This is a genomic window from Coprococcus intestinalis, from assembly GCF_023656595.1.
Taxonomy (GTDB): Bacteria; Bacillota; Clostridia; order Lachnospirales; family Lachnospiraceae; genus Coprococcus_A; species Coprococcus_A intestinihominis.
This window is the reverse complement of record NZ_JAMOKJ010000003.1, coordinates 115,343-173,013: the sequence shown is the minus strand read 5'-3', so window position 1 is coordinate 173,013 and position 57,671 is coordinate 115,343. Positions and strand designations below refer to the sequence as shown.

Genomic DNA, 57,671 nt, shown 5'->3' with positions numbered 1-57,671 from the left:
GCCGGTGAATTTGTTCACTGTCAGACGGCAATGATTGGTGCATCCGCCGCAGCGAGTCATACTCGTTGTGTATTTCAGGTTGATGATGTCATCAAGAGAGAGCATTGTTGTTGCTTCGCCTGTATAACGGTCACGGGCAATCAGGGCAGCACCAAAAGCACCCATGATGCCGGCGATGTTCGGACGAACAGCCTTGCAGCCGGAAATCAGTTCAAAGCTTCTCAGTACGGCATCATTGTAGAAGGTACCGCCCTGTACAACGACTTTTTTACCCAGATCCTTCGGGTCTGTCAGTTTGATAACCTTCAGCAGCGCATTCTTGATAACGGAATAAGCCAGTCCGGCGGAGATATCGCCGACTTCGGCCCCTTCCTTCTGAGCCTGTTTGACATTGGAATTCATGAAAACAGTACATCTGGAACCAAGGTCAATCGGATGTTTGGCAAAAATGGCAATCTTTGCAAAGTCTTCCACAGAATAATTCAGAGAATGGGCGAATGTTTCGATGAAAGAGCCGCATCCTGAGGAACATGCTTCGTTCAGAAGCACATTATCAACGGTTTTATTGCGAATCTTGATACACTTCATATCCTGTCCGCCGATGTCGAGGATACAATCCACGTCCGGTTCAAAGAAAGCGGCAGCATAGTAATGAGCCACTGTCTCAACTTCGCCTTCATCCAGCATAAATGCAGACTTCATCAGTGCTTCGCCGTAACCTGTTGAGCATGAACGAACGATTTCGACATCTGCAGGGAGAATATTCTTAATCTCCTGGATGGAACGGATTGCTGTCTTTAATGGGCTGCCATTGTTGTTGCTGTAGAAGGAATAGAGCAGGGTGCCGTCTTCGCCGACAACAGCAACCTTTGTTGTTGTGGAACCGGCATCGATGCCAAGGAAACATTTGCCGTGGTAATCAGCAAGATTGCCTTCTGTTACAGTATGTACGGAATGCCATTTCTTAAAGGCATCGTATTCTTCCTGATTCTTAAAGAGCGGATCCATACGGGCGGTCTCTGCCTGAATCTTGATATCGGAAGAGAGCAGACGAATCAGCTCGTCAATGGAAGTGGTCACATCAGCCTTGTAGTTCATAGCGGCACCCATAGCTGCAAACAAATGGGAATTGGCTGGTGCAATGACTTCTTCGTCTGTCAGGTGAAGCGTGCGGATAAAAGCTGCCTTCAGCTCTGAAAGGAAGTGGAGCGGACCGCCAAGAAATGCCACATGACCGCGGATCGGTTTACCGCAGGCCAGACCGCTGATGGTCTGATTGACAACGGCCTGGAAAATGGAAGCAGATAAGTCTTCCTTGGAAGCACCGTCATTGATCAGAGGCTGGATATCTGTCTTGGCAAAAACGCCGCACCTGGCGGCAATCTGATAAATTGCTTTGTAATTCTTCGCATATTCATTTAATCCAGGGGCATCTGTCTCAAGAAGACTGGCCATCTGGTCGATAAAAGAACCTGTACCGCCGGCACAGATACCGTTCATACGCTGTTCCACATTGCCGTTTTCAAAATAAATGATCTTTGCATCTTCACCGCCAAGCTCAATGGCAACATCTGTCTTCGGCGCAAAATAGCCAAGGGCACTGGAAACGGAGATAACTTCCTGAACAAAAGGAACATGAATATATTTGGAGATGGACATACCGCCGGAACCGGTGATCATCGGATGAAGATCGCGGTCTCCAAGTTCCGCACGGGCTTTTGTCATCAGATCGAGCAGTGTCTCTCTGATATTGGCAAAATGTCTTTCGTAATCGGAAAAAAGGACGTTGTTGTCTGAATCCAAAATGGCTACCTTGACGGTAGTGGAGCCGACATCAATACCTAAAAATAAAGTTGCATCCATAAATAAAAGCTGATTCCGAAAGGGGAATCACTACCCTCCTTATGTAAATATATGAATAGACAAAATAGTCTATATAAAATAGGAAACTATGAATTGCGTGATAGCAAGTCCATCTTATTATACGACATGATGTTGTAAAAAACAACCGTCAACTTTTTTGAAAACCATTAAAAAAAGGTAAACATTTCTATAAAAAAGAAGAAAATTCTCTTTGCACATTTTAAAAATGAGCCGCATAGATTATAATAAAAAGGCAGGAATGAATGACCATGAATTATTATGTCAGCGGTGAGAATGTTAATGGACGCCCCTGCAGAGGCGTTGTTCATGTGGTTAAAAAGGGAGATACCCTATACAAAATAAGTCGTGTTTATGATGTGAAAGTTGCGGATCTGATCTGGATGAATCCGGGGGTGCGTATCTATAATCTTCAGGTGGGTGACAAAATCTGTGTCCCGGTGAGCAGTTGGGAGATGCCGGATGCAGATCATGACAATGCTGAGACATTGCCGTATATTGTCCGGGCAGGAGAGACACTGGATGCAATCCTTCAGACCTTCAGATTGACTTATGAAGAACTTCAGAAGCTCAATGAGGACATTTCTCCGGCCTATGCCGAAGGAACAGTATTGAATATTCCTTCGAATCGGATTCTTCGTCGGAGACAGGAAGCACAGTAGTAGTGGCAGCAGCGGATGCATATTGTCCATCCGCTGCTGTGCAGTTGTATATTTTACACCGTATTGATTGACAAAAATTCATGGAAAATCTATAATTACAGCATAGCTTATAAGAATAAACGTAAAGGAGAGAATCTATTGGAGAAATTTTTAAATAAAATGGAGAGAAAATTCGGCCGCTATGCGATTCCCGGTCTGATGAAATACATCTGCGTTTTATACATTATCGGTTTATTTATCAACATTGCATCACCACAGGTTTACTATTATTATCTGAGCTTGAATCCCTATCGGATCCTGCACGGTGAAGTATGGCGACTTGTGACATTTCTGATCCAGTCACCGAATTCGAATGTGATCTTTTTTATTTTTACTTTGTATCTTTATTATATGCTTGGACAGACACTGGAGCGCGTTTGGGGGGCGTTTAGATTTAACCTGTATTATTTTGCAGGTGTTTTATTTACCATTATCGGTTCTTTTGCCGCCTATTTCATAACTGGACAGGTTTATCTCATGGATACCTATTATATTAATATGTCTCTGTTCCTGGCCTTTGCGTTTGTTTTTCCAGATATGGAGATGCTTTTGATGTTTTTGATCCCGATCAAGATCAAGTGGTTGGCTTATCTGGACATTGCATTGTTTGTGTATGAGATGGTCGTCGGCAACATCGGGACGAAGATTTCTATTGCCATGGCACTTCTCAATTTTGTAATCTTTTTCTTTGGCTTCATGAGAAAGAGAGTTTCACCGGCCCAGATGCATAGACGGGCGGCTTACAAGAAGGCGGTGAAGAAGATGCCGAGCAGACATCGCTGCGCGGTATGCGGAAGAACGGAGGAGACGAATCCGGAGCTGGAATTCCGCTTCTGTTCCAAGTGCAACGGCAACTATGAATATTGTCAGGACCACCTTTTTACCCATACCCATGTTCAGTAGAGGGGGATGCCCTTCAGCTATAAAAGATAAGCGGTTGTGTTTAATTATGATAAAAGTGGAAAGACTATCAATGATTAGCAGGAGTTAATGATGCGCTGGTATAACAAAATGTATTTGGGAAAATCCATTCAGGGAAAGAAAATGTATTATCAGTATGCGATTCAGCATACAAAACGGCTGACAGGCACCTATTGTCTGATGCCGGCTGCCTGTAAGGATGATCTGATAGATATATGTGGCAGCGACCTGCTTCGTGTATCGAAGCAGTATCCGAAGGATCAGCTGGTTATCGGACTTGCCGGCAGTTACAGGGAGGCCTGTCTGCTGGCGGGAGAGATTGTGCTTGATGTTCTGAAGAAGACAGGAAGCACAGATATCAGGGCATATTTAAGAGATTCCGGAGAGAATATCTGATCGAGTTCGACTGGAAGAAACAACTGAAGCGGTCGGTTGGATAATAAAGTAAATAAAGAATCTCAGTATGAAAAAGGGGTGTAGAAGTGCTGTTATTACATATACTGCTTTTCCTTCTGAAACTGATCGGCATTGTACTGCTTGTCATTCTTGGTCTGATTGTGCTGATATTGGCCATCATCCTTTTGACACCGATTCGATATCGAATCGGTGCTTCGAAGTATCAGACAATACAGGCGGAAGGAAAGGTTACGTGGCTCTTTCGTCTGATTGAGATGGTCTTTAAGCTGGATACAGGTGCTGAAGAAGGAAAGCGTCTTCATCTGAGTTTCAGGATTGCGTGGCTGAAGCTGTATGACAATCAGAAACCAAAGGAAAAACGTATAAAACAGAAAAAAACAAGAAAAACTAAATCAAAGCCGGAATCTAAGCAGTCGGAAAAGGTAATTCAGGCAAAGCCTGAACAGCCGGAGGCAAAGGTACAGCCAATAAAAACTGAACAGGCGGCTGAAATGAAGAATGAAATGCCGAAAGCGGTGCATCCGGAGAGGATATCTTCGGAGAACCCGGGAAATGAATCAGCAGCGAAGCATGAAGAGAAGCTGATTGAAGGACCGAAGGAATCTGCGGTGGAGAAAATCCTTCGTCTGGCTAAGAACGCAGCCAATAAGATCCTGTCGTTGATCCGGGGCGTTTTCTCTCTGATCTGCAGCATTTTGGGCATTCCGTCAAAAATCATGGATGGACTTGAAAAGCTTGAGAATTTCTTTACAAAACTCCGTGAGAAGAAAGAAGCGTTTCTTGCATTTTATAATGAGACACATAACCATCAATGGTTTACTGCTTTCTGGCGTCGGCTGAAGAAACTACTACTTAGAATATTACCGAGGGCAGACAGATTGTATCTGCATTTTGGCTTTGAAGATCCGGCGACAACCGGTCAGGTTCTTGGCGGTTTAAGTATTCTTTATCCGATCTGCGGCGAGAAGATGGAGTTGTGCCCGGAGTTTAATGAAGAAATACTGGAAGGTGAAGTAAAATGTCATGGTCGGATCCGGCCGGTCAGTTTAGTTATATTTGCGGTTAAAAGCTTTTTAAACAAACAATTTTTTTCAATGGTGAAGCAATTTAAAGTCCTGTTAAAGGGCGAATAAGAGGATGGAGGAATTGGATATGTCAGATCACACATTTAATGAAACAGTTGAATCTCTCTTTAAAGGAATGGACAATTTTTTGACAACAAAAACTGTTGTTGGTGAGGCCATTCATGTCAACGATACATTGATTCTGCCTCTGGTGGATGTTTCATTTGGCGTCGGTGCAGGTGCATGGAGCCAGGAACATAAAAACAGTGCAGGCGGCGGTATGGGCGGCAAGATGACGCCAAGTGCGGTGCTTGTCATCAAAGACGGTTCTGTTCGCATGGTACCGGTCAACAACAATGATCCTGTCAGCAAGATTATTGATATGGCACCGGATGTGATTCATCGTTTTATGAACAAGTCAGAAGATGATGCAGCTGTGGAATCAGCGGTTGAACACATTTCAGAAGAAGAGTAACGAGTAAGGCCGACAGAGCGTGCTTTATCTTGTTTGACAGAAGAACAGAATCGGTTAAAAAGCATAGAATAAAACAGGAGTATTCTGTAATGGGGAGTGCCATGAAAAAGATGTGTGGTTTTGTCCTGTTCTGGATAGCTGCAGGCATGACCATTATGATGTTTGTCAATTCCTGTGTATTAGGCATCTGCCTGATTATATTTTGTCTTATTTTGGCTTATAATCTGTTCTGTTCAAAATAAAAACGGAAGGCGACAAGAAAAATGAGTCAGTTAATGCAATTACAGATTGAAAATGAAAGGACTTTTTTAACATATAAATATAAAAAAGTGCAGGATATTGATGATGTGATCCTGCAGCTGCTGAATGAGGCTGATATTGAGGGCTTTGCGGAAAGCCATATGAATAAAGCAAAATCTACCGTGAATTATGATGTGACCGGATACAGGAAATGGTCAGAATTCTCATCGGACGAATTGACGCCGGAGGTGATGGCCTCTGCAATGGAGAATCTTTATCATCTTCTTGCTTATCTGGAGGATTCGTTTATTGATATTGAATATGTACTGCTGGATAAGGAATACATTTATGTCAATCCGGGCAATGGCAAATTAGTGATTCTGGTTGTGCCGTGTCAGGCAGTTGTAGATGAAGAATATACATTGACGGATTGCGTCAGACAGATGTTTGAACAGTTTACATATGGTGAAGGAGCGTGTGCAAAGCAGCTGAAATCCTGTCTTCAGCAGGAAATACATGCATTGGAAACACTGAAAGAGCTGGCTGATCTTCTGCGTGCATATGATGCTGAACCGGAAGAACCTGGAGAAACTGTTTCTGATGAACCGGCAGTGCCGGAGGAGACTGTCATTCTGGAGACAATTGAGGAGGAAGCGGATCAGATTAAAACAGAAAGTGCCAATATTGCGGCAGATGCAGAGTACATGCGCAACCAGCTTCGGGAAGATATGCGCCGTGAACTGGAGAAAGAACTGCGGGAGCAGATCCGTGAAGAAACACGCAGGGAGTTGGAAACAGAATTAAGAGAAAGTATCCGGGCAGAACTTGAAGAAGAACAGGCACAGGCAGAAACATCGGATGAGAAGATGCCGTATCTGATTAGAAAGAAGACAGGCGAGATCATCAGTCTGAATAAACAGACATTTATTATCGGCAAGCTGGATACCTGCTGTGATTACGTGATCAGGGGCAATCGGGCCATCAGCCGTCTGCATGCAGTGATCAAGTACAAAGAGGATACAGATGTTTATTTTATCGTGGACTGCAATTCGACGAATCATATTTATCTGAATGGACGACAGATTGAGGCGGAGCAGCCGGAAACACTTGAAGATGGCATGCATATTCATCTGGCGCTGGAAGAGTTTGTTTTTCAACTGAAATAGTGAATCGGAGCTGCGAAACGTCATGTTTGCTGCAGAATCTAAAAATGACCATTTCAAACGGACGCGTGTTTGTATTGGTCATTTTTAGATTATCTGACTATAAAGATGAAAAAAAGCCCTGTTTCGTAAGAAACAGGGCTTTAAGTTTGCATATTAAGCTCTTTCAACTAATCCTGAACGTAAGCAGGAAGTACAAACGTACATCTTAGATGGTGTACCGTTCACGTTCACTTTCACTTTCTTAATGTTGGATTTCCACATTTTATTTGATCTTCTATGTGAATGAGACACCTGAATACCAAAGTGAGCTCCTTTTTCACAGATTGCACATTTTGCCATTGTAAAACACCTCCTCGTGCCAAATTAAACCTTAAATGAGACGCACAAAAACGCCTTACAGGCTTACAACAAATCAATAATAACAGATTCGACCGATAATTGCAAGTACAGATTTTATAAAATATAAAAAAATTATTTTCTTTTCGGGAAAAAGCGGTTATAATAGGTGAGTAGAACATAGAAATAATATTGGAGGTACCATATGAAGGGACGTATTATTACAGATATAGGTCAGGTTTCCGTTGATACAGATGTTATTGCAAAGTATGCAGGTATGGCAGCTGTTGAGTGCTTTGGTGTTGTCGGTATGGCAATGATCAGTGTGAAGGACGGACTGGTTAAGCTTCTCAAACGTGAGAGCATGACAAAGGGTGTCGGTGTTACGGTCAATGAAGATAATCAGATTACAATCGATTTCCATATTATTACAGTATACGGCATAAATATCGCAACGATTGCAGATAATTTAATGAATAATGTAAAATATAAAGTGGAAGCGTTTACAGGCATGAAGGTTGAGAAGATCAACATTTATGTTGAAGGCGTACGAGTGATTGACTAGTATAACAATTAAGGAGGACCCTGTTGTGGGAGTAAAGACGATTGACGCGAATATGTTGAAGAACATGTTCCTTGCAGGTGCGAAACGCATAGAATCAAAGAAAGAATGGATTAATGAACTGAATGTTTTCCCTGTTCCCGATGGAGATACAGGTACGAATATGACGATGACGATCATGTCAGCTGCCCGTGAAGTAAGTGCGCTGACAGATCCTGATATGGAGAGCCTGTCCAAGGCAATTTCCCAGGGAGCGTTAAGAGGCGCCAGAGGCAATTCCGGTGTTATTCTGTCCCAGTTATTCCGTGGTTTTACACGCCCGATCAAAGACGAGAAAGTTATCGATAGTGTGATCGCAGCAGAAGCATTTAAGAAGGCAAGCGAGACTGCTTATAAGGCTGTTATGAAGCCGAAGGAAGGTACAATTCTTACAGTTGCAAGAGGCATGGCAGAGAAAGCAGCGGATATTTTTTATGCAACAGATGATTTGGAAGAAGGTTTTCGTCAGATCATAGAGTATGGTGATTACATGCTGAGTCTGACACCGGAGATGCTGCCGGTATTGAAGCAGGCAGGTGTTGTGGATTCCGGTGGTCAGGGTCTGATGACTGTACTGAAGGGTGCATATGACTGCCTGACAGGTGCTGAGACAGCGGATGATTTTGCAGCAGAGGTAAAACCTTCTGCACCAGCAGGCAATGCGGGCAAGATGGGACTGGATGAGATTGAAACAGCCAATATCCGTTTTGGTTATTGCACGGAATTTATCGTGATGCTTGAGAAGCCTTTCGATGAGAAGGACGAAGACGAATTTAAGGCATTTTTGGCATCCATTGGTGACTCCATTGTATGTGTAGCGGACAGTGATATTGTGAAGGTACACGTACATACCAATGACCCGGGACTTGCCATTCAGAAGGGCTTAAGCTATGGTTCCCTGACAAGCATGAAGATTGATAACATGCGTGAAGAACATCATGAACGCCTGTTCAAGGATGCACAGAAGCTGGCATCTGCCCAAGCTCAGGCGGATATGCAGGTGAAGGCAGAGAAGAAGGAAGAACCGGCCAAGGAGGCGGGGTTTGTAGCCGTTTCCATGGGTGATGGTATGAAGAAAATTTTCCAGGAGCTTGGTGTGGATGAGATTATCGAAGGCGGACAGACCATGAATCCGAGTACAGCGGATATTCTGGATGCTGTTGAGCGTGTGAATGCGAAGACTGTTTTTGTGTTCCCTAATAATAAAAACATTATTCTTGCAGCACAGCAGGCAAAAGAGCTGGTTGAAGGCAAGACAGTCATTGTGATCCCTTCAAAAACAGTTCCTCAGGGTATTACAGCTGTGATTAATTACATCAACGGCAGTTCAGCAGAAGAAAATGAAGCAGCAATGAATGAAGAGATGCAGCGTGTCAAGAGTGGTCAGATTACTTATGCAGTCAGAGATACGGTTATTGATGACAAGACTATCAAAGAAGGCAACATTATGGGCCTTGGTGATGATGGCCTTCTGGCAGTAGGTGAAGATATTGCAGAGACAACGATGGCAACAATTGCAGCGCTGGTCGATGAAGACAGTGAGATTATCAGTATTTATTATGGTGAAGATGTGTCTGAGGAAGAGGCAGAAGAACTGACAGAGAAGCTTGAAGAGGCTTATCCGGATTGCGAAGTCGAACTGAATCAGGGTGGACAGCCAATTTATTATTACGTTGTTTCTGTTGAATAAAATCGATGTTTCATTTGAATAAAAGCGATGCTTCATTAGATTATAATTCACGATGAAACAGCCTGAGTGACTGCTGCAGCGAGAACTGCAGCAGTCATTTGTGCTATATGGATATGAAGGATTGCAAGAGTGCAAGGTATGTGGCAATCTGGTATCAAAGGGGTTAAAATACCTTTTGACGCCAACATCATATGAATGAGAACGGAGAGGATGAGAACAGATGAATCCCGGGGACAGAATTTCAACAATCAAAGGGATCGGTGCAAAAACAGAAAGTCATCTGGCGCGCATCGGCATTTATACAGTGGGGGATATGGCAGAGCATTACCCAAGAGAATATCATGCCTATGACACACCGGTTTCTATAGAGAATACAGAATATGACAATCGCAGACAGAGCGGGTACCGGGTGATTTTTTCTGAAACTCCGAAATTGCTGAAACGCGGCAGAACACCTATTGTATCGGTGATGCTGCATGCAGGCAATGCTTCTGTGCAGGTGGTCTGGTATCACAGCCCTTATGTACGGCAGCAGCTGAAACCGGGATGTACAGTTATTCTCTATGGAAAGATTACAAGTAAAGGAAGCCGCAGAATGCTGGATCATCCGGATATTTATACAGAAGATCAGTATGCGCTGCTGCAAAAAAGTCTTCAACCGGTGTATGGCCTGACGGAAGGACTGACCCAGAATTTCTTTATGAAGACAATGCATAGTATTCTGGACAGCGGTCTGCTGCTGCCGGATCCTCTGCCAGCGGATATTCGCAGACAATATCAGCTTTCAGAATACAATTATGCCTTGAGACAGATTCATTTTCCAGAAAATGAAGAGGCATGTCGGATGGCGAGAAAAAGACTGGTTTTTGATGAATTTCTTGTTTTTGCATTGTCGGTGAAGCAGTTGAAAAAAGAAAATCATCAGATAGAGAATCATTATCAGATTCAGGAATCGGCGGCAGTTTCTCAGCTGATCGCATCATTGCCGTATCATCTGACAAAGGCGCAGCTGAGGGTCTGGCATGAAATCGAAGAAGATATGAAGAGCCCGGTCGTTATGAACCGGCTTGTTCAGGGAGATGTGGGCTCAGGGAAGACGATGATCGCAGCATTGGCGATGTTTGCGGCAGCGAAGGCAGGATTTCAGAGCTGTATGATGGCACCCACGGAAGTGCTTGCCAGACAGCACTATGAGAACCTGCAGGCACTGTATGCACCATTTGGTATAGAAACGGTTCTGCTGACCGGATCTATGACGGCGGCTGCCAAAAGGAAGACGTACAGCCGGATTGAAAATCATGAAGCAGATGTCATCATCGGTACTCAGGCACTCTTTCAGGAAAAGGCTGTATATGATAAGCTGGCATTGATCGTGACAGATGAACAGCACCGCTTTGGTGTCAGACAGCGGGAACAGCTGGCGATGAAGAGCAATGGTGGGGAACCGCATGTGTTGGTTATGAGCGCAACGCCGATCCCGAGAACATTGGCGATCATTCTTTACAGCGATTTGGATATTTCAGTGGTGGATGAGAAGCCGGCGAACAGACTGCCAATCAAAAACTGTGTGGTAGGCACTTCCTACCGGCCGACAGCCTATCGATTTCTTGAGCAGCAGATCAGACAGGGACATCAGGTTTACGTGGTCTGTCCGATGGTTGAAGAGAGCGAGAATATTGAGGCGGAAAATGTCCAGGAATATACTGAAAAATTGAAAAAAGTTTTGCCGGCAGATATAAAAGTGGAATATCTTCACGGTCAGATGAAACCGGAGCAGAAGAATGGTATTATGGAACGTTTTTCCGAAGGTGAGATACAGGTTCTTGTATCCACAACGGTCATTGAAGTAGGGGTGGATGTGCCGAATGCCACGGTGATGATGATCGAGAATGCCGAGCGGTTTGGATTGGCGCAGCTGCATCAGCTGCGTGGGCGTGTCGGAAGAGGGGATGCACAGTCATACTGTATTTTTATTTATGGCCAGGAGAACAAAAAAGTCAAAGACCGGCTGAATATTATGCTTGGTACTAATGATGGTTTTAAGATCGCCTCAGAGGATCTGAAGCTGCGCGGACCCGGAGATATGTTCGGTATCCGGCAGAGCGGCAGTATGATTTTTAAGATCGGTGATGTATTTGCAGATTCAGCCTGCCTGGTGGAGGCTGGTAAAGCAGCGGATCACATCTTATCAGAAGATCCGGAATTGAAAAGCGAAAAGTATGCGTTTCTGGGAAACAGGATCACAGCAAAGTTATCAGAAAACAGAGAGCAGGTTATCTTATAAATAAAGAGTTGCAATGCTAAAAAAAACATGAAATATTTGATAACCGGTTGACAAATGAGTCAAAAAATATACAATATAACTAGCGCAATATTTTCATCAATAAGGGTGCTGGGCTTAATGGACAGCATTCAGGATGAAGGCGTAATGAAAGAACAGGATGTGATGACATGCGAGTGATTGCAGGTAAGGCAAGGCGTATACAATTGAAGAGTATGGAAGGAATGAATACTCGTCCGACAACCGACAGAATCAAAGAGACCTTGTTTAATATGCTGTCGCAGGATATTTACGGATGTCATTTCCTTGATCTGTTCAGCGGAAGCGGAGCCATCGGTATTGAAGCGTTGAGCCGGGGGGCGGCATCTGCGGTTTTTGTGGAACATAACCGGCAGGCTGTGGCATGTATTAAGGAGAATCTGACGAAGACGAAACTGATGTCTCAGGCGGAGATTATGCCTGTTGAATGTCAGACAGCTATTCGACAGCTGGATGATGGGAAGCGACATTTTGACATCGTTTTTATGGATCCGCCTTACAATAAACAGCTTGAGAAAGAGATGTTGATACAGATGCAGCATGCGTCTTTTATCAATGAAGAGACGATGATCATTATAGAAGCATCTCTTGAGACTGAATTTGATTGGCTGGAAACATATGGTTATATCGCTGCAAAAGTAAAAAAATATAAGACGAACCAGCATGTGTTCGTACAGAGGGTATTGGAGAAATAAAATGAGAACAGCAATTTATCCGGGCAGTTTTGATCCGGTCACATATGGACATATTGATATTATTAAGAGATCTGCAAAGATGGTCGATAAACTTATTATCGGCGTTTTAAGCAACAGCTCAAAAACACCGTTGTTTTCTGTTGAAGAACGTGTTAATATGTTAAAGGAAGTGACGAAAGATATACCGAATGTCGAAGTAACATCCTTTGCAGGGCTGCTGATCGATTTTGCGGATGCCTGTAATGCGAAGATTATTGTCAGAGGGCTGAGAGCAGTAACTGATTTTGAATATGAATTGCAGTGGGCACAGGCCAACAGAGCCGTTCGCCCACATCTGGATACTTTGTTTTTGGTAACTAATGTTGAATATTCCTATCTGAGCTCCAGCGCAGTGCGTGAACTGGCGAGATATCATGGTGATGTCAGCCTTTTTGTTCCGCCGTACGTTGAGCAGAAGTTAGATGAAAAGTTAGATTCGAAGGAGAATGAACATGAGCAGAATTGAGCAATTGATTGATGAAATAGAAGAATATGTAGAAGGATGTAAGCCGGCACCTTTTTCACAATCAAAGATTATTGTACAGAAAGAGCAGCTGTATGAATTACTCACAGAACTGCGCCTGAAGACACCGGATGAGATTAAACGTTATCAGAAGATTATTGCACAGAAGGATAAGATTATCAGCGATGCTCAGGCTCAGGCAGAACAGATGATTGAAGAGACAACCAATTATGCCAATGCACTTGTAGAAGAGCATGAGATTATGCTGAAGGCCTATGAGAAGGCTGAACAGACCATCAATGCGGCAAATGCACAGGCAGAAGAGATTGTTGCTGCTGCGAACCAGAATGCAGAAGAAATGCGTATGAGTGCGCTGTCTTATACACAGAGCCTGATCGTCAATATCCAGGATGTTGTACAGCGTTCACTGGATATTGCGAAGACGAATTCAGAGGGACTGATCAACGGACTTTCAGAGAACCTGAATATTCTTGTCAGCAATAATGAAGCGCTTGTTTCACAGCTGAACGATAAACAGCCTGCAGCTGCTGAAGAACTTCCTGCAATTGATGATGAGGAAGATACAGTCGCTGATATGACAGGTCATGATGAGGCTGCTGAGGAAGAGGATGACAAGACTGAGGACCAGAAACAGCCTGTGCCTGAAGAAACGAAGGAAGAAGTCATCGAAGAAGAGGATGAAGAAGAAATCGACGATGATGAATATGATGATGACGATTACGATGACATCGACTAATCCGTATCATCAGACAATCTGATACAGAATCCATACAAGCGCTGCGGTGATCATGCCGACAGCGCTTTTGTCTGCCAGATATTGAACGCAGGACAGCTTTTGTGTGCGAAGAAGTGCAAAAGACTGGAAAGCGATGCATAATCCGCCGAAGGCTGTGCCACCCATGATCAGGCTCGTTTTCAGGCAAAGCTGAAGCGGAAGAAGACGGACAGCGGCAGAACCACTGGTGATCTCAAGAAAAAGAGCGAGAACAGCGCTGAGGGATGCAGGAACAAAAGGAAGACTTCCGATGATTGCCTGCAAAATAGAGAATATCATCATGCAGACGCCGATTTTCAGCATCAGTTCAGAAGCATTCAAAAGAATGGTTCTGAAGGGCAAAGGCGCAGAAGGACGAGTGTTTTTTGCAACGGCCCGGTCCGGTACTGAGGCAGGAGGGTGATGCAGAAAAAAGCAGCGCAGCAGAAACCAGAGAAACGGGCTCGCATAAAAGATCAGGATCAGACAGGAATGCAGCGGATGATCCGTCAATATCTGATCAAGAATATAGCCGCCAAAAAACATGGGGCTGGCATGATTGCAGACCCCGGACAGCAGCTGCGCTTCCTTGCGGGAGATCAGCCCGTTTTCAAGTGCCTGGACAGATACGGCTGTTCCCATTGGAAAACCGCATAAAAATCCTGCAAGGAGGCAGAAACTGCATGCCGGTGATAAGTGCAGGCATTTTTGCATAATGGGCCCTGTCAGACAGCTGATGCCGGACAGTGCATTGACAGACATGATCAGCTGCAGAATCAGTGCAAAGGGAAAAAGAACGGGCAATACCTGATTAAACCACAGTACAAGACCTGCTGAGGCACCGCGGACAGCCTGCGGTGCGTATATGATCAGAACGGCAGGAAGAAGTAATAGCAGAATAGATGTCAGATGTTTTTTCATAGAATCCCCTCCTGGCTATATATATGCAGGAGGGAATAAGGTTATGGCAGGATGATGACAGGTTCTGAGGTGATATCAGGAAGAAATGACTGTGAGCGGCATTTCAGAATCTGGCGATAGAGTCGTGATGCGTGAAGGTCCGCGTTGTAGATGTCCAAACCGATCCCTGTCAGATGGTCATAGGCCTGGGATGTCTGAGTGATCAGCTGCGCTCTGACCGATGGCTGAAAGAATTTCCAGATCGCTCCGGACTGTTTTCTGAAGCCGAGAATACGCAGAAAACCGGCATATTGATGATTTCTCCATGTATCCAGATAATTGCGCCTGTGGTCCAGAATGATATGGAAGAGACACCGGGCAATCCGGGTAGAAGTCAGATTCCTGGCAGAAAGAAGTGTTATAAACTGTTCTGTTGATAAAAACTGATATCTGAAACTGTCAATCCGGTTGGCCAGATCACTGCTGATATCGACGTATTCTGTCAAGTCGGTATGGACGTCAAGGAGTTGTGCGGCCAGAACGTCCGAAAAGTCGTTTGAAGTCAGAATCGGTCGGTGGGTAAGGTAAGACTGCAATAATACTTTGGATGTATCCGGAATGTCCAGTCCGGCAATGCATTCGGATGGGTTCAAAGTGCCATCAGACAGCTGATGTCTGATGGCAGTGGCGGATTGAAAGCCGGCAGTTGTCTCCATACTGTGGTAACCGGCACCGGTGCGCCTGATTGCAATCGGCTTGATCGGGCTGCCCGTTTTGCACAGAGCCTTCATATATTCAATGGCAAGAATATTGTTGGGCAGATTTAGAATATGGCTGCAATGCGTATTCTTCAGCAGGCGTCCAAGGGCGTAACTTCTGGCTGCAGGAAAATTCATGCCAGTCTTCAGTGCGTCCTGCAAAAGTGTCCGGTATTCCGGTGGTTCATCGGACAGCACAGAAACAATGGCATGAAACAGATGAGGGTCAATCGTTTCGGCACCAAAGCAGAGAAAATCAATGCAGCCCAGCTGATTCAGCAGAGAAACAGCGGATTCGGCAAAGATTTCCGCACTGCCCAGGGCACCGTAAACCGGGAGTTCACAGACCATATCTGCACCGGCGGCCAGGGCCATACGGCATCGGGTGTATTTGTCTGTACAGGCCGGGGCACCACGCTGAACAAAGTCACCACTCATCATGACAAGAATCAGATCGGCGCCGGTTTGCCTGCGGATTTCTCTGAGCTGATAGGCGTGCCCGTTATGAAAAGGATTATATTCGGCAATAACTGCTGCAATAGTCATAAAAATCTCCAGTCTTTCTTTTTTATAAATGTAACTGTTCAGAGCTAACCTCCAAAATGCTACGCATTTCGTCGGTGTGGCGTATCCGCCAAATAAAATTTCAAAAACAGTCTTAAAAATGCAAGCATTTTATACCTGTTTTTTGAAATTTTGCTTGGCTCTGAACAGGTACATATAAATATTATAAGGGCTTTGGTGGAAAAAACAAGCCAAAAAAGTATTTATGGCCGGAGTTATCCAAGCTGTCAAGTAATAATACTTGACAGAAATTCAAATTTACTGTTGACAAATAATGCATTCATATGTATAATTACAAAGGTATGAAACTTAGGAGATATCTATGCAAATCAATATATCTGAAATAATATCAACTGATTATAAGGTACAAACGTTTAATCCTGAGATTGAAATGGAAGCATTTTGTCTGGATGGTGAGCGTTATAATTTTATCCGGAAGAGTCCGGTGGAGCTGAAGGCTCAGAATGAGGGCCACAGTGTTGTGAATTTTTCCGGCCATGTGGATGTTACAATCGATATACCGTGCAGCAGATGTCTGACATCTGTTCCGACAAGACTGGCATTTGATTTCAGTCAGAAGGTGGACTTTGAGAAGCTGAAAGCGGAGCAGTTGGACGACCTGGATGAAACCAGTTTTATGGAAGAAAGCTCTCTGGATGTAGACAGATTCGTTTACAACGAGATTTTAATGCGTTTTCCGATGAAGACACTTTGCAGAGAAGACTGTAAGGGCTTATGTCTGAAATGCGGGAAGAACTTAAATGAGGGTGAGTGCGGCTGTGACCGTGCATCATTAGACCCAAGAATGTCAGCTATCCGGGATATTTTTAATAATTTTAAGGAGGTGTAAACCATGTCTATTTGTCCAAAGAATAAATCATCAAAAGCTAGAAGAGACAGCCGTAGAGCTAACTGGAAGATGTCTGTTCCTTCATTATCCAAATGCAGCAAATGTGGTGCTTTAGTAATGCCTCACAGAGTCTGCAAGGCTTGCGGAGCTTACAATAAAAAAGAAGTTGTTAAGGTTCAGTAATAATAAACTGCAACCATCAGAAAAGAGACTCTTCGGAGTCTTTTTTTTGTACCATTTCATACGACGGAAAGGTTGTCTGATAAAAAAGGCTGTATTTTCTGAAAAATTATGGTACTATATTAAGGTGCATAATGGTAAGCGTGCAGTTAGAATGAGACATATGTATTGTGCGCATATGTGTATGATGAAGGAGGACAAAATCATGCGTAGATCAATCAGACGTTATTTGAGTATGCTGCTTGTCATGCTGATGACAGTATCAGCTGCAGCAGTCATTTGTACAAAGAATGCTTATGCCGGAAGTTTTTCCGGCGGTTATATATCGCTTGGTGCCGATCTGACAGAGGAAGAGAAGTCAAAGGTTCTGGAACTCTTTGGTGTGGATGAGAAGGATTTGGAGAATTATAAAGTCGTGTATGTGACTAATAAAGAAGAATATCAGTACCTGGACAGCTATATTTCAAGCGCACAGATCGGTGATCAGGCCTGGTCTTCGGTATTGATTACGGAAGGCAAAAAGGGCAGCGGCATCGATGTGACAACGAAGAATGTTATTTATTGTACAACCGGTATGTATGCCAATGCGCTGGCGACAGCCGGTGTGGAAGATGTGAATGTAGTTGTGGCCGGTCCGTTTAATGTATCCGGTACGGCAGCATTGGTGGGAGCACTGAAAGCTTATTCAGAGATGACAGGTGAGACTGTGGATGAAAAGGTTGTGGATGCGGCCGTGGATGAGATGGTGACCACAGGCAGTCTGGAAGATAATACCAATACTGACAACGAGAAGGTGGAAGGAATGGTAGCCTATCTGAAAGAACAGGTTGCAAGCGGCAACAGCAAGGATAAGGATCTGGATCAGATCATCAATGATGCGGCGGATAAGTTTGAGATCACATTGAATGAAGATCAGTTTAACCAGTTAAAAGCACTTCTTGAGAAGCTGGGCGGCCTGAATTTGGATCTGGGATCATTGAAGAGTCAGGCACAGGCGGCTTATGATACATTGAAGGATATGGGTTTTGATATCAGCAAGATTCATATCGATACAGAAGAAGCAAAAGGTATTTTCCAGCAGATCATTGATATGATCAAGGGTTGGTTTAATTAGGACAGGAAGGAAATAGACTATGAGTGAATTGGTAAGAGTGGCCGTGGATGCCATGGGCGGCGATCATGCGCCGGAAGCCGTTGTGCAGGGCGTTGTTGATGCATTAAATGCGAGCAAAGAAATCGAGGTATTACTGGTGGGTGATCAGACGGCTATTGAGAAGTGTCTCACCGGTGCGCAATATGATAAAACACGTCTTCAGGTGATCCATGCATCAGAAGTGATCACCAATAATGAGACGCCGACCATCGCCATCAAGAAGAAGAAGGATTCTTCCATTGTTGTTTCACAGAGACTGGTGCGTGAAGGCAAAGCGGATGCTTTTGTCTCAGCAGGCAGTACCGGAGCTGTTCTGGTGGGCAGCCAGGTGCTGATCGGACGTATCAGAGGTATTGAGCGTCCGGCGCTTGCACCGTTGATTCCGACAACCAAAGGCTTTTCACTTTTGATCGACTGCGGTGCCAATGTGGATGCCAAGCCTTCCAATCTTGTGCAGTTTGCAAGAATGGGTGCCATTTATATGGAACATATCTTGGGCCGCAAGAATCCCCGGGTAGCCATTGTGAATATTGGTATTGAGGAGGAAAAGGGCAATGCACTGGTGAAACAGACGTATCCTCTTCTGAAAGAATGCGGGGATATTAATTTTATCGGCAGTATTGAGGCCCGTGATATACCAAACGGTTATGCAGATGTTATTGTCTGTGAAGCTTTTGTAGGCAATGTGATTTTGAAGATGTATGAAGGCGTGGCCGGTGCACTGATGGGCATGGTCAAGGAGACCATGATGTCTTCACTGAAAACAAAGATCGGGGCGCTTCTTATTAAGAATGAACTGAAGCAGACATTGAAAGACTTTGATGCTTCTGATTACGGCGGTGCACCGATGCTGGGACTGAAGGGACTGGTTGTTAAGAGTCATGGCAGTTCCAATGCCAAAGAGTTCAAGCAATCTATTCTGCAGTGTATCGCATTCAAACAGCAGAATATTTCAGGCAGGATCGCAGCGTCTATTACAGCGGATAAGGGATTACTTTCAGCTTCAGAAAGCAAGACGGAAGAATGATACAATAGTTGATCTAACAGGAAGAGGGAGAAGAATGGCAAATCATACATTATTAAAAGAACTGCAGCAGAAAATTGATTATCAGTTTAAGGATGAGAATCTGTTGTTTACGGCACTGACACATAGTTCTTATGCCAATGAACACAAATTGCATAAGATTCATCATAATGAACGTCTGGAATTTCTTGGGGATGCGGTACTTGAAGTTGTATCCAGTGATTTCCTGTTTAAGAATTTTCCTGATATGGCAGAAGGTCAGATGAGCAAGAAGCGGGCAAGCCTTGTTTGTGAGCCTACATTGGCTTACTGTGCAAGACAGATCGGGCTTGGCAAATATCTGATGCTGGGAAAAGGTGAGGATATGGGCGGCGGCCGCAACAGAGATTCTATCCTGTCAGATGCATTGGAGGCTGTCATCGGTTCTATTTATCTGGACGGCGGTATTGAACAAGCCGGCAGCTTTATTATGACCCATGTTTTGAATGATATTGAACATAAAGCCATGTTCCAGGACAGCAAAACAATTTTGCAGGAACTCCTTCAGAAGGACCACAAAGATCCGATCACCTATGAAGTGGTGGATATGACAGGACCTGAGCATAACAGAATGTTTGTGATGCAGGTGAAGCTGGGAGATAGAGTGATTGGCAAAGGCAGCGGCAGAACGAAGCAGGCAGCCGGTCAGGAGGCTGCTTATCATGCAATCCTGGCATTAAAGAACAAGCAGGAACATTAGGGGACAGTGTATGTTTTTAAAAAGTATTGAGGTACAGGGCTTTAAATCCTTTGCCAACAAGATGGTTTTTGAATTTCATAAAGGCATTACGGGCATTGTAGGGCCTAACGGCAGCGGAAAGAGTAATGTAGCGGATGCAGTTCGCTGGGTACTGGGTGAGCAGAGTGCCAAACAGCTGAGAGGATCCAAGATGGAAGATGTTATTTTTTCCGGTACTGAGAGCAGGAAACCTCTGGGTTTTGCCTACGTGGCAATCACTCTGGATAATTCAGACCATCAGCTGGCAGTGGAATATGATACTGTGACGGTATCAAGGCGTGTGTACCGTTCAGGAGAAAGTGAATACAAGATCAATGGCCATAACTGCAGATTGAAGGATGTGCAGGAACTGTTCTTTGATACAGGTATCGGTAAGGAAGGCTATTCGATTATCGGGCAGGGTCAGATTGACAAGATCCTCAGCGGTAAACCGGAAGAACGAAGAGAATTATTTGATGAGGCGGCCGGGATTGTCAAGTACAAACGTCGAAAAGCCCTGACGGAGAAGAATCTGGCGGAAGAACAGCAGAATCTCAGCAGAGTGCGGGATATTTTGTACGAGCTTGAGAAACAGGTAGGACCGCTTGAGAAACAGAGCGAGACTGCAAGAATTTATCTGAAGCACAGAGATACACTGAAGCAATATGATGCCAATATGTATCTGTTGTCTTTTTACCAACTGAAAAAAGATAGTGCTGCCATCGATGAGAAAATGGATATTGTCAGTACACAGCTGAAGGATTCCCAGGAGAATTTTGAGAAGATCAAAAGTGCGTATGCCCAGATGGAAGCGCTGATGGAGCAGTACGATCAGAAGATTTCACAAGATCAGGAGGTCTGCAATCAGCAGGCTTTAGAGAAACAGCGTCTTGAAGGCGGCAAAAATGTACTGGTTTCTAAGACAGACGGCATCAGCAGCAAGGAAGAACAGTTTGATGCATTGATCCTTGAGACAGAGGCGAAAATCGAAGAGAAGAAGAAACTTTCCGAGGAAAGTGAGAAAGAACTGAAAGCCCTGGAAGAGGAACTGCAGGAACTGGAGCAGCATAAGAACAGCTCTGAAGAAGCATTGAACAGTATGTCCGGTACGATGACATCATTGCGAGATCAGATTGATTCACAGAACAGTGATATTATTGAATTTCTGAATGAGGCGGCGAATATTAAAGGACGTATGCAGCGTTATGAGACAATGCAGGAACAGACACAGATCAGACAGTCTGAATTGAATCAGAAACTGATCGCACTTCAAAGTGAAGAATCTTCAGAAGGTGAGCTGGTAGAGGCATTTAAGAAGGAAGCACAGGGCATTGAACTGGAGCTTGAGAGGCTGCAGGCAGAACAGTCCGCCTGCAAAAAGAGAGCTGCCAAAATTTCCGATGATCTGATGAAATGCAGAGAGGCTTTCAATGCGGCTGAGAAATCTTTCCATGAAGAGTCAGCACGTTATCAGACACTGAAGAATATCACGGAGCGCTATGACGGTTACGGTGTCAGCATTCGTAAGATCATGGAGCGTAAGAGTGACTATAAAGGTATCATTGGCGTTGTGGCGGATATTATCCATGTCAGCAAAGAATATGAAATTGCCATAGAGACAGCCCTTGGCGGCAGTATTTCCAATATTGTTACGGATAATGAACAGACGGCAAAGAGTATGATACAGTTTTTGAAGAAGAATCGTTTTGGCCGTGCAACCTTCCTGCCTTTGACGAGCATCAGGGGGCGCAGGGCAGAGAATGCGGACAGAATCTGTGGTGAGGAAGGCGTTATTGGTCTGGCCAGCGATCTGATCCGTGTGGACAGTCAGTTCGGACATCTGGCGGATTACCTCCTTGGCCGGGTGTTTATTGTGGATCATATTGATCATGCGTTGGCTTTGGCCAAGAAATATCGTTATTCTTTAAGAATTGTGACTTTGGAAGGCGAGTCCTTAAATCCGGGCGGTTCATTATCCGGTGGTGCCTATAAGAATACAGGCAACCTTCTTGGCAGGCATCGTGAAATGGAAGAATTGCAGAAACATGTGGAGACACTTCGCAAAGAGGGCGCCTCGCTGAAACAGCAGATCAATCAGCTGCAGTCAGACAAAGACAGTAATAAAGCAGCCATGGAGAAAAATACAGCTGAAGAATCCCGGCTTACACTCCATCAAAATACGGTGCGTCTGCGTCTGAAACAGGTTGATGAGAGCCGTGGAGAGCATGCAAAATCCATTCAGGATATTAATCGGGAGACGGCCCAGATCAAAACGCAGCAGGAACAGATCAGGCAGTTCAGGCAGCAGCTGACGGTTCAGATGGATGAACTGGAGGCAAAGAAGAAGAATGCTGAGGAACTGGTGACATCATTGACGGCCAAACTGGAAGAAATCTCCGAACAGGAGAAGAATTTCAACAGTCAGACAGCAGATATGCGGATTCATTATGCCAACCAGGTACAGAAGAAATCTTTCATTCGAAAGAGTATGGATCAAAACCGCAGCGAAATCCGTCATTTACAGGAAAAACTGGCAGATTACCGTGCCCAGAAGGCTGTTTTCGGAAGTGAGAAGGATGCAATACGAAGACAGATTGATGAAACAGAGGCCCAGATTGCTGCTTTGACAGAAGAAATGACAAAAAGCCAGGCAGTGCTTCGCCAGAAAACAGATGAACGCAGTAAATATGCAGCTGAGCATAAAACATTTTTTGCAAAACGTGAAGAATTGTCTGAGACGATCAGTCAGCTGGACAAAGAACAGTTCAGACTTGGCAGTCAGAAAGAAAAGCTGGAAGAGAGCCGCAGCCAACTCAGCAGTTATATGTGGGAAGAGTATGGCCTGACTTATCAGACAGCCAGGGAATTATCAGATGATGCGCTGCAGGCACTGCCGTTGGCGAAACTGAAAAAAATGACAGCAGATGTTAAAGGACAGATCAAAGCCCTGGGCAATGTCAATGTCAATGCCATTGAAGAATATAAGGCAGTGGCCGAGCGCTATGAGACGATGAAGACTCAGCATGATGATATGGTGGAAGCGGAAGAGAAGCTTGCCGGCATTATTGAAGATCTGAACAGTTCCATGCAGAAGCAATTCAAGGAGAAGTTCATGCAGATCCAGAAAGAATTTGACCGTATATTCAAACTTCTTTTCGGCGGCGGAAAAGGTACGCTGGAACTGGCGGATCCGGAAAATCTGCTGGAGACAGGTGTTATTATTACAGCGCAGCCGCCTGGTAAGAAACTGCAGAATATGATGCAGCTGTCCGGCGGTGAAAAAGCATTGACAGCGATCGCATTGCTTTTTGCTATTCAAAGTCTGAAACCTTCACCGTTCTGCCTTCTGGATGAGATCGAAGCGGCACTGGATGATGCCAATGTTAAGCGTTTTGCAGAATATCTGCATAATCTGACAAAGGATACGCAGTTCATTGTTATTACGCATAGACGAGGAACGATGAATACAGCGGATATTCTTTACGGTATCACCATGCAGGAGAAGGGGGTTTCAACACTTGTATCCGTGAATCTGATAGAAAATGAATTAGGAAAATAGGAGGTAATTTATGTCTGAAGAAAAGAAAGGCTTTTTTTCACGTCTTGTGGAGGGCCTGACAAAAACAAGAAATAATATCATGTCCGGCTTTGATGCGATCTTTTCCGGATTTTCCAATATTGATGAAGATTTTTATGAAGAATTGGAAGAAGTGCTTGTTATGGCAGATCTGGGTATTCATACAACGGAGAATATTATTGAGGAATTGAAGCGGAAGGTTAAGGAACAGCATATCAAGGAACCACAGGCATGCAAGCAGCTGCTGTCAGATACGATCAAAGAGCAGATGCGTGTCGATGAGGAAGCTTATCAGTTTGAGCATCAGACGTCCGTGGTACTGGTCATCGGTGTCAATGGCGTCGGCAAGACAACAACCATTGGCAAACTTGCGGGACAGTACAAAAAGGCAGGCAAGAAAGTTGTTCTTGCTGCAGCAGATACATTCAGAGCAGCGGCCATTGAACAGCTGACAGAATGGGCCCATAGAGCAGGTGTTGATATCATTGCCGGCCAGGAGGGTTCTGATCCTGCATCGGTTATTTATGATGCCATTGCGGCAGCAAAAGCCAGAAAAGCGGACATTCTTCTGTGCGATACAGCAGGCCGTCTTCATAATAAGAAGAATCTGATGGAAGAGCTGAAGAAAATCAACCGTATTATCGAACGGGAATATCCGGAAGCTTATCGTGAGAATCTGATCGTGCTGGATGGTACAACCGGTCAGAATGCCCTTGTTCAGGCAAAACAGTTTAAGGAAACAGCAGATATTACAGGTATTGTGCTGACAAAACTGGACGGTACTGCAAAGGGCGGCATTGCCATTGCTATTCAGGCAGAACTTGGTGTGCCGGTGAAATATATCGGAATCGGCGAAAAAATCGAAGATCTCCAGAAATTCGACACGGACGCCTTTGTTGACGCTCTCTTCACACCGGCAGAAGAAAATTAAGTTAAAGACCGGCGTGCAGTCTATAAGTTGTACACCTTTTTAGTTTCAGAAAAATGTCAGACTTTCATTAAGAAATCTTTAGGATTCATTAAGGCTGGCTGAAGTGTTATTATATAGGATATAAGGGTAGGAAAGGAGCTGATAGTTACAGCAATGAGCAGAATGCGAAATGTTTTAGAATATTTGGAGCAAAGTGCGGAACGCTTCCCGGAGAAATCGGCCGTAACGGATGGTATCTGTACTTATACATATAAAGAATTGTTAGCGTATTCCAGGAAGATCGGCAGTGGGATTGCGGCATACTGCAGATCGGAACAGCCAGTCGCTGTTCTTGCAGAAAAGGGGGCCGATACATTGGCTGCTTTTCTGGGGATTATTCAAGCCGGTTGCTTTTATGTGTTGATGAATCCGGAGCTGCCAATCGGCAGGTTAGAGCAGGTACAGCAAGTTCTTCAGGCTGCGTATATTGTCACGGACAGGGAACATCGGGAGATGGCTTTGCAGATTGTGCCTGAGCATCAAATCCTTTGGATGGAAGAACTGATGGAAACTGATGAGAATCAGACATTATTAAGTGAGCGCAGAAAGCGTGCCATAGACACAGCACCGCTGTATGCTAATTTTACTTCAGGCTCTACGGGGCAGCCTAAGGGTGTGGTTGTCAGTCATCGGAGTGTTCTGGATTTTATTGATGTTTTTACGGAATTATTTGGCATTACATCAGAAGATCGGATTGCTAATCAGGCACCTTTTGATTTTGATGTTTCTGTGAAAGATATTTATTCTTCACTGAAGACAGGTGCAACCCTTGTCATTGTGCCGAAGCAGCTGTTTTCACAACCGGCACCGCTGTTGGATTATCTCTGTGACCATGAAGTGACGGTGATGATCTGGGCAGTATCGGCGCTTTGTCTGATCAGTATTTTTCATGGATTGGATTATAAAGTGCCTGCAAAAGTTCGAAAAGTATTGTTCAGCGGTGAAGTGATGCCGCCGAAGCATCTGAAAGCCTGGATGGACCATCTGCCGGAAGCAGATTTTATTAATTTATATGGTCCGACGGAGATCACATGTAACTGTACATACCACAGAATTGACAGGAACCGTGATTATTCAGAGGGCGTCCCTGTCGGAAAGGCATTTCCGAATGAACATGTCTTTTTGCTGGATGAACAGGATCATGAGATAACAGAACCGGACAAGGCAGGTGAGATCTGTGTGCGCGGTACAGCGCTGGCCCTTGGCTATTATCGGATGCCGGAGCAGACAGCGGAGCATTTTGTACAGAATCCGCTGAATCATTGTTACCCGGAACTGATTTACAGAACCGGAGATCTGGGGCGGTATAATGAATATGGAGAAATCCTTTTTGGCGGCAGGAAGGATTATCAGATTAAGTATATGGGACACCGGATCGAACTTGAAGAGATTGAGCGCGCCATGGAGAACATTGAGGGCATCAGCAGAGCCTGCTGTATTTTTGATGAGAAGAAGTCGAAATTGTATGGCTTTTATGTGGGCGAAATCGAGAAAAAGGAACTGCATCACCGGATGAGCAGCAGTTTGCCGCCGTTCATGGTGCCGGGGGCTTTGAGAAAGGTGGAGCAGATGCCGCTTACCAAGAATGGCAAGACGGACAGAAAAGCATTGATGGAGAAACATGCAAAGGGGGCAAGAGCATGATGACAGACGAACAGATGATGGCATTGGCCCAGACCTATCAGACACCGATGCATATTTTTGATATGGCGATATTGAAGAAGCGGGTTGCTTTTCTGAAAAGTCATCTGCCTGAGCAGGTTTCATTGTGTTATGCAGTGAAAGCGAATACATTTATTATTAAGGAATTATGCGGACAGGTAGAACGCTTTGAAGTGTGTTCTCCAGGGGAATTGGCAATCTGCCGTCGTCTGCAGATCCCGATGCGCCAGGTGGTTTTATCCGGTGTATATAAGACACCGGCAGTTATGGAGGCTCTTTTCAGGGACGGTGTAGATATCGGTATTTTTACGGCGGAATCCATGGAACAGTATTTGTTGCTGGCCGGGCTTGCCGAGCGCTATACGATGAAGATCAGACTGCTGCTCAGATTGACAAGCGGCAATCAGTTCGGCATGGATGAGAACGTGTTGATTCAGACGATCCGCATGAGCCGTTCGAATGAATGGGTGGAAGTGGAAGGAATCCAGTTCTTTTCAGGGACTCAGAAGACTTCTGTCAAAAAGCTCAGACGGGAGCTGACATATGTGGATGCCTTTATTCAGAGACTGGAGACGGAGGAAGGTTTCCGGGTGAAAGAACTTGAATTCGGACCGGGACTTCCTGTATTCTATTTCCAGGGCGATGATTTTGATGAAGTTTCATTTTTGGCAGAGTTTTCGGAAATGCTGAGTGAGATGACCAGTCAGGTGAAACTGACCTTTGAACTTGGCAGAAGTATAGCTGCATCCTGCGGAACCTATATGACTTCTGTTGTGGATGCCAAGGTGAACAAGAAGCAGAATTATGCCATTGTGGATGGCGGTATTCATCAGCTGGTATATTATGGACAGTCTATGGCAATGAAACATCCGTATTGTCATGTGCTGCCTGAGAAACAGGAAGGTGAAACCATGGACTGGAATCTATTTGGTTCTCTGTGCACAGTGAATGATATACTGGTGAAGCAGATGCCGGTCAGAAATCTGACGGTGGGAGATGTCATTGTCTTTGAAAATACAGGGGCCTATTCAACAACAGAAGGCATTGCGTTGTTTCTGAGCAGAGATCTTCCGAAGATTCTTTTGAGAAAAGAGGATGGGGAGATCCATGTGCTGCGGGACAGCATTGACACCGACCCACTGAATACACCGAATTATCATGAATAGACAAGCAGATTGAAATTATGCAGCGTATGCTGCGTACATTATGGAAGGAGATTATGAATGATGAAAGAACAGATTATTGAGATTTTAGAGGATATCCAGCCGGAGGCAGATTATGAGACATGTCAGACATTGATTGATGACCATATTCTGACATCTTTGGATGTTTTATCATTGGTGGCTGAACTGGAAGATGAATTTGATGTAACAATTCCTACAGTTGAGATTATTCCATCCAATTTTAATTCAGTGGATGCAATTGCGGCAATGGTTGAAAGACTTCAGGAAGAGGGCTAGAAATGAAGTCCTACGTTGCACCGTTATATCTGTTGGTATTTCTTCCGGCAGTTGTATTTTTATATAATATTGTCCCTAAGAAACTGCGTCCGGTGGTATTGCTTCTGGCAAGTTACCTGTTCTTCTGGAGTATCAGCGGCAAATTGATTTTGTTTTTGCTTATTTCTACATTTTCAATCCATCATTTTGGGTTGTGGATGTCAAGCCTTCAGGAAGAACGTAATCGGATTCTTGCCGAAACAGAGCGCCCTAAAAGAAAGGCTGTGAAAGCTGAATATATACGTCGTCAGAGATGGGTTATTTTCCTGGCTGTCTGCATACATATAGGAACGCTGCTTGTGCTGAAGTACACGGCCTTTTTCGGTCAGAATTTGAATTCGTTGCTGGCATTGGCAGGGGTTGACTGGACATGGAAGATCCCTAAAATGGTGATGCCGATCGGTATTTCTTTTTACACCATGCAGGCGATGTCCTATATTCTGGATGTTTACAGGGAAACACTGAAGCCGGATAAGAATATCGGACGGCTGGCACTTTATATGGCTTTCTTTCCGTCCATGATGGAGGGACCAATCTGCAGATATAATGATGATGCGGTAAGCTTATGGGAAGGCAGAAGAAGCAGTGTTCAGAATCTTGTCTTTGGTGCTGAACGTATTTTGTATGGTGTCATGAAGAAAATGGTCATTGCAGACCGATTGAACATTATGATCAAGACACTGTATTCCGGTTATGCGGATTATGACGGCGGCATGATGGTTGTGGCTGCTATTGCTTATACCTGTCAGCTTTATATGGAATTTTCGGGAACCATGGATGTGGTTATCGGAAGTGCGGAACTCTTTGGTATCGTTCTTCCGGAGAATTTTAAACGTCCGTTTTTTTCAAAGAGTATTTCGGAATTCTGGACACGCTGGCACATTACATTGGGTACATGGTTCAGAGATTATATTTTCTACCCGATTTCTATGTCAAAGCCTATGAAACGTCTTACATCAAAGGCAAGGAAGAAAATCGGTAATCATTTCGGACCATTGATTGCCGGTTCTATTGCACTTTTTGTTGTTTGGCTGTTCAATGGATTATGGCATGGTGCTGGATGGCATTACATTTGTTTCGGCATGTATCACTTTGTACTGATCGCTTCTGCCAATGCGGTTGAACCTTATACCAAGAAGCTCCTTGAGAAGCTGCATATTCGCCGCGAAGAAGGTGGCTATAAGTGTTTCAGAATCGTAAGAACCGCATTGCTTGTATGTATTGGTGAGCTGATATTCAGAGCCGACAGTCTCAGGATTGCCATGCGCATGCTGAAAAAGATGTTCACAGATTTCAACTTCAAATCCTTTACAGATGGTACGCTGCTGAATCTTGGTATGGACAAGTATGATTTCCTGATTGTGGCGGTTTCGGTATTGATTGTGTTGGTGATCAGCATTGCCAACGAAAGAGGAATCTGCATTCGTCAGAAACTGGCAGAGAAAAAGGTTGTTGTTCGATGGGCTGTTGTCTACGGACTTATTTTATTCTGTATTATATTTGGTGCGTATGGTATGAATTATACACCGGTCGATCCGATTTATGCAGGATTTTAGGAGGGACAGCAGATGAAGAGATATTTAAAGACAGCTTTGCGTTTTATCCTGTTCTGTGTGATCTTTATGGTCATTCTGATGCTTTTGTCCAAGGTGTTTGTGCCGAAGGATAATCAGAAATCGGCAGGAATGGAAGCGGTACAGAGTAATGGTATTCTTGGGGAACCGGACAACACGATGGATTATCTGGTAGTGGGAGACAGCGAGACCTACAGTTCGATCACACCGATGGAGATCTGGCGTCAATACGGCTATGCAGGTTATGTCTGCGGAACCGGCGGCCAGCATCTTTATGATACAGAGCGTTTTCTGGCCCAGGCTCTGAAAAAGCAGTCCCCGAAGTATGTCATTCTTGAAACGAATGCCCTGTATCGGAAGATTGCCTATGAAAAGATTCTTAAGTCCCAGCTGGAAAAGTATTTTCAGATTTTCAGGTATCATGATCGCTGGAAGAGTCTGATGCTCAATGATTTTACTGGATCCGTCAACTATACATGGACCAATGACTACAAGGGTTACCGGTATGAGAACAAAGTGGCAACTGCGGCTTTGAAAGACTATATGAAGCAGACAGATCAGAAAGCAAAGATCTCGGCCATCAACCAATATTATGTTGAGCAGATGATCAAATTGTGCAGAAAAAATAATGTTGAGCTGATATTGGTCAGCACACCGAGCATTAAGAACTGGAATTATGCCAAACACAATGGCATACAGGCCCTGGCTGATCAGTATGGACTGGAATATTATGATCTGAATCTGATGCCGGATCAGGTGAAGATAGACTGGAAGAAGGATACCCGTGATAAAGGCGACCATTTGAATCATACAGGCGCCGTGCAGGTCAGTGACTGGCTGGGCGCTTTCTTCCACAGTAAAAATACACTGACGGACCACCGTCAGGAGACGGCATACAGTCGATGGAATGATGCATTGGGAAGATATGATCAGCAAATTGCTGATGGAACAGCATATGAGATATCTCATGGCAAGAAATAACAGAAGGGGCAGGCTGTTTGCCGGATAGGACGGTGAAAGGAACTACACATTATGGGGCATAATATATTACTTGTGACGGATGACAGAGAATCAAAGGAATTGCTTATGCTGCATTTGAACAGCAATGGGTTTACGGTTGATATTGCAGAAAATGAGGAGATGTTTAATGTCTGTTTCGGGCATCAGAAGGCGAATTTGATTCTGATTGATATGATGATGAAAAGTCTCAACATATATGAATTGATCAGAGTGATCCGCTTGAAGAGTAATCTGCCGATCATATTGATCGCAGATAAAGAGAATGATGCCAATCGTATTCTGGGATTGAATCTTGGGGCAGATGCCTGTGTGATAAAGCCGTACAATCCTCTGGAGGTTATAGCAGAGGTGCAGGCTATGTTAAGGCGCTACTATGAACTTGGATGCGGCGGCAGAATACCCGGAGAAACGATGGTATTGCGCGTGGGAGAACTGGTGTTGGATACGGAGGCTTTTGTATTGAGAAAAAACGGCAATGTGCTTTCTCTGACATCAGCGGAATTGAAAATCCTTGCGAAACTCATGCGTTCTCCGAAACGGGTTTTTACAAAAACACAGTTGTGTGAATGCATCAATGGCAGATATTATGAAAATGATGACCGGACAATGATGGTTCATATTTCCAATATCCGTGCTAAGATTGAGGATGACCCGGCCAACCCGAAGTATATCAAAACCGTCCGCGGATTGGGATACAAAATCGACAGTGATGATTAATCATAGAAGAATTGCATTAATTTTCAAAAAAACTGTTGACAAATAGAGGGTATCTGCGATACAATACCACCTGTAAAGTAAAAATACTTTACAGGTGGTGCTGTTTTATGGAGAAATTTATTGAAGAAGCGTTGCTTTATGATTTTTATGGAGAGCTGTTGACAGAGCATCAGAAGCTGATCTATGAGGATTTTGTTTTGAATGATCTGTCCCTGAGTGAAATTGCGGAAGACCGTGAGATCAGCAGGCAGGGTGTGTATGACATTGTCAGACGCTGCAGGAAACAGCTTCAGGGATATGAAGCGAAGCTTCATCTTGTTGCGAAATTTATTCATACGAAGGAACGCGTCGCAGAGATCAATCATTATGCGAACGAGATTCTTGAGCATCAGGAGGATCATCAGAGGATGATAGAATGTATTAACAGGATTGAGATGCTGTCCAATACAATCGTAGAAGAATTGTAGAACCGGAGGCGAAGCTATGGCATTTGAAAGTTTATCGGACAAATTGCAGAATGTATTTAAAAACTTAAGAAGCAAAGGCCGTTTAACAGAAGCAGATGTGAAAGCGTCACTGAAGGAAGTTAAAATGGCGCTTCTTGAAGCGGATGTTAACTTTAAGGTTGTTAAGCAATTTATTAACTCCGTGACAGAGCGGGCAGTTGGTCAGGATGTGATGAACAGTCTGACACCCGGGCAGATGGTCATTAAGATTGTCAATGAAGAGATGGTTGCTCTCATGGGCAGTGAGACTACAGAGATTAAGCTGAACAATAGCAACGAACTGACAGTCATTATGATGGCTGGTCTACAGGGTGCAGGTAAGACGACCACTTCTGCGAAGATTGCAGGCAAGCTGAAAGCAAAGGGACGCAAGCCTCTGCTGGTAGCCTGTGATGTATACAGACCGGCAGCCATCAAACAGCTGCAGGTGAATGGTGAGAAGCAGGGTGTGCCTGTTTTCTCCATGGGAGATCATCAGAATCCCGTTGATATTGCGAAGGCAGCCATTGAGCATGCGAAGAACAATGATCTGAATGTGGTGATTCTCGATACAGCTGGTCGACTTCATGTGGATGAGACCATGATGGAAGAGTTGGCGAATATTCAGAAGGCTATCAAGGTAGACCAGACAATATTTGTTGTGGATGCCATGACAGGTCAGGACGCAGTCAATGTTGCGAAGTCCTTTAATGAACAGATTGAGCTGGATGGTGTGATTCTGACGAAGATGGACGGCGATACCCGAGGCGGTGCGGCATTATCCATCCGAGCAGTGACAGGCAAGCCGATTCTGTATGTTGGTATGGGTGAGAAACTCTCTGATCTTGAGCAGTTCTATCCGGATCGTATGGCATCAAGAATCCTTGGTATGGGTGATATCCTGACATTGATCGACAAGGCTCAGAGCCAGATTGATGAGGATAAGGCCAGAGAGCTGAATCAGAAGATCAAGAAGGCGACATTTGGTTATGATGATCTGTTGGAATCACTGAATCAGGTGAAGAATATGGGCGGCATTACAGATATGCTTTCCATGCTTCCGGGTGTAGGCAGTCAGCTGAAGAATGTTGAGGTTGATGACAGTCAGTTCAGCCGGATTGAAGCAATTATTCTTTCCATGACGCCGCAGGAACGTGCGAATCCGGATTTGATCAATCCGAGCCGCAAGAAGCGGATTGCACAGGGTGCAGGCGTGGATCTCAGTGAAGTGAACAAGCTGGCCAAGATGCTTGAACAGATGAAGAAGATGATGAAGCAGTTTGGTGGAAGCTTACCTAAGGCAGGCAAAAGAGGAAAATTCAAATTTCCTTTTAGTATATAATTAATTTTTTCAGGAGGTGAAAGAACATGGCAGTTAAAATCAGATTAAGAAGAATGGGTCAGAAGAAGGCTCCTTTTTATAGAATCATCGTAGCAGATTCCAGATCCCCAAGAGATGGTAAATTCATCGAAGAGATCGGTTACTACAATCCAAACGTTGAACCAAGTGATGTAAAGGTTAACGAAGAGCTCGCTCAGAAATGGTTATCTACAGGCGCTCAGCCAACAGAAATCGTTAGCAGACTTTTCAAGAACGCTGGCATCATTAAATAATTGATTTACAGTGGGGGAATCTGTAATGAAAGAATTAGTAGAAGTTATTGCTACTTCACTCGTAGATCACCCGGAAGAAGTTGTCGTTACAGAAACTGTAACTGACAAGTCTATCGTCTTAGAGCTCAAAGTGGCTCCTGATGATATGGGAAAGGTTATTGGCAAGCAGGGACGTATCGCGAAAGCAATCCGTACCGTTGTCAAATCTGCAGCGTCTAAGGATGATAAGAAAGTCATTGTAGAAATATTGCAGTAGAAACTGGGAGCTGTCGCGGTTGTTCTGGAAAGGTTCTGGCCTTTCGGAATATGCGGCGGCTTTTTGTGTCATAGATGATTTAATTGAGATATCACATGGAATGATTTGTGGGAATTTCCCGGTTTTATATATAAAGGAAGGAAAACGATGGAAAAATATTTGCGCGTAGGTGTTATTTCGTCTTCTCACGGTGTGAGAGGAGAAGCCAAGGTATTTCCTACAACAGATGATGTACAGCGTTTTAAGAAGCTGAAGACCTGTATCCTCGATACAGGCAGAGAATATAAGGAGCTTCATATAGAAAGTGTCAAGTTCTTCAAACAGATGGTCATTTTAAAGTTCAAAGAGATAGCATCCATTGATGAAGTGATGCAGTATAAGGGCAAGGATCTTCTTGTTACCAGAGATCAGGCAGTAAAGTTGGAAGAGAATGAATATTTCATCTGTGATCTGATCGGACTGAAGGTTGTGACAGATGAAGGTGAAGATTTTGGCGTTCTGACAGATGTGATTCAGACAGGGGCCAATGATGTGTATGCGGTGAAATGCCCAAATGGCAAAGAAGTACTGCTTCCGGTCATTGATGAATGCATCCTGGATGTGGATCTTGAGAGGCAGCAGGTAACAGCTCATATCATGCCTGGACTTGTTGACTGATAGGAGAGAAGTATGGATTTTCATGTAATGACATTATTTCCGGATATGATTATGCAGGGACTTTCTGACAGTGTGATCGGCCGTGCCGTCAGAAAAGGAACCATCGGCCTGCATACAGTGAATATCCGTGATTATTCTCTGGATAAGCATAAACATGTGGATGATTATCCATATGGCGGAGGCGCAGGTATGGTGATGCAGCCGGAGCCGATTTATGCCTGCTATCAGGATATCGTCGGCAAGATGGATAAAAAGCCCCGTGTGATCTATATGACGCCTCAGGGCAGAGTTTTCAGCCAGGAAATTGCTGAAGAATTGTCAAAGGAAGAATCTCTGATTTTTCTTTGCGGTCATTATGAGGGCATTGATGAGCGTGTGCTGGATGAGATTGTCACAGACCATCTTTCTATTGGCGATTATGTTCTGACCGGTGGCGAACTGCCGGCCATGGTGATGATCGATACCATTGCCCGACTGGTACCGGGGGTACTCAACAACAGTGAATCTGCGGAGTATGACTCTTTTCAGGATGGTCTTCTGGAATATCCCCAGTATACAAGGCCGGAGATCTGGCATGACAAGCAGGTACCGGAAGTCCTTTTGTCCGGGCATCATGGTAATATTGAGAAGTGGCGCAGACAGCAGTCTTTGAAGCGGACCTTTGAGAGAAGGCCGGAACTGCTGGAACAGGAGGAAGTACAGGAGGCTTTGACGAAGAAGGACAGAGAATATCTGTCAGAGCTGGAAAATCCTGAGGATACATTGTGAAAATTTTGAAGGAATAAAAGAAAATCGTCAAAATGACTTGCATTTCAGTGAATCCTATGATAAAATGTAATGCGCTGGTGCGTAAGCGTATCACTGCAGTTGCTTTTTAGCTGATGTACGAGTGATATTTGGCACCGGCGGTAATTGTAAGAAATGGATGGTCCTCTGCTGCAGGAGAATGCATTAAGAACATCTGGATATTATAAGGAGGTTCATTATGAACGATATTATTAAAAGCATTGAAGAAGCTCAGTTAAAATCTGATATTACACCATTTTCTGTTGGCGATACAGTAAAAGTATATGCTAAAGTAAAAGAAGGCAACAGAGAAAGAACACAGGTTTTCGAAGGAACTGTTATTAAGAGACAGAACGGCAGCAACCGTGAGACATTTACAGTTAGAAAGAGCTCTAACGGTATCGGCGTTGAGAAGACATGGCCGCTTCATTCCCCAATCGTTGAGAAGATTGAAGTTACAAGACGTGGTAAAGTAAGACGTGCGAAACTGTTCTACTTAAGAGACAGAGTTGGTAAGAAAGCTAAAGTTAAAGAATTGGTTAAATAATCAGTAAACACAGAAGTAAGATAATTGGGACAAATACATATGTACTTGTCCCATTTTCTTTAGTGAGGGCGGTAAATGAGAAAAGTTCCATTATCAAAGAAGCAAAAGCGTGCAGAGAAGATTAAGAAGACATTGATCCATGTCGGTATCTGGCTTCTTGGGCTGCTGATAGTTATTGCACTTGGTGTTTTTGCGGTGCGTGGTTTTGGTATTAAGACAGTGATCATTGATCAGTCGATGAACCCGACACTGCAGAATGAAGATGTTGTATTGCTGAATAAGCTCTCTTATAAGATAGGTTCACCGAAGCGGATGGATGTTGTTGCTGTCAGAATCGGTGCATCCGAGAACAGTCCGACCTATGTGCGGAGAATTATCGGTCTTCCGGGGGAGACTGTACAGATCAAAGACGGCAAGGTGTATATTGATGACACTGAACTGGAACTGACATTTAATGATGCGGCCATAGAGAATGCCGGTGTCGCCGAGAAGGGTGAGACCCTTGGGGACAATGAGTATTTTGTTTTATGTGATGATTATAATAATAACCGGGATGACAGCCGATTAGACAGTATAGGAACTATTGATTCGGATCAGATTCTCGGAAAGGTATGGCTGATTCGTTCACCACTGTCACGCCTTGGTCTGGTACATTAAACACAGGACATTATTGAAATTGAACAGTTAAGAACAGGAGAATTTATGAATATACAGTGGTATCCGGGGCATATGACGAAAGCACGTCGTATGATGCAGGAAGATATTAAGCTTATTGATATTGTGATTGAACTGGTGGATGCAAGACTGCCTCTGGCCAGCAAGAATCCTGATATTGATGATCTGGCGAAGGGGAAGGCAAGGCTGATCCTTCTGAATAAATCAGATATGGCCGATCCGAAGTACACAAAGCTTTGGGAGAGCTATTTCAAGGCAAAAGGATTTTTTGTACTTCAGATCAACGCACGTACCGGTGCCGGTATGAAAGCTGTTACCGGTGTTGTTAATGAGGCGTGCAAAGAGAAGATTGAACGTGACCGCAGACGAGGCATTAAGAATCGCCCGATCAGAGCGATGATCGTGGGTATTCCGAATGTAGGAAAGTCCACGTTTATCAACAGCTATGCGGGCAAAGCCTGCACAAAGACCGGCAACAAACCGGGTGTAACAAAGGGCAAACAGTGGATCAAGCTGAACAAGAATGTTGAACTTTTGGATACGCCGGGAATTTTGTGGCCGAAGTTCGAAGATCAGGCAGTAGGACAGAAGCTTGCTATTTCCGGATCGATCAAGGATGATATCCTTAATATTACAGAACTTGCCATGAAGCTGGCAGATTATATGAGTAAGAATTATCCGGGAACGATGGCTTCTCGTTATGGTATTGAAGAGAGTGACGACAGTGTGAAGGTACTGGCGGATATTGCCATTGCCAAATGTTGTTTGATGAAAGGCGGAGAGCCGAATATCGACAAGGCAGCTTCCATGTTGATTGATGATTTCAGAAGTCTCAGACTTGGAAAGGTGACACTGGAACAGCCGCCTCAGTCAGAAGAGGAATGATAGAAATTGATTCAGGAAAAGATTGAGATAATCAGAGATAAGTTCAAGAATGCATCAATAGAAACACTGCCGGAATTGATGACAACTTATCGAGAAGATGGTCGAATTGGTGTCGGCAAGATTCTGGAAAGGGCACAGAAGAAGCTGGATGCGTACAACAAAGAACTTGATCGTGTGCAGAAGATGCTTTCTTATGAAAGACAGTATGGAGAATGCGGTGTTATCTGTGGCATTGATGAAGCCGGACGGGGGCCTTTAGCCGGTCCTGTTGTTGCAGCGGCTGTTATTTTGGATATAAACTGTCCGATTCTTTATGTCAATGATTCTAAGAAGCTTTCAGAGAAGAAGCGGGAAGAATTGTACGATGAGATTATGGAGAAGGCTGTCAGTGTGGGTGTAGGCATTGCGTCACCGGAGACGATTGATGAGATTAATATTCTTCAGGCAGATTATGTGGCCATGCGGGAGGCTGTGAGTCAGTTGACACCGAAGCCGGAAGTATTCCTAAATGATGCGGTGACCATTCCGGGCATTGAGGGCAGACAGGTGCCGATTATCAAGGGTGATGCCAAGAGCCTTTCTATTGCAGCGGCCAGTATCATTGCAAAGGTGACAAGGGACCGTATGATGCGTGAGTATGACAAACTGTTTCCTGAGTATGATTTTGCAAAGAATAAAGGATATGGAACAGCGGAGCATGTGGCGGCACTAAAGACATTTGGACCAACGCCGATTCACAGAAGAAGTTTTATATCCAATTTCATTTAGTGGGGGACGGTGTATGAACCATGTCGAGAAAGGCCATTATTATGAGCAGGAGGCTGCAGATTACCTGATATCCTGTGGCTATCGGATTTTGGAAACGAATTACCGATGCCGTCATGCAGAGATTGACCTGATCGCCATGGATGGCGACTATCTTGTTTTTGTGGAAGTCAAATACAGACAGTCTGACAGGGTTCAGTCACCCTCTGAAGCAGTTGATGGGAAGAAGCAGCGACAGATCAGTCTGGCTGCAGATCAATATTTGCTGAAGCATAATGTGAGTGAGGAACAGCTTTGCCGGTTTGATGTAGTTGCTTTTTTGAAGGAACGGCCGATTTTATATAAGAATGCATTTGAGTATCAGGGAGCGAAAGGATGGTAGCAGTGACAGGAAGCGGAACAACAGAATTAAAAGAGAAAAATCACGTGCCGTATATACAGTTTAAGAATTTGTCTGCCACAGGCATTGTGAAGCATGGTTTTTCAACGAGAAAAGGCGGTGTGAGTACCGGTATTTTTTTGTCGATGAATCTGAATTTCAAGCGCGGAGATGATCCGGATGCCGTGTTGGAGAATTATCGCAGAATGGCTGCTGCTCTGAATATGCGTGTGGAGGATATGGTTTTATCTGATCAGACGCATACAACCAATGTCCGTGTCATCACAGAGGAGGACAGGGGCAAAGGCATTTTGAGACCGCAGGATTACAGTGATGTGGACGGCATGATCACCAATGTTCCGGGAATTGTTCTTGTGACATCATATGCGGATTGTGTGCCCCTTTATTTTGTTGATCCGGTTAGAAAAGTCATCGGTCTGTCTCATTCAGGCTGGAAGGGAACGGTTGGTCATATCGGACAGAAGACCGTTGAGAAGATGCATGAGGTCTATGGCTCCGAGCCGAAGGATATCGTTGCAGCCATTGGCCCTTCTATCTGCCAGAGCTGTTATGAGGTCAGCGATGATGTGGCGGAGGCTTTCAGAGCCAATTTTACAGCCGATGAGGCAGCAGATATTTTGCTTGATAAAGGCAATGGCAAGTATCAGCTGGATTTGTGGAAAGCCAATTGGTATGTACTGACAGATGCAGGTATTCTTCCTGAACATTTGTCTGTGACAGATCTCTGCACAGCCTGTCATCCGGACCTTTTGTGGTCCCATCGAAAGACAAATGGGCAAAGAGGCGGTTTATCTGCGTTTCTGTCCCTGATCGATACGTCTGTTTAGAAAACGGAGTAGAAGAATTATGAAGAAACATTTACATGTGATCCAGTCAATTGTTCCCGGCAGTATTGCAGAGGAAATGGAGCTGCAGCCCGGTTATACAGTTCTTGCTATCAATGGCCAGGATATCGAGGATGTGTTTGACTATCATTATCTGGTCAATGATGAATATATTGAAATGCTGATCCGCACGGCTGATGGAACGGAAGAAGTGCTGGAGATTGAGAAGGATTACGATGAAGATATCGGTATCGTATTCGAGTCCAGTCTGATGGACGATTATCGTTCCTGCAGCAATAACTGTATTTTCTGCTTTATCGATCAGCTTCCGAAAGGCATGCGTGAGACGATGTATTTCAAGGATGATGATTCCAGACTATCCTTCCTTCAGGGCAATTATATTACTATGACGAACATGAAGGACGAGGCGTTGGAGCGTATCATTCGATACAAGCTGGAACCCATCAATGTTTCAGTGCATACAACCAATCCGGAACTGCGGTGTATGATGCTGCACAACCGTTTTGCGGGCAAGATCATGGAGCAACTTCAGAAACTTTATGAGGGCGGTATTATCATGAATGGTCAGATCGTTCTCTGCAAGAACGTCAACGATGGTGAAGAACTGGAGAGAAGTATTCGTGACCTGTCCGGCTTTATCCCGAACATTGAGAGCGTTTCTGTGGTACCGGTAGGCCTTTCTGACCACAGAGAGGGTCTTTATCCGTTGGAACCTTTTAACAGGGAGGACGCCAGAAAAGTTATTGCCTGCATTGAGAAATGGCAGAAGAAGCTGTATGAGGAGTATGGTACACACTTTATCCATGCTTCGGATGAATGGTATCTTCTGGCGGGATATGAGATGCCGGAGGAAGAACGCTATGACGGTTATCTTCAGCTGGAAAATGGCGTTGGTATGATCCGGCTTCTGACGGAGGAGTTTCATGAGGGCCTGAAAGAAGCTGTTACAGACAGCAAAAAGCGCCATGTGACGATTGCAACAGGACATTCTGCTGTGGGAACTATTCGAAAACTGGCAGAAGAGCTTTGTGAGAAGTTCCCTAATGTGACCGTAGATGTCTATGAAATTGTGAATCATTTTTTTGGAGAACAGATAACGGTTTCAGGGCTGATGACAGGAACTGATCTGAAGGAACAGCTTCAGGGCAAAGATCTCGGTGAGACGCTGCTGCTTCCGGTCAATATTCTTCGAAGTGGTGAGGATGTGCAGATACTTTTGGATGATATAACGATTCCTGAACTTGAAAATACTTTACAAATTCCGATTTCGATTGTACAATCAAACGGACAGGACCTGGTAGATAAAATTCTGGGAAGAGGTGAGATAGATGAGTAAACCAATTGTGGCTATTATAGGTAGGCCGAATGTAGGTAAATCAACTTTATTCAATGCCCTGGCAGGACAGCAGATTTCTATTGTCAAGGATACGCCGGGAGTAACAAGAGACCGAATTTATGCAGATGTAAACTGGCTGAATACACAGTTTACAATGATTGATACAGGTGGTATTGAACCATCTACCAATGATCTGATCTTGAAGAGCATGCGTGAGCAGGCTGAGATCGCCATTGAGACAGCGGATGTGATCATCTTTCTGACGGATGTGCGTCAGGGAGTTGTAGATGCGGATTTCCAGGTTGCCAATATGATCCGTCGTTCAGGCAAGCCGGTTGTTCTCGTTGTCAACAAGGTGGATAATTTCAAGACCATGATGGCGGATGTCTATGAATTCTATAATTTAGGACTGGGAGATCCGATGCCGATCAGCGGCAATTCCAAGCTTGGACTGGGTGATATGCTGGACGAAGTCATCAAGCATTTTAAACCGGGTACAGCAGAAGAAGAGGCAGATGAACGTCCGCATGTTGCCATTGTGGGTAAGCCGAACGTAGGCAAGTCATCCCTGATCAACAAACTGACAGGTGAGAATCGTGTTATTGTCAGCAATATTGCCGGTACAACACGTGATGCCATCGATACGGTGATCAAGCACAACGGCAAGGAATATGTTTTCATCGATACAGCAGGTTTGCGCCGTAAGAGCAAGATCAAGGAGGATATTGAACGTTATAGTATTATCCGTACGGTTTCGGCGGTGGAGCGTGCCAATGTGGTGGTTCTGATGATTGATGCCAAGGAAGGTGTGACAGAACAGGATGCCAAGATCGCAGGTATTGCCCATGAGCGCGGCAAGGGTATGATCATTGCAGTGAACAAGTGGGATGCCATCGAGAAAGATGACAAGACCATGAACAAGTTTACCAAGGATGTCAGAGAGAAGCTGGCATTTATGCCATATGCAGAGATGCTGTTTATCTCGGCAGAGACAGGTCAGAGACTGCCGAAGCTTTTTGATACCATCGATGCGGTTATTGAGAATCATGCAATGCGTGTAGGTACAGGTGTCCTCAATGAGATTCTCAGTGAGGCTGTTGCCATGAAACAGCCGCCATCAGATAAGGGCAGACGTCTGCGTCTTTACTATATTACACAGGTATCTGTCAAGCCGCCGACATTTGTCATCTTTATCAACGATAAAGAACTGACACATTTCTCTTATACCCGTTATATCGAGAATCAGATTCGTGAAACCTTCGGATTCCGCGGTACGCCGCTTCACTTTATCTATCGTGAAAGAAAGGATAAGGGTTAAAAATGGCAATTAAAGTCATTATCTGTCTGGTACTGGGTTATATTTTCGGATGTTTTCAGACAGGCTATTTCTATGGCAAATTATTCAAGGGAATTGATGTCCGCAATTACGGCAGCGGCAATGCCGGAACAACCAATACCCTTCGAACCCTGGGCAAGCCGGCCGGCTATATTGTCTTTCTTGGGGATGCCCTGAAGGCAGTATTTGCCGTTTGGATTGTGAGATATCTGCTGTTCCCGGGACTTGGTGATGTGACGAAGATTCTGGAGACCGTTACAGCTCTTGGCGTTGTTATCGGGCACAATTATCCCTTTTATATGCATTTTAAGGGCGGCAAAGGCATTGCGGCAACCGGTGGCTTTATGTTCGCACTGGATGTGCGCATCGCCCTGATCGCTGCGATTGTATTTGCGGTTGTATTCTTTACAACACGATATGTCTCCGTGGGTTCTTTGACCATTACGGCACTGTTCCCGATTCTTATACTGATCTTTTATCCTGGACAGTGGGTGGTGTTTGGACTCAGTCTGATATTCACGGCACTGGCCTGGTGGCGGCATCGGGCGAATATTAAGCGGCTGATGAATGGGACAGAGAATAAATTTGAGAAAAAGAAAAAATAAAAAGAGGCGTGCAGTCCTAAATTATCAATAATAGGATGACAAATGAGAAATTCAACACAGGCACACTTGCGTTTCCTAACACTGGCAGCAGTACATAAGGTCCTAAAGGACAGGAATGAAGTACTGGTACTGAAGGTCCGGTGGACTTTCGTTAGCACCGACCGGAGTGGAACGGAGAAGGTGTTAGAAGCACCTGTGTATGAATATTCTCATTTGTCATCCTATTTATTTGAAGTAGATGGCTGCACGCCATTGATAATTCTGAGAAATATCAGAACTATACGATAAGGAAAAGTGTTGAACACGGATTCGTTTTGTAGGTTGAGGGTTTCGCAATTTTTTACTTAAGGAATCAGATGGAATAGAAGGGTATATGATATTGTCAAATTATGGCGTTTTATGTCGGCTTTTAGAGAAAGTAATTAATTGCGAATACACGAAATTCAGCATATAATATAAGTATTAGTAGATTGGAAATGATTTTTGAGTAATATTATGGGGGAAGGTTATGGCGACGAATACATTTGATAGAAGAATTTTAATTAGTGATTCAGAGTCATTGGAGCGGTTGACAAGAGTTATGGCGGACAATACTCCGAAGAAGCCGATTTCGGAACATCCTTTTTCTAGTGATGAGAGAAAGCGAGGAGAAGAGTTATTAAAACGGTGTCCATTGCGCTCTCATCATTGATTGAAGCAACAAAGGAAGATGAAGGGCTGTTGAGGCAGATTTTATCTTCCTTTTCCTGTAATAAAGATGAGGATATAGAAAATTTTTTACATAGTAGAGCAGTTGAGTTTGAGAGTTTGTCAAAAGCAAGAACCTATTTTATTTGTGACGAGAATCAATTAATGGAAACAAATTTTTGCTTAGATCAAATAGTCATATATGGTTACATATCAATTGCGTTGAAAATATTATCTGTTCCATATGATGTGTCTAATCGAAAGCGGAAAGAGATTGATGGATTAAGTGCTAAGATACATGGAGAGCAGATTAAGGATTTTTCCTGCTATCTTATTGGGCAATTATCAAAGAATTCAAGTGTACAAAATAATGACATTTCAGGTGCAGAATTGCTGCAGGCTGCGTATGATGTTATTATGGCTGCTGTTGATGCTGTAGGTGGAAGATATGTAATGATTGAATGTCATGAAAAAGAAAAGTTGATGCAATTTTATGCAGTGAATGGTTTTGAAGAAATATCGCATATAGCAGATGGAAAATGTCCAATGGTACAAATGATTAGAAAAATTGCAAATGCATGACAGAAAATTATGACGTTTCTCATAAATTTTCTGATAATGATTGCTGACTGAGAGATGCCATGCTATACTTAATATATATTAATGCAGTCATGATTGGTGTCTGAAAGGAGGCAGTTTATGAGAGATTTTCTGGTTTCGGGAACGATGCCGTTTATTTTGGTGATGTCAGTGTATTTTCTGGTAAGGTTTGTGATGTATCTTCTGCCTTCGAAGTCAAAGGGGACATTTCTTTTCAAGGCTCAGTGGCATTTTAAGAAGCCATGGCTGATTGTGCCGACTGTTGTTTTGGTTGTCGTTTATACAGGTTTTGGCCTTTGGTTTAGCGCGGATAAGATAGCGGACAGTGGATTAGAACGAATCTTGCAGTGGTGTCTGTTGTGCCTGCCGATTCTTTGGGTGGTACTGATGTTTTTGCCGGAGAAAATCTATACAAACGGTGTTTCGGATATCACACATTTCGATATGTGGCGTGAAATTGCAAGGGTTGAGCCGATCGGGGAGAATGCTTATAAGATTGTTCAGCGAAGTGGTGTAAAATATAAACTGTATCTGCATGAAGGCGATAGACTGCCTGTCAATTTGACAACACCAGATGATATAGGGACGGAAGCTTTTAAACATTAGAATTTATAGAAGAATATGTTCCTTAAATTGTCTTCTGCTCAGGAGAGAAAGTATTCTTCGATAGAGATAATTCATACGTCTAAGAGGCATACCTCTTTCATATAGTATATGGAATGATTGTAATATACTTATGGAAGGGGTATTTTTATGGATGAATTGCGTGTATATAGAGATATTCAGATGCGAACGGGCGGCGAGATCTATATTGGCGTTGTAGGGCCTGTACGTACAGGAAAATCCACTTTTATCAAACGTTTTATGGATCTGATGGTGCTTCCGGGAATTGATAATGTTCATGAACGGGAACAGGCCAGGGATGAACTGCCTCAGAGTGCGGCAGGGCGGACGATTATGACGACGGAACCGAAGTTTATTCCGAAAGAAGCGGTTTCGGTTCATATTTCCGATGATATCCAGGTGAAGATACGACTGATCGACTGTGTTGGCTTTATGGTAGATGGGGCATCGGGACATATGGAGGATGATAAGGACCGGATGGTTAAGACGCCGTGGTATGAGGATCCGATTCCTTTTACAAAGGCAGCGCATATCGGCACTCAGAAAGTAATCCGGGATCATTCTACTATCGGGCTTGTGATTACAACGGACGGCAGTTTCGGTGAGATTGCCGGGGAAAGTTTTGCGGCGGCAGAGGAGATGGCTGTAGGTGAGCTGAAACAAATTGGCAAGCCATTTATTGTTGTGGTGAATACAATCCGGCCTTATGCCATGGAAACCCAGGAATTGTGCCGCAGGAAGGAAGAAAAATACGATATCAAATGTTTGCCGTTTAACTGCGATCAGCTGAAGCAGGAAGATATCCAGAAGATTATGGCAACGATGCTTTTGGAGTTTCCGGTATCTCAGATAGATTTTTATACACCGAAATGGTTTGATCTTTTGCCGGAGGAGGGGGAAGTCAAGACGGCAGTGGCAGATACAGCCAGAGAATATCTGATGAATGTTCGCCATCTGAAGGATGTGCGTCCGATGCAGGAGAAGCTGACCTGCCCATACATAAAGAAATGTTTTATTGAAACGGTGAGTATGAGCGACGGGAAAGTCATCTTTCATCTGGAGATTGATCAGAAATATTATTATGAGCTGCTGTCAGAGTGGATGGGAATGCCGGTGAAGGGAGACTACGCCTTTTACAGGATTCTCCGCCAATTGTCGGAAAATCAGACAGCATATTCAGCGGTATCACAGGCGGTGGAATCTGCCAGAGCCAAAGGATATGGCGTGGTGGCACCGGAGAAAGCGGAGGTGCTTCTGGAACCTCCGGTGCTCATTAAACATGGCAACCGTTATGGTTTTAAGATTAAGGCAAAGGCACCTTCGATTCACATGATCAAAGCCGGAATTGAAACGGAGATTGCGCCGATTGTGGGTGATCAGGCCCAGGCGGAAGAATTGATCACCTCCATGAACAATAGTCAGGAACAGGATCCGAAAGCCATCTGGGATACATTGATTTTCGGCAAAACTGTGGGACAGCTGGTGGAGGAAGGCATCCAGACGAAGGTTACCCGGATGTCGGAGAATAGTCAGGTTAAGATGCAGGAGGCCATTCAGAAGATTGTCAACGACGGCAATGGCAGTGTGATTTTTATTATTATATAGCAGATTGCCGAGCTGTTTGGTCTGCGGATGGCTGTAAGGCTGTGCAGATAATTAAGATCAAAGTCAAAAATGTCGAAAATCGCAGAAAGGCAGGTGGTTTTCGGCATTTTTTTGCGTATTGCTGAATGAGAGATAGATGGTATAATAGAGAGAAGCGACAAATTCATAGAAAAAGTTGCTGAAATATATTCAAAGAGAGAATTTGTGCAGCAGGCTGTTGCACAAAATGAAAATAAATATAGATACTAAAAAAGGAAACTAAAACAATGCATACGAATCAAAATCACAAAACAACCTACAGAATCATCACAGTTCTCCTTCTCATCCTCTGGGTTGCCTTCATTTTCAGCAATTCCATGGACAATGCGGATGCTTCCACGTTAAAGAGCGGTGCGGTGCTGGCATTGCTTAGACGTATTTTTGGCAGTGAAGGGGCGGCCCTTACGGAGTTTATCGTCCGCAAGACAGCCCATTTCACGGAGTTTGCTATTGAGGGTATATTGTTATTATCTGTGGTAAAGGGTTATACCACGCGGCCGCTGCGGTTTCTCGGGTGGCCCCTGCTGGCCGGTTTGATGACAGCTCTTACAGATGAGACAATCCAGCTTTTTTCACTGGGACGATCTTCTCAGGTGACAGATGTATGGATTGATTTTGCCGGAGTGGTGACGGGAACTTTACTGGCCTTTCTGGTGCAGGCTATTGTCCGCCGATGCAAAAAATCGTGAGATTTGCACGGCGGGCTTTTTTTGCCGCCGTTTTTATGTTAAAATGAGCGGTAGAAAATCTGTCGGGATAAGACTGACAGGAAAATGGATGCAAGCGAAGGGATTGCTAAAAGAAACGCTTAATAGCAGGTGTTATCGATGTACTAGATACAGGCAATCAAAAGGACTTAAAACTTAATAATAAAGGAGAACATAAAATATGAACGTGACGATTTATACAGATGGTGCAGCCAGAGGCAACCCGGGACCCGGTGGATACGGGGCTGTTCTTGAATATATTGATCCAAAGAATCAGCTGCATGTGAAGGAGTTATCGGCGGGATACCGCAGAACGACCAATAACCGGATGGAGCTTCTTGGCGTGATCACAGCCCTGGAGGCATTGAACCGCCCGTGCAATGTGACCCTTTACTCGGATTCCAAGTATGTGGTGGATGCTTTTAACCAGCACTGGGTAGATGGCTGGGTGAGAAAGGGATGGAAGCGGGGCAAAAATGAGCCGGTAAAGAACGTGGATCTCTGGAAGCGGCTTCTTCAGGCAAAGGCACCCCATGCAGTAAAATTTGTCTGGGTGAAGGGCCATGCAGGTCATCCGCAGAATGAACGCTGTGATGAACTGGCGACTTATGCAGCAGACAACGGTCCGCTTTTGGAGGATACAGGTGCCGAGTTGTAGGCGGCCGGATTAGGATATTTTCGGAAAATTTTTTGATAAAAGAAAATGATAAAAGCAAAGTGGCTAATAGGAGTCAAAAAAATTAGAGATTACAATAGCAGATGAGTAAAATGATAAGATAGAAAGTGAACTGGAGGAATACAATGATACAATTTCCGGAGAAGTTTCAGGAAAGAATGCAGCAGATGCTTGGTGATGAAGAATATGCGGAATTTTTGAAGAGCTATGATCTGCCTTTCCATAACGGATTAAGAATTAATACATGGAAAACAAAACCCCAGGAACTGCTTCAGCGGATGGGTGTGGATTTGAAGCAGGTACCATGGAATGAGACAGGATTTTATCTTGAGAATAAGAAGCAATTTTCAAAACATCCTTATTATCAGGGAGGTCTTTATTATATTCAGGAGGCCAGCGCCATGCTGCCGGCAAAGCTTGTGAATGCACAGCCTGGGGAGAAGATTCTGGATATGTGTGCGGCACCGGGAGGTAAAAGTACGGCCATCGGTGCAGCCTTAAAGGGTGAGGGCCTGCTGATATCCAACGATATCAGCAAGTCCAGAGCCAAGGCACTTCTGCGCAATCTGGAGGGCTTTGGCATTATCAACAGTATTGTTGTCAGTGAGTATCCGGAGAAATTATCCAGATATTTCCCGGAATTCTTTGATAAAGTATTGATTGATGCACCGTGTTCCGGCGAAGGCATGTTCCACAAGGAACCTTCTATGACTGAGAGCTGGCTGAGAATGGGACCGGAGGAATACCATAAGCTTCAGATGGAGATTCTGACCTATGGTGCCAAAATGGTCCGTCCGGGCGGCAAATTAATATATTCTACATGTACATTTTCACCGGAAGAGGATGAGGGCAGTATCGCATGGTTTCTGCGGGAGCATCCAGATTTCCATCTTGTGGAAGTGGATGATGATGAAGATTTATGCGGTTGCCATTGTATTGATCATGGTCATCCGGAATGGGCAGATGGCAACCCTGAACTGACAAAGACAAGACGTCTCTGGCCGCATCATCTGGAGGGTGAAGGGCATTTTGCGGCTGTACTTTGCCGTGATAAGGACAGTGTACTGTCAGGCGGCAGGGTAACTTTGGCAGCTGTTCCAAAACTGCCTGCAGAGATGGAAAGCTTTTTCCAGTTCCTGGACACAGAGGGTATCCATTATCCTTTTGATAAGAAACGTCTGCTTGTGCAGAATGGTTATGTGCAGTATATTCCGGAGGGAATGCCTGAGCTGAAGGGACTGCATATTATGCGAAGCGGATGGTTTTTAGGAGAACTCAAGAAGAAGCGTTTTGAACCAAGCGGTGCCTTTGCCAGGGGCCTGACACCGGATGTCTGCGACAAAGTGATCGCTTATCCGGGAGACAGCGAAGAAGTGGTGCGCTATTTGAAATGCGAGACACTGCAGGTGGATCCGAATCTGAAGAACGGATGGTATCTGATCTGCGTGGATGAATTTGCCCTGGGCTGGGGGAAAGTTTCCAATGGTACGTTGAAGAACAAATACCCATCCGGCTGGCGTCTTGTTTAAGATGTACTTATGCGGAAAGTTTTGAATTAGATAAGCAGCCCGGAAGTTTTTATGAAGCTGGGTTCCGCATCGGAAGAGCAGCTTGGGAGGTATATATGAAGACAAGTTTCAGATTGGACAAGTACCTGGCGGATATGTCTGTGGGGACCCGCAGTGAAGTGAAGAATCTGATCAAAAAAGGACTGGTGACGGTGAATGGCGAAGTCATCAGAAAGCCTGAATATAAAGTAGACATTGAAAAGGATGATCTGGTATGCCGGGGAGAGCCTGTTGTTTATCAGACGCTGGTTTATTATATGCTTAACAAGCCGGCGGGGGTTATTTCAGCCACCAATGATCCAAAGCAGCAGACAGTGCTGGATCTGATCACGGATAAGTCCAGAAAGGATTTATTTCCGGTGGGGCGTCTGGATAAGGATACCGAAGGCCTCTTATTGATCACCAATGACGGAGATCTGGCCCATCAGCTTTTGTCACCTAAAAAGCATGTGGATAAGGTTTACCATGCGAGGATTGAAGGGCAGGTAACAGCGGAAGATGCAGCGTTATTTGCCAAAGGGCTGGAGATCGATGATGAAGACGGTGCCTGGAGGGCGATGCCTGCCAAATTGAATATTTTATCTTCCGGGCCAGAATCGGAGGTTGAGATTACCATTCGTGAAGGCAAATTTCATCAGATTAAGAGGATGTTCGAGGCCGTAGACAAGAAAGTGGTCTATTTGAAGCGACTGTCCATGGGAAGTCTGAGACTGGATGAGACATTGGCTCTGGGTGAATATCGTGAGCTGACAGAAGATGAAGTGCAGGCATTAAAAGAATCGAAAGGACATACGAATGATGAAGATTGATATAGAGAGACTCCTGGAGGGAAAAGAAGCCGTTATTTTTGATGTGGACGGTACATTGATTGATTCCATGGGGGTCTGGGAAGAAGTGGACAGAATTTATCTGACAAGACACGGCAAACCGATGTCAGAGGATTTGCAGCGCAAACTGGCGGGGCTTAGTATTTTGCAGGCTGCTGATTATTTCAGAAATGTGATCGGCATTGATGATCCGCCTGAAAAAATGCTGGCGGAATGGAATGAACTGGCTTTTGAGCAGTACAGACATGAAATTCAGATGAAGCCGGGAGCCGCAAAGTGGTTGTCACTCATTGAAGAGAAAGAACTGCCCATGGCAGTTGCAACCAGCAATACAAGGAAGCTTGCCATGACAGCCCTGCATGCCCAGGATATTGAGCATTATTTTAGAGTGATCATGACAGGTGAAGATGTGGTAAAGGGCAAGCCGGATCCTTTTGTTTATCAGGAGGCAGCCAGACGTCTTGGTGTGAATCCAAAGAATTGTCTTGTATTTGAGGATATTCCGGAGGGCATTCAGGCGGGACTTTCTGCTGGCATGACGGTATGCGCTGTACAGGATGATTTTTCTGATTATCAGATAGAGGAAAAGAAGAAACTGGCCCATTATTACATCAATTCCTTTGAGGATATTTTTAATAATAAAGTAGAGGTTCTGGCATGATGAGAGAATTTCTTCCGATCAGCCGGGATGACATGAAAAAGCGCGGCTGGGATGAACTGGATTTCGTCTACGTCATTGGCGATGCCTATGTGGACCATCCTTCTTTCGGGCCGGCTATTATCAGCCGTGTGCTGGAGGCCCATGGCTATAAAGTGGGTATTATTTCACAGCCGGACTGGAAAAATGACCAGTCAGTGATGGCACTTGGTGTGCCGAGACTGGGATTTCTTGTCAGTGCCGGCAATATGGATTCCATGGTGAATCATTATACGGTTTCAAAGAAAAGGCGTCATCAGGACGCCTTTACGCCGGGGGGCGTTTACGGCAAAAGACCGGACTATGCGGCGGTTGTCTATGGTAATATGATCCGTCGTGCATGCCCGGATAAACCGATCATTGTGGGCGGTATTGAGGCCAGCCTTCGAAGGCTGGGGCACTATGACTACTGGTCCAACAAAATCCGAAGATCCCTGCTTATTGAGTCATCGGCAGATTTATTGTTGTATGGTATGGGTGAACGTTCAATCGTTGAGGTGGCCGATGCACTGGATGGAGGCATTGAAGCCTCGGATATCACATGGATTGCCGGTTCTGTTTTCAAGAGTAAAACAGCAGAAGATTTTGGTGAAGAAGCTATTATGCTGCCGACATTTGATGAGATTGCATCAGATAAACGCAAATATGCCGAAAGCTTTTATATCCAGTATCAGAATACAGACCCATTTTCCGGCAAGCGAATGATTGAAAAGTACGGAGCACGTATGTACGTGATCCAGAATCCGCCGGCCAAACCTTTAAGCGAGCAGGAAATGGACGATGTCTATGACCTGCCTTATGTGAGAGATTATCATCCGTCTTATAAAGCCCTCGGCGGTGTGCCGGCTATTGAGGAAATTAAATTCAGTCTGGTGAGCAATCGGGGCTGCTTCGGCGGATGCAGTTTCTGTGCCCTGACCTTCCATCAGGGAAGGATCATACAGACCAGAAGTCATGAATCCATTGTAAAAGAAGCAGCAGCTTTGGCGAAACGCAAAGATTTTAAGGGCTATATCCACGATGTGGGCGGACCAACGGCCAATTTCAGGCATCCTGCCTGTAAACATCAGTTAAAACGCGGCGCCTGTCCGAATAAGCAGTGCCTGTTCCCGAAACCGTGTTCCCAGTTGCAGGCAGATCACAAGGATTATGTGACACTTCTGCGTAAGCTCCGGGCATTGCCGGGAATTAAGAAGGTTTTTATCCGCTCCGGTATTCGTTTTGATTATCTGCTGGCAGATAAGGACAAAACATTCCTGAAAGAATTGTGTCAGTATCATATCAGCGGTCAGCTGAAAGTGGCGCCGGAACATGTCAGTGACGCGGTGCTTGACAAGATGGGCAAACCGCATCATGAAGTATATGTGGATTTTACAAAACAGTATAAGAAGATGAACCAGCGTCTTGGTATGGATCAGTATCTGGTGCCGTATCTTATGTCTTCTCATCCGGGATCTGAATTGAAGGATGCCGTCACTCTGGCTGAATATATCCGGGATCTTGGGTATATGCCGGAACAGGTGCAGGACTTCTATCCGACACCGTCCACTTTATCGACCTGTATGTACTATACAGGGCTTGATCCACGGACCATGACACCGGTTTACGTGCCGAAGGATCCTCATGAGAAAGATATGCAGCGAGCCCTGATCCAGTATCGGGATCCGAAGAATTATCAGTTAGTAAAAGAGGCGCTGATCAAGGCGGGAAGAGAAGATTTAATCGGTTTTGACAGTCGTTGTCTGATACCGCCTAGACCGATGCAGCACGGATACGGCAAAGCACCGGCACAGAACCGCAATGTAAGAACAAACAATGCAAAGAACAATAGCTCACGAAATGGCAAGTTCAGCAGCAGGAACAATAGCAGGAAGCGCACAACTGAAAATATATCAAGAAACACATCTACTAATAGAAAGAAGGGGTCACAGAGTGAAAAAGCTCATCGTCGGCACGAATGAAAGCGGCCAGCGACTGGATAAATATCTGGGGAAAACCCTCAGTGAAGCACCGAAAAGTTTTATTTACAAGATGCTTCGAAAGAAAAACATTACATTAAATGACAAAAAGGCAGACGGCAGCGAAAAGTTGAATGTTGGGGATACAGTCACATTCTGGCTGTCTGATGAAACTTTTGATAAATTTAAAGGTGTCGTAGAGAATATGTCGGCAAAACGATTGCCGAAACCAGACATTATTTATGAAGATAATCAGATTATTATTATGAACAAGGCACCGGGGGTGCTGTCCCAGAAAGCGGCACCGGAGGATGTGTCCATCAATGAAATGATGATTGGGTGGCTCTTGGAGAGCGGACAGCTCACGAAAGAGATGCTTCAGACCTTTCACCCGTCGGTCTGTAATCGACTGGACCGCAACACAAGCGGACTGATCACCGGCGGCAAGACACTGGCAGCTTTGCAGTTTTTGTCAGAGGGCTTTCGTGATCGTACCATTCACAAATACTATTTATGTATTGTCGCAGGGAAAGTTACTGAGAAGGTCAGACTTCATGGATATCTGCACAAAGATGAGGCTTCCAATCAGGTAACCATCACAAAAGAAGCCAGACATCAGGCGGATTATATTGAAACGGAATATGAACCGCTGGCAGAGGGAAAAAACTGTACACTGCTGAAGGTTTTTCTGATCACAGGCCGGACTCATCAGATCCGCGCCCATCTGGCAAGCGTTGGACATCCGATCATTGGTGATTATAAATATGGCAGCCCGGAGATGAATATGGCTTTTAAAAAGGAATACGGTATCAAACGTCAGCTGCTGCATGCGGCTATCCTTAAAATGCCGGAATGTCAGCCACCTTTTGATAATTTGTCCGGGAAAATATTTACCGCACCGCTTCCTAAGGACTTTGTACGGGTGATGATGGGAGAGGGAATCTGCTTTAAGAAGGAGTGGATGTCCTGATGCCAACCTGGAATTCCAGAGGACTTCGAGGTTCTCTCCTTGAAGAGCTGATCAACCGAACCAATGAAAAATACAGAGAACAGCATCTGGCATTGATCCAGAAGATTCCGACGCCAATCACGCCGGTGAGAATGGATCAGGAAACAAGAAGGATTACCCTGGCCTATTTTGAACATCGTAGTACGGTGGATTATATCGGTGCAGTACAAGGTATTCCGGTCTGCTTTGATGCCAAGGAATGCCGGACATCCAATTTTCCGATACAGAATATCCATGAGCATCAGGTGGTGTTTATGCGGGATTTTGAGGCTCAGGGCGGTGTGGCTTTTCTGATTTTATACTTTACGTCAGCAGACAGATATTTTTATCTGCCTTATGAACAACTGGCTGTCTTCTGGAACCGGTCAAAAACCGGTCATGCCAAGCATTTTAAAATAGAAGAACTGGATACGCAATATGAACTGACTTGTAATGGATGTTATATTCATTATCTGGAGGCCATTCAGAAAGATCTTGATACACGTGAGTTCTAAATTTGAGGGAGAGAAAATGACCCTGAATTGGGACAGGCCAAATGACATCACTTGACAATTGTGGAAAGGTATATTATAATTAGTTTCACGTATTATCAGATTAGCAGACTAAAGCGTTTGCGGTAAAGGAGCCTATTATGGATAGTTTATTACATACTCCGGAAGGTGTCAGAGATATTTATAATGAAGAATGCAGCAAGAAGAATGCATTGTCAGCCAAACTTGACAGAATTCTGAAGCTGTATGGCTATAAGGATATACAGACACCGACATTTGAGTTTTTCGATATTTTCAACAGAGAAAGAGGATCTGTGCCGTCACGCAATATGTACAAGTTCATAGACAGAGACGGTTCTACACTGGTTCTGAGACCGGATATCACACCGTCTATTGCGAGAGCTGTGGCCAAGTATTTTAAGGAAGAGACGATTCCTCTTCGTTTTTCTTACTGTGGCAATACATTCATCAACAATTCAAGCTTGCAGGGCAAGATGAAGGAGACGACCCAGTTGGGTGCCGAGCTGATCGGAGACCGTGACATTGAAGGGGATGCAGAAGTGGTAGCCCTGGCTATTCATCTGCTGCTTGAATCAGGTCTGACGGATTTCCAATTGGATATCGGCCATGTAGGGCTCTTTAAGGCGTTGGTGGCAGAAGCCGGGATGGATGAAGAGACAGTCAGTCAGCTGAGGGTACTGATCGAGAGCAAGAACTATTTTGGTGTGGAAGCCTTAGTTGAGAAATTGACGTTGTCTGATGAGACAGCAAAGCTTCTTTTGAAACTGCCGGAACTTTTCGGTTCAGGAGATATTATCGCTGAAGCTCGAAGTATGACGTGCAATGCTGAGGCACTCAAAGCGTTGGATGAGATTGAAAAACTGTGTCAGCTGATTGCGGAATATGGTTTTGAAAAATATATTACTATTGATTTAGGTATGCTGACAGAGTATGATTATTATACAGGGATGATTTTCAGGGGATATACATATGGAACCGGTGATGCGGTTGTCAAGGGTGGACGTTATGACCATCTGATCGGTCAGTTCGGCAAGGATGCAGCCAGTGTGGGTTTTGCCGTCGTGCTGGATGAGCTGATGCTGGCACTTTCCAGACAGAAGATTGATATTCCGACAAATGAAGAAGCAACGATGGTGCTTTATGAACTGGAGTATCGCAGTACAGCTATCCGCACAGCCAATGCACTGAGAAATATTAATCAGGCAGTCAGTATGATGAAGAAGGAGACAGATAAGTCTCTGGATGATTATAAGGCCTACAGCAGACGCTATCATATTGCTCATATTTTATATGTTGACCAGGATAAGGAACTGACGAAAATAGACATATCTGATGATTCGGTCCGGAAGATGCCGGTTTCTGAATTTTAGAGACAGAGGAAATGGAGGAAGATATAAGATGAAGTATTTGACATTTGCTCTGGCTAAAGGCCGTCTGGCAAAGAAATCGCTGGCATTATTTGAGCAGATCGGGATTTCAATGGATGAGATGAAGGATCCCGATACAAGAAAACTGATTTTTGTGAATGAAGATTTGAAGATCAAGATGTTCCTTGCCAAGGCATCGGATGTACCGACTTATGTGGAATATGGTGCAGCAGATATTGGTGTGGTGGGCAAAGATACATTGTTGGAAGAAGGACGCCGTTTGTACGAGGTGCTGGATCTGGGATTCGGTAAGTGCAGAATGTGTGTCTGTGGTCCGAAGTCAGCGGCCGAGTATCTTCAGCATCAGGAGCTGATCCGTGTGGCGTCCAAGTACCCGAATATTGCAAAGGATTACTTTTACAACAAGAAGCATCAGACCGTAGAGATCATCAAACTCCACGGCTCTGTGGAACTGGCACCGATTGTTGGGCTGTCTGAAGTGATTGTGGATATTGTGGAGACAGGAACAACCCTGAAGGAGAACGGACTGGAAGTGCTTGAGGAGATCTGCCCGCTTTCAGCAAGAGTTGTTGTGAATCAGGTCAGTATGAAGATGGAGAATGAGCGGATTATGAAGCTCATCAGAGATATTAAAACGGTCATCTGAGAACGGATTGAGAGCTGAATAGAGGAAGTTTGTATGGAGCAAACATCAGTGGGAGGCATAGAACAATGAAGATTACAAAAGTGACAGAAGATGCAGTGGCAACATTGCTGGATGATTTATTAAAGCGAAGCCCGAATAACTATACAGGTTATGCAGATAAGGTACAGGCAATTATTGATGATGTGAGAGAACGCGGAGACGAAGCACTTTTTGAGATGACGAAGCGGTTTGATGGTTCCGATTTAAACGCCGACAATATCCGTGTGACACAGGCAGAGATTGACGAGGCATATACTCTTGTGGATGCATCATTGATTGAAGTTATCCGCAAAGCCATGACAAATATCCGTGTTTACCATGAGAAGCAGCGTCAGTACGGATGGTTTGATACGACACCGGATGGAACGATTCTCGGACAGAAGGTGACACCACTTCAGAGTACAGGTGTTTATGTTCCGGGAGGCAAGGCTGCTTATCCGTCTTCTGTTCTGATGAATGTGATTCCTGCCAAGGTAGCAGGTGTTGAGAAGATTGTCATGGTGACGCCTCCGGGCAAAGACGGCAAGGTGAATCCGGGTACTTTGGTGGCAGCCAATGAATCCGGCGCTGATGAGATTTACAAAGTTGGCGGTGCACAGGCGATTGCAGCACTGGCTTTTGGTACAGCTTCTGTTCCTAAGGTAGACAAGATCGTGGGACCGGGCAATATTTACGTGGCGCTGGCCAAGAAAGCTGTTTACGGCTATGTCAGCATTGATTCTATTGCGGGACCAAGCGAGATTCTCGTGATCGCTGATGAGACAGCTAATCCGAGATATGTGGCTGCAGATCTTTTGTCACAGGCTGAGCATGATGAACTGGCCTCAGCTATCCTTGTGACAACCAGTGAGAAGCTGGCAGGGGAAGTGCAGAAAGAGATTGAAGGCTTTACACAGGTGCTTTCCAGAAAAGCCATTATTGAGAAGTCTCTGGAGAATTACGGCCATATCCTGATTGCCTCATCCATTGATGAAGCAGTGGAGATTGCTAATGCTATTGCATCAGAGCATCTGGAAATTGTCACAGCCAATCCTTTCGAAGTCATGACAAAGATCCGCAATGCCGGAGCGATTTTTATTGGCGAGAACAGTTCAGAGCCTCTGGGTGATTATTTTGCAGGACCGAACCATATTCTGCCGACAAACGGCACAGCCAAATTCTTCTCACCTCTGAGTGTGGATGATTTTGTGAAGAAATCCAGCATCATTTACTATTCAAGAGAAGCACTTGCAGCAAAGAAAGACGATATCATTCAGTTTGCCAAGGCTGAATCACTGACAGCACATGCCAATTCCATAGCTGTACGTTTTGAGGATAAATAGATGGATAGAACAGCATCAATTTCAAGAACAACATCTGAAACAGATATAGCAGTGACATTGAATCTGGACGGCTCCGGTCGTTCGGATATTGATACAGGCATTGGGTTTTTTGACCATATGCTTCGAAGTTTTGCCAAACACGGTTTTTTTGATCTGACAGTCCATGTGAAGGGTGATCTGGAAGTGGATTGCCATCACACCATTGAGGACACAGGGATTGTGCTTGGCGAGGCTATCAAGAAAGCACTGGATGATAAAAAGGGAATCCGCAGATATGGTTCTTTTGCGCTGCCGATGGATGAGACACTTGTTTTAACAGCTCTGGATCTGTCAGGGCGTCCTTACCTGTGTTTTGATGCTGACTTTACTGTTGATAAGGTCGGAGAATTTGACACAGAGATGGTCAGAGAGTTTTTCTATGCAATTTCATACAGCAGCGGCATGAATCTTCATATTCGTCAGCTGGCAGGGCAGAACAACCATCATATCATCGAAGCTATTTTCAAATCTTTTGCAAAAGCACTGGATGAGGCAGTAGGATATGATCCCAGAATTACAGATGTTTTGTCTACAAAAGGAACATTAT

59 protein-coding genes (2 of these 59 running past the window's edge) are annotated in these 57,671 nt (G+C 44.5%); 55 read left to right on the top strand and 4 right to left on the bottom strand.

The window, feature by feature from the left end:
- On the bottom strand, nt 1-1,863 hold the 5' end (the start) of the coding sequence (locus tag NBH03_RS03675) for a 2-hydroxyacyl-CoA dehydratase (protein WP_250797222.1). 2,382 nt of this gene lie to the left of the window's left edge; only the first 1,863 of its 4,245 coding nucleotides appear in the window; it begins with the start codon at nt 1,861-1,863; the stop codon falls past the left edge of the window.
- A 263-nt stretch (nt 1,864-2,126) separates the two neighbouring features.
- Here NBH03_RS03675 and NBH03_RS03670 point away from each other — a divergent pair, with 263 nt between their 5' ends.
- From NBH03_RS03670 to NBH03_RS03645, 6 genes are all read left to right on the top strand, one after another.
- Nucleotides 2,127-2,543 carry a LysM peptidoglycan-binding domain-containing protein gene (locus NBH03_RS03670; protein WP_117539460.1) on the top strand — a complete coding sequence of 139 codons (417 nt, stop codon included), beginning with the start codon at nt 2,127-2,129 and terminating at the stop codon, nt 2,541-2,543.
- Between the two features lie 15 nt (nt 2,544-2,558).
- On the top strand, nt 2,559-3,485 hold the full coding sequence (locus NBH03_RS03665) for a rhomboid family intramembrane serine protease (protein WP_227081437.1): 927 nt from the start codon (nt 2,559-2,561) through the stop codon (nt 3,483-3,485).
- 87 nt (nt 3,486-3,572) lie between these two features.
- Nucleotides 3,573-3,899, top strand: coding sequence for a hypothetical protein (locus tag NBH03_RS03660; protein WP_147322316.1), 327 nt, complete (start codon nt 3,573-3,575; stop codon nt 3,897-3,899).
- Between the two features lie 86 nt (nt 3,900-3,985).
- Entirely contained in the window at nt 3,986-5,053 is a 1,068-nt protein-coding gene (locus NBH03_RS03655) for a DUF2953 domain-containing protein (RefSeq protein ID WP_250797215.1), read from the top strand.
- Nucleotides 5,054-5,072: 19 nt separating this feature from the next.
- A complete protein-coding gene (locus NBH03_RS03650; RefSeq protein ID WP_117539463.1) occupies nt 5,073-5,459 on the top strand; it encodes a GerW family sporulation protein in 387 nt (128 codons plus the stop codon).
- A 263-nt stretch (nt 5,460-5,722) separates the two neighbouring features.
- Nucleotides 5,723-6,865, top strand: coding sequence for a DUF6382 and FHA domain-containing protein (locus NBH03_RS03645; protein ID WP_250797212.1), 1,143 nt, complete (start codon nt 5,723-5,725; stop codon nt 6,863-6,865).
- Nucleotides 6,866-7,018: 153 nt separating this feature from the next.
- Here NBH03_RS03645 and rpmB read toward each other — a convergent pair whose 3' ends face one another.
- Complete coding sequence (gene rpmB, locus NBH03_RS03640) at nt 7,019-7,204, bottom strand: 50S ribosomal protein L28 (protein ID WP_015514032.1); 186 nt, start codon at nt 7,202-7,204, stop codon at nt 7,019-7,021.
- A 202-nt stretch (nt 7,205-7,406) separates the two neighbouring features.
- Here rpmB and NBH03_RS03635 point away from each other — a divergent pair, with 202 nt between their 5' ends.
- The 6 genes from NBH03_RS03635 (at nt 7,407) to NBH03_RS03610 (ending at nt 13,766) form a co-directional block, all read left to right on the top strand.
- A complete protein-coding gene (locus tag NBH03_RS03635) occupies nt 7,407-7,766 on the top strand; it encodes an Asp23/Gls24 family envelope stress response protein (protein ID WP_015514033.1) in 360 nt (119 codons plus the stop codon).
- Nucleotides 7,767-7,791: 25 nt separating this feature from the next.
- Nucleotides 7,792-9,492, top strand: a complete 1,701-nt coding sequence (locus tag NBH03_RS03630) for a DAK2 domain-containing protein (RefSeq protein WP_250797209.1) — start codon at nt 7,792-7,794, stop codon at nt 9,490-9,492.
- Between the two features lie 220 nt (nt 9,493-9,712).
- Nucleotides 9,713-11,776 carry an ATP-dependent DNA helicase RecG gene (gene recG / locus NBH03_RS03625; RefSeq protein ID WP_250797202.1) on the top strand — a complete coding sequence of 688 codons (2,064 nt, stop codon included), beginning with the start codon at nt 9,713-9,715 and terminating at the stop codon, nt 11,774-11,776.
- A gap of 167 nt (nt 11,777-11,943) precedes the next feature.
- The gene (rsmD, locus tag NBH03_RS03620) at nt 11,944-12,507 is read left to right on the top strand and encodes a 16S rRNA (guanine(966)-N(2))-methyltransferase RsmD (RefSeq protein WP_215689400.1); all 564 of its coding nucleotides are present in this window, start codon (nt 11,944-11,946) and stop codon (nt 12,505-12,507) included.
- Between the two features lies 1 nt (nt 12,508).
- Nucleotides 12,509-13,012: a pantetheine-phosphate adenylyltransferase gene (coaD, locus tag NBH03_RS03615; protein WP_015514037.1), complete on the top strand. Its 504-nt coding sequence runs from the start codon at nt 12,509-12,511 to the stop codon at nt 13,010-13,012.
- The gene (locus tag NBH03_RS03610) at nt 12,999-13,766 is read left to right on the top strand and encodes a hypothetical protein (protein WP_015514038.1); all 768 of its coding nucleotides are present in this window, start codon (nt 12,999-13,001) and stop codon (nt 13,764-13,766) included. The genes coaD and NBH03_RS03610 overlap by 14 nt, the downstream gene beginning before the upstream one ends.
- Nucleotides 13,767-13,775: 9 nt before the next feature.
- Here the strand turns inward: NBH03_RS03610 and NBH03_RS03605 are convergent, their stop codons facing one another.
- Together NBH03_RS03605 and NBH03_RS03600 are read right to left on the bottom strand one after the other, a co-directional pair.
- Nucleotides 13,776-14,705, bottom strand: a complete 930-nt coding sequence (locus tag NBH03_RS03605) for a hypothetical protein (protein WP_250797200.1) — start codon at nt 14,703-14,705, stop codon at nt 13,776-13,778.
- 41 nt (nt 14,706-14,746) lie between these two features.
- Complete coding sequence (locus tag NBH03_RS03600) at nt 14,747-15,988, bottom strand: tRNA(Met) cytidine acetate ligase (protein WP_227081443.1); 1,242 nt, start codon at nt 15,986-15,988, stop codon at nt 14,747-14,749.
- A 340-nt stretch (nt 15,989-16,328) separates the two neighbouring features.
- Between NBH03_RS03600 and NBH03_RS03595 the strand changes: the two genes are divergently transcribed.
- From NBH03_RS03595 to hisB, 43 genes are all read left to right on the top strand, one after another.
- Complete coding sequence (locus NBH03_RS03595; protein WP_250797197.1) at nt 16,329-16,856, top strand: YceD family protein; 528 nt, start codon at nt 16,329-16,331, stop codon at nt 16,854-16,856.
- A 3-nt stretch (nt 16,857-16,859) separates the two neighbouring features.
- On the top strand, nt 16,860-17,039 hold the full coding sequence (gene rpmF, locus NBH03_RS03590; RefSeq protein ID WP_015514042.1) for a 50S ribosomal protein L32: 180 nt from the start codon (nt 16,860-16,862) through the stop codon (nt 17,037-17,039).
- A 202-nt stretch (nt 17,040-17,241) separates the two neighbouring features.
- Nucleotides 17,242-18,150, top strand: coding sequence for a DUF1002 domain-containing protein (locus NBH03_RS03585; RefSeq protein WP_250797195.1), 909 nt, complete (start codon nt 17,242-17,244; stop codon nt 18,148-18,150).
- A 19-nt stretch (nt 18,151-18,169) separates the two neighbouring features.
- Nucleotides 18,170-19,216, top strand: coding sequence for a phosphate acyltransferase PlsX (gene plsX, locus NBH03_RS03580; RefSeq protein WP_250797188.1), 1,047 nt, complete (start codon nt 18,170-18,172; stop codon nt 19,214-19,216).
- Between the two features lie 34 nt (nt 19,217-19,250).
- Nucleotides 19,251-19,952 (top strand): ribonuclease III, encoded by a 702-nt coding sequence (rnc, locus tag NBH03_RS03575; RefSeq protein ID WP_015514045.1) that lies wholly within the window; start codon nt 19,251-19,253, stop codon nt 19,950-19,952.
- 10 nt (nt 19,953-19,962) lie between these two features.
- Nucleotides 19,963-23,529: a chromosome segregation protein SMC gene (gene smc / locus NBH03_RS03570; protein ID WP_250797178.1), complete on the top strand. Its 3,567-nt coding sequence runs from the start codon at nt 19,963-19,965 to the stop codon at nt 23,527-23,529.
- Between the two features lie 10 nt (nt 23,530-23,539).
- Nucleotides 23,540-24,478: a signal recognition particle-docking protein FtsY gene (gene ftsY, locus NBH03_RS03565; protein WP_250797168.1), complete on the top strand. Its 939-nt coding sequence runs from the start codon at nt 23,540-23,542 to the stop codon at nt 24,476-24,478.
- A 153-nt stretch (nt 24,479-24,631) separates the two neighbouring features.
- Entirely contained in the window at nt 24,632-26,161 is a 1,530-nt protein-coding gene (locus tag NBH03_RS03560; RefSeq protein ID WP_250797165.1) for an amino acid adenylation domain-containing protein, read from the top strand.
- A complete protein-coding gene (locus NBH03_RS03555) occupies nt 26,158-27,345 on the top strand; it encodes a diaminopimelate decarboxylase family protein (RefSeq protein WP_250797163.1) in 1,188 nt (395 codons plus the stop codon). The genes NBH03_RS03560 and NBH03_RS03555 overlap by 4 nt, the downstream gene beginning before the upstream one ends.
- A gap of 60 nt (nt 27,346-27,405) precedes the next feature.
- The gene (locus tag NBH03_RS03550) at nt 27,406-27,639 is read left to right on the top strand and encodes an acyl carrier protein (protein WP_015514050.1); all 234 of its coding nucleotides are present in this window, start codon (nt 27,406-27,408) and stop codon (nt 27,637-27,639) included.
- Between the two features lie 2 nt (nt 27,640-27,641).
- The gene (locus NBH03_RS03545) at nt 27,642-29,234 is read left to right on the top strand and encodes an MBOAT family O-acyltransferase (protein ID WP_250797161.1); all 1,593 of its coding nucleotides are present in this window, start codon (nt 27,642-27,644) and stop codon (nt 29,232-29,234) included.
- A 12-nt stretch (nt 29,235-29,246) separates the two neighbouring features.
- Complete coding sequence (locus NBH03_RS03540; RefSeq protein WP_250797158.1) at nt 29,247-30,233, top strand: hypothetical protein; 987 nt, start codon at nt 29,247-29,249, stop codon at nt 30,231-30,233.
- Between the two features lie 51 nt (nt 30,234-30,284).
- A complete protein-coding gene (locus tag NBH03_RS03535; RefSeq protein ID WP_250797156.1) occupies nt 30,285-30,989 on the top strand; it encodes a response regulator transcription factor in 705 nt (234 codons plus the stop codon).
- Nucleotides 30,990-31,096: 107 nt separating this feature from the next.
- Nucleotides 31,097-31,456 (top strand): YlxM family DNA-binding protein, encoded by a 360-nt coding sequence (ylxM, locus tag NBH03_RS03530; RefSeq protein WP_015514054.1) that lies wholly within the window; start codon nt 31,097-31,099, stop codon nt 31,454-31,456.
- Between the two features lie 16 nt (nt 31,457-31,472).
- Complete coding sequence (gene ffh / locus NBH03_RS03525) at nt 31,473-32,816, top strand: signal recognition particle protein (RefSeq protein ID WP_117539473.1); 1,344 nt, start codon at nt 31,473-31,475, stop codon at nt 32,814-32,816.
- A gap of 26 nt (nt 32,817-32,842) precedes the next feature.
- Nucleotides 32,843-33,088, top strand: a complete 246-nt coding sequence (gene rpsP, locus NBH03_RS03520; RefSeq protein WP_015514056.1) for a 30S ribosomal protein S16 — start codon at nt 32,843-32,845, stop codon at nt 33,086-33,088.
- A 25-nt stretch (nt 33,089-33,113) separates the two neighbouring features.
- On the top strand, nt 33,114-33,344 hold the full coding sequence (locus NBH03_RS03515) for a KH domain-containing protein (protein ID WP_015514057.1): 231 nt from the start codon (nt 33,114-33,116) through the stop codon (nt 33,342-33,344).
- A gap of 147 nt (nt 33,345-33,491) precedes the next feature.
- Nucleotides 33,492-34,001, top strand: coding sequence for a ribosome maturation factor RimM (gene rimM / locus NBH03_RS03510; protein ID WP_015514058.1), 510 nt, complete (start codon nt 33,492-33,494; stop codon nt 33,999-34,001).
- Between the two features lie 12 nt (nt 34,002-34,013).
- The gene (trmD, locus tag NBH03_RS03505; RefSeq protein WP_117528743.1) at nt 34,014-34,769 is read left to right on the top strand and encodes a tRNA (guanosine(37)-N1)-methyltransferase TrmD; all 756 of its coding nucleotides are present in this window, start codon (nt 34,014-34,016) and stop codon (nt 34,767-34,769) included.
- Nucleotides 34,770-34,986: 217 nt separating this feature from the next.
- The gene (gene rplS / locus NBH03_RS03500; RefSeq protein ID WP_015514060.1) at nt 34,987-35,334 is read left to right on the top strand and encodes a 50S ribosomal protein L19; all 348 of its coding nucleotides are present in this window, start codon (nt 34,987-34,989) and stop codon (nt 35,332-35,334) included.
- A gap of 75 nt (nt 35,335-35,409) precedes the next feature.
- A complete protein-coding gene (gene lepB / locus NBH03_RS03495; RefSeq protein WP_117528744.1) occupies nt 35,410-35,991 on the top strand; it encodes a signal peptidase I in 582 nt (193 codons plus the stop codon).
- 45 nt (nt 35,992-36,036) lie between these two features.
- Complete coding sequence (ylqF, locus tag NBH03_RS03490) at nt 36,037-36,894, top strand: ribosome biogenesis GTPase YlqF (RefSeq protein WP_015514062.1); 858 nt, start codon at nt 36,037-36,039, stop codon at nt 36,892-36,894.
- A 6-nt stretch (nt 36,895-36,900) separates the two neighbouring features.
- On the top strand, nt 36,901-37,662 hold the full coding sequence (gene rnhB, locus NBH03_RS03485; protein ID WP_117539477.1) for a ribonuclease HII: 762 nt from the start codon (nt 36,901-36,903) through the stop codon (nt 37,660-37,662).
- A gap of 13 nt (nt 37,663-37,675) precedes the next feature.
- Entirely contained in the window at nt 37,676-38,041 is a 366-nt protein-coding gene (locus NBH03_RS03480; RefSeq protein ID WP_250797151.1) for a YraN family protein, read from the top strand.
- The gene (pgeF, locus tag NBH03_RS03475) at nt 38,035-38,886 is read left to right on the top strand and encodes a peptidoglycan editing factor PgeF (protein ID WP_250797149.1); all 852 of its coding nucleotides are present in this window, start codon (nt 38,035-38,037) and stop codon (nt 38,884-38,886) included. The genes NBH03_RS03480 and pgeF overlap by 7 nt, the downstream gene beginning before the upstream one ends.
- A gap of 19 nt (nt 38,887-38,905) precedes the next feature.
- A complete protein-coding gene (locus NBH03_RS03470; RefSeq protein WP_250797148.1) occupies nt 38,906-40,240 on the top strand; it encodes a DUF512 domain-containing protein in 1,335 nt (444 codons plus the stop codon).
- Complete coding sequence (gene der / locus NBH03_RS03465) at nt 40,233-41,558, top strand: ribosome biogenesis GTPase Der (RefSeq protein WP_015514066.1); 1,326 nt, start codon at nt 40,233-40,235, stop codon at nt 41,556-41,558. The genes NBH03_RS03470 and der overlap by 8 nt, the downstream gene beginning before the upstream one ends.
- A 2-nt stretch (nt 41,559-41,560) precedes the next feature.
- Nucleotides 41,561-42,181 carry a glycerol-3-phosphate 1-O-acyltransferase PlsY gene (gene plsY / locus NBH03_RS03460; protein WP_250797141.1) on the top strand — a complete coding sequence of 207 codons (621 nt, stop codon included), beginning with the start codon at nt 41,561-41,563 and terminating at the stop codon, nt 42,179-42,181.
- A gap of 687 nt (nt 42,182-42,868) precedes the next feature.
- Nucleotides 42,869-43,450: a hypothetical protein gene (locus NBH03_RS03455; RefSeq protein WP_250797135.1), complete on the top strand. Its 582-nt coding sequence runs from the start codon at nt 42,869-42,871 to the stop codon at nt 43,448-43,450.
- A 117-nt stretch (nt 43,451-43,567) separates the two neighbouring features.
- Nucleotides 43,568-44,074, top strand: coding sequence for a hypothetical protein (locus NBH03_RS03450; RefSeq protein WP_250797131.1), 507 nt, complete (start codon nt 43,568-43,570; stop codon nt 44,072-44,074).
- 147 nt (nt 44,075-44,221) lie between these two features.
- The gene (gene spoIVA, locus NBH03_RS03445; protein WP_015514069.1) at nt 44,222-45,697 is read left to right on the top strand and encodes a stage IV sporulation protein A; all 1,476 of its coding nucleotides are present in this window, start codon (nt 44,222-44,224) and stop codon (nt 45,695-45,697) included.
- A 266-nt stretch (nt 45,698-45,963) separates the two neighbouring features.
- Nucleotides 45,964-46,425: a VanZ family protein gene (locus tag NBH03_RS03440; protein ID WP_250797128.1), complete on the top strand. Its 462-nt coding sequence runs from the start codon at nt 45,964-45,966 to the stop codon at nt 46,423-46,425.
- Between the two features lie 199 nt (nt 46,426-46,624).
- Entirely contained in the window at nt 46,625-47,101 is a 477-nt protein-coding gene (gene rnhA / locus NBH03_RS03435; protein ID WP_117539491.1) for a ribonuclease HI, read from the top strand.
- A 143-nt stretch (nt 47,102-47,244) separates the two neighbouring features.
- On the top strand, nt 47,245-48,648 hold the full coding sequence (locus tag NBH03_RS03430) for an RsmB/NOP family class I SAM-dependent RNA methyltransferase (protein ID WP_250797127.1): 1,404 nt from the start codon (nt 47,245-47,247) through the stop codon (nt 48,646-48,648).
- Nucleotides 48,649-48,743: 95 nt separating this feature from the next.
- Nucleotides 48,744-49,496 carry a pseudouridine synthase gene (locus tag NBH03_RS03425; protein WP_250797125.1) on the top strand — a complete coding sequence of 251 codons (753 nt, stop codon included), beginning with the start codon at nt 48,744-48,746 and terminating at the stop codon, nt 49,494-49,496.
- Nucleotides 49,483-50,175: an HAD family hydrolase gene (locus tag NBH03_RS03420; RefSeq protein ID WP_250797120.1), complete on the top strand. Its 693-nt coding sequence runs from the start codon at nt 49,483-49,485 to the stop codon at nt 50,173-50,175. Before NBH03_RS03425 ends, NBH03_RS03420 begins: the two co-directional genes overlap by 14 nt.
- Nucleotides 50,172-52,172, top strand: coding sequence for a YgiQ family radical SAM protein (locus tag NBH03_RS03415; protein WP_250797115.1), 2,001 nt, complete (start codon nt 50,172-50,174; stop codon nt 52,170-52,172). The genes NBH03_RS03420 and NBH03_RS03415 overlap by 4 nt, the downstream gene beginning before the upstream one ends.
- A complete protein-coding gene (locus NBH03_RS03410) occupies nt 52,144-53,139 on the top strand; it encodes an RluA family pseudouridine synthase (RefSeq protein ID WP_250797113.1) in 996 nt (331 codons plus the stop codon). Before NBH03_RS03415 ends, NBH03_RS03410 begins: the two co-directional genes overlap by 29 nt.
- Nucleotides 53,139-53,672: a Holliday junction resolvase RecU gene (locus NBH03_RS03405; RefSeq protein WP_215689447.1), complete on the top strand. Its 534-nt coding sequence runs from the start codon at nt 53,139-53,141 to the stop codon at nt 53,670-53,672. Before NBH03_RS03410 ends, NBH03_RS03405 begins: the two co-directional genes overlap by 1 nt.
- A 137-nt stretch (nt 53,673-53,809) precedes the next feature.
- Entirely contained in the window at nt 53,810-55,060 is a 1,251-nt protein-coding gene (hisZ, locus tag NBH03_RS03400) for an ATP phosphoribosyltransferase regulatory subunit (protein ID WP_250797109.1), read from the top strand.
- Between the two features lie 28 nt (nt 55,061-55,088).
- A complete protein-coding gene (gene hisG, locus NBH03_RS03395) occupies nt 55,089-55,724 on the top strand; it encodes an ATP phosphoribosyltransferase (protein ID WP_181967051.1) in 636 nt (211 codons plus the stop codon).
- 65 nt (nt 55,725-55,789) lie between these two features.
- Entirely contained in the window at nt 55,790-57,085 is a 1,296-nt protein-coding gene (gene hisD, locus NBH03_RS03390) for a histidinol dehydrogenase (RefSeq protein ID WP_250797101.1), read from the top strand.
- Nucleotides 57,086-57,671: the 5' portion of an imidazoleglycerol-phosphate dehydratase HisB gene (hisB, locus tag NBH03_RS03385; protein WP_215689450.1), read on the top strand. Its footprint extends 2 nt past the window's final position; only the first 586 of its 588 coding nucleotides appear in the window; it begins with the start codon at nt 57,086-57,088; only part of the stop codon is in view: it crosses the right edge, with 1 base visible at nt 57,671.

Bases quoted from the DNA above. Each gene is read 5' to 3' on its own strand.
- rpmB (WP_015514032.1), bottom strand. From the start codon at position 7,204: ATGGCAAAATGTGCAATCTGTGAAAAAGGAGCTCACTTTGGTATTCAG.
- ylqF (WP_015514062.1), top strand. From the start codon at position 36,037: ATGAATATACAGTGGTATCCGGGGCATATGACGAAAGCACGTCGTATG.
- der (WP_015514066.1), top strand. From the start codon at position 40,233: ATGAGTAAACCAATTGTGGCTATTATAGGTAGGCCGAATGTAGGTAAA.
- NBH03_RS03415 (WP_250797115.1), top strand. From the start codon at position 50,172: ATGATGAGAGAATTTCTTCCGATCAGCCGGGATGACATGAAAAAGCGC.
- NBH03_RS03560 (WP_250797165.1), top strand. From the start codon at position 24,632: ATGAGCAGAATGCGAAATGTTTTAGAATATTTGGAGCAAAGTGCGGAA.
- NBH03_RS03585 (WP_250797195.1), top strand. From the start codon at position 17,242: ATGCGTAGATCAATCAGACGTTATTTGAGTATGCTGCTTGTCATGCTG.
- NBH03_RS03480 (WP_250797151.1), top strand. From the start codon at position 37,676: ATGAACCATGTCGAGAAAGGCCATTATTATGAGCAGGAGGCTGCAGAT.
- NBH03_RS03430 (WP_250797127.1), top strand. From the start codon at position 47,245: ATGATACAATTTCCGGAGAAGTTTCAGGAAAGAATGCAGCAGATGCTT.
- hisD (WP_250797101.1), top strand. From the start codon at position 55,790: ATGAAGATTACAAAAGTGACAGAAGATGCAGTGGCAACATTGCTGGAT.
- NBH03_RS03420 (WP_250797120.1), top strand. From the start codon at position 49,483: ATGATGAAGATTGATATAGAGAGACTCCTGGAGGGAAAAGAAGCCGTT.
- NBH03_RS03450 (WP_250797131.1), top strand. From the start codon at position 43,568: ATGAGAGATTTTCTGGTTTCGGGAACGATGCCGTTTATTTTGGTGATG.
- hisG (WP_181967051.1), top strand. From the start codon at position 55,089: ATGAAGTATTTGACATTTGCTCTGGCTAAAGGCCGTCTGGCAAAGAAA.
- NBH03_RS03650 (WP_117539463.1), top strand. From the start codon at position 5,073: ATGTCAGATCACACATTTAATGAAACAGTTGAATCTCTCTTTAAAGGA.
- rsmD (WP_215689400.1), top strand. From the start codon at position 11,944: ATGCGAGTGATTGCAGGTAAGGCAAGGCGTATACAATTGAAGAGTATG.
- rplS (WP_015514060.1), top strand. From the start codon at position 34,987: ATGAACGATATTATTAAAAGCATTGAAGAAGCTCAGTTAAAATCTGAT.
- plsY (WP_250797141.1), top strand. From the start codon at position 41,561: ATGGCAATTAAAGTCATTATCTGTCTGGTACTGGGTTATATTTTCGGA.
- NBH03_RS03595 (WP_250797197.1), top strand. From the start codon at position 16,329: ATGCAAATCAATATATCTGAAATAATATCAACTGATTATAAGGTACAA.
- lepB (WP_117528744.1), top strand. From the start codon at position 35,410: ATGAGAAAAGTTCCATTATCAAAGAAGCAAAAGCGTGCAGAGAAGATT.
- ffh (WP_117539473.1), top strand. From the start codon at position 31,473: ATGGCATTTGAAAGTTTATCGGACAAATTGCAGAATGTATTTAAAAAC.
- NBH03_RS03610 (WP_015514038.1), top strand. From the start codon at position 12,999: ATGAGCAGAATTGAGCAATTGATTGATGAAATAGAAGAATATGTAGAA.
- NBH03_RS03425 (WP_250797125.1), top strand. From the start codon at position 48,744: ATGAAGACAAGTTTCAGATTGGACAAGTACCTGGCGGATATGTCTGTG.
- rnhA (WP_117539491.1), top strand. From the start codon at position 46,625: ATGAACGTGACGATTTATACAGATGGTGCAGCCAGAGGCAACCCGGGA.
- hisZ (WP_250797109.1), top strand. From the start codon at position 53,810: ATGGATAGTTTATTACATACTCCGGAAGGTGTCAGAGATATTTATAAT.
- coaD (WP_015514037.1), top strand. From the start codon at position 12,509: ATGAGAACAGCAATTTATCCGGGCAGTTTTGATCCGGTCACATATGGA.
- smc (WP_250797178.1), top strand. From the start codon at position 19,963: ATGTTTTTAAAAAGTATTGAGGTACAGGGCTTTAAATCCTTTGCCAAC.
- NBH03_RS03660 (WP_147322316.1), top strand. From the start codon at position 3,573: ATGATGCGCTGGTATAACAAAATGTATTTGGGAAAATCCATTCAGGGA.
- NBH03_RS03540 (WP_250797158.1), top strand. From the start codon at position 29,247: ATGAAGAGATATTTAAAGACAGCTTTGCGTTTTATCCTGTTCTGTGTG.
- NBH03_RS03550 (WP_015514050.1), top strand. From the start codon at position 27,406: ATGAAAGAACAGATTATTGAGATTTTAGAGGATATCCAGCCGGAGGCA.
- ftsY (WP_250797168.1), top strand. From the start codon at position 23,540: ATGTCTGAAGAAAAGAAAGGCTTTTTTTCACGTCTTGTGGAGGGCCTG.
- rnc (WP_015514045.1), top strand. From the start codon at position 19,251: ATGGCAAATCATACATTATTAAAAGAACTGCAGCAGAAAATTGATTAT.
- NBH03_RS03515 (WP_015514057.1), top strand. From the start codon at position 33,114: ATGAAAGAATTAGTAGAAGTTATTGCTACTTCACTCGTAGATCACCCG.
- NBH03_RS03440 (WP_250797128.1), top strand. From the start codon at position 45,964: ATGCATACGAATCAAAATCACAAAACAACCTACAGAATCATCACAGTT.
- recG (WP_250797202.1), top strand. From the start codon at position 9,713: ATGAATCCCGGGGACAGAATTTCAACAATCAAAGGGATCGGTGCAAAA.
- NBH03_RS03405 (WP_215689447.1), top strand. From the start codon at position 53,139: ATGCCAACCTGGAATTCCAGAGGACTTCGAGGTTCTCTCCTTGAAGAG.
- NBH03_RS03555 (WP_250797163.1), top strand. From the start codon at position 26,158: ATGATGACAGACGAACAGATGATGGCATTGGCCCAGACCTATCAGACA.
- NBH03_RS03665 (WP_227081437.1), top strand. From the start codon at position 2,559: ATGCATATTGTCCATCCGCTGCTGTGCAGTTGTATATTTTACACCGTA.
- NBH03_RS03545 (WP_250797161.1), top strand. From the start codon at position 27,642: ATGAAGTCCTACGTTGCACCGTTATATCTGTTGGTATTTCTTCCGGCA.
- NBH03_RS03470 (WP_250797148.1), top strand. From the start codon at position 38,906: ATGAAGAAACATTTACATGTGATCCAGTCAATTGTTCCCGGCAGTATT.
- NBH03_RS03605 (WP_250797200.1), bottom strand. From the start codon at position 14,705: ATGAAAAAACATCTGACATCTATTCTGCTATTACTTCTTCCTGCCGTT.
- NBH03_RS03670 (WP_117539460.1), top strand. From the start codon at position 2,127: ATGACCATGAATTATTATGTCAGCGGTGAGAATGTTAATGGACGCCCC.
- NBH03_RS03600 (WP_227081443.1), bottom strand. From the start codon at position 15,988: ATGACTATTGCAGCAGTTATTGCCGAATATAATCCTTTTCATAACGGG.
- rpsP (WP_015514056.1), top strand. From the start codon at position 32,843: ATGGCAGTTAAAATCAGATTAAGAAGAATGGGTCAGAAGAAGGCTCCT.
- rimM (WP_015514058.1), top strand. From the start codon at position 33,492: ATGGAAAAATATTTGCGCGTAGGTGTTATTTCGTCTTCTCACGGTGTG.
- trmD (WP_117528743.1), top strand. From the start codon at position 34,014: ATGGATTTTCATGTAATGACATTATTTCCGGATATGATTATGCAGGGA.
- NBH03_RS03635 (WP_015514033.1), top strand. From the start codon at position 7,407: ATGAAGGGACGTATTATTACAGATATAGGTCAGGTTTCCGTTGATACA.
- plsX (WP_250797188.1), top strand. From the start codon at position 18,170: ATGAGTGAATTGGTAAGAGTGGCCGTGGATGCCATGGGCGGCGATCAT.
- ylxM (WP_015514054.1), top strand. From the start codon at position 31,097: ATGGAGAAATTTATTGAAGAAGCGTTGCTTTATGATTTTTATGGAGAG.
- spoIVA (WP_015514069.1), top strand. From the start codon at position 44,222: ATGGATGAATTGCGTGTATATAGAGATATTCAGATGCGAACGGGCGGC.
- pgeF (WP_250797149.1), top strand. From the start codon at position 38,035: ATGGTAGCAGTGACAGGAAGCGGAACAACAGAATTAAAAGAGAAAAAT.
- rpmF (WP_015514042.1), top strand. From the start codon at position 16,860: ATGTCTATTTGTCCAAAGAATAAATCATCAAAAGCTAGAAGAGACAGC.
- NBH03_RS03645 (WP_250797212.1), top strand. From the start codon at position 5,723: ATGAGTCAGTTAATGCAATTACAGATTGAAAATGAAAGGACTTTTTTA.
- NBH03_RS03535 (WP_250797156.1), top strand. From the start codon at position 30,285: ATGGGGCATAATATATTACTTGTGACGGATGACAGAGAATCAAAGGAA.